The following is a 57,671-nucleotide window of genomic DNA, read 5'->3' as shown; positions in this document are numbered from 1 at the left end:
CCACTCAACACAATGAGCGCAAGCTCGAGTACCGCTCTTGATCTTGTCGTGCCGGCCCCTTCGGCAGGCTGAGTGGAGGGGTCTATCCGGGGGTGGGCGCGCAGCGCCGTTCGACGAAGTCGAACACATCGAAAGTAGGTGCAGCGAAGCAAACCGGAAGCGATGCCCCCGGATCGATCCCGGAACGAAGGAACCCCGAGCTCCAGCGAGCGGGCCGAACGCCGGGGCCCAGCCTTTTGCTTACTTTTCGGCGTCTGGAAAAGTGAGTCGCTGTAAGAGCGAAACCGTCAGCGGCAGCACCCGAAGCAACGGATATACACTCAAAACCCCAAGAACCTGGCCGGCCCACAGGCCGCCAAGGTCAAGGTCAAAGCTCAAACAACATCAACCCCAACGTGAATCGCATCATGCCGCCAAAACTCCAGATCACAATCAATCAACCGCTCATGCTGATCATAATTGACCCGAGCAATCCGCAACCCCGGACTCCCCACCGACACCCGCAAAGCCGCCGCCGCATCCACAGACAGTGACGTAGGCACAATCTCAAAGCGCACCCGCCCATAGTGCAAATCGTAATGCCGCGCATACAACTCGGTCATCGACTGATTCAGATCCAACCCCAGAATCCCCGGAAAAAACTGCGGATTCAAATAATGCTCAACATAAAGCACCAACCGCCCATCAATGCGCCGCGACCGGCAAATCTGAATCACGCTCGACAACGCCGGCAGCTGCAACCACGCACACACCGCCGCCGAAGCCGGCTGCAACCGCGCCGAAATCACCTCGGTCGACGGCACCCGCCCCTGCGCACTGACCATCGCGTGAAAGTGACTGCGCTGCATCAGGTTGTACGCCAGACGCGGCGGCGAGACGAACCAGCCACGACGCTCCTCACGATAAATCTGCCCCTGCGCCTCCAGTTGCAACAACGCCTCACGCACGGTAATCCGCGTTGTGCCGAACAACTCACTGAGCTTGCGCTCGGCCGGCAACTTGCTGCCCGCCGCCAACAACCCGTGATCGAGTTGTTCCTGCAGCACCTGGCCAATCGCTGTCACCGCTTTTGTTGCCTCATCGCGCATCAACGTTACCTATCTGGACTAGACCAGCACTGTTTCGGGGCAAAACCGCACGGCAATCGAGCCGTTTCCTGATGATGCAAGCCTAGGCAGTGCAGATGACCGAGAGATGACAAAACTACCGAACGGTCGTCTTCACGACTTGCAATACATCGGCCAAGTCCCTTGCTCTTCGGGCCTTTGGGCATGGTCTACGCTTATCTGGGACCCGCCGATACCGGGCAGAAAAAACGCCTGCCGACGGCCAGCAGACATCAAAGTGTCATCCAGCCCACTTAGATTGGCTCAGGTATTGCTGACCTAGACCAACAAACACCGCAAACGCAGCGTTGAACACGACCAAGGAGCTTCGGAATGAAACAGCTTTTCCTGGCAACACTGTTAGGCTCGACCATTGCAATGTGCACCTCCGCCATGGCGGCCGGCACCGATCTGAAAACCCTCGAAGCCGCTGCGAAAGCGGAAGGCGCCGTCAACAGCGTCGGCATGCCCGATGACTGGGCCAACTGGAAAGGCACCTGGGAAGACCTGGCCAAGACCTACGGCCTGAAACACATCGATACCGACATGAGTTCCGCCCAGGAAATCGCCAAGTTCGCCGCCGAGAAAGACAATGCCAGCGCCGACATCGGCGACGTCGGTGCCGCGTTCGGCCCGATCGCGGTCAAGCAAGGCGTGGTGCAACCGTACAAGCCAAGCACCTGGGATCAGGTACCGGACTGGGCCAAGGACAAGGACGGCAACTGGGCACTGGCCTACACCGGCACCATCGCGTTCATCGTCAACAAAAAACTCCTGCACGGCTCCGAAGTACCGACCAAATGGGCTGACCTCAAGGGCGGCAAATACAAGGTCTCCATCGGTGACGTGAGCACCGCCGCACAAGCGGCCAACGGCGTACTGGCCGCAGCCCTGGCCAACGGTGGCGACGAGAAAAACATCAAGCCTGCGCTGCTGCTGTTCGCCGACATCGCCAAGCAAGGTCGCCTGTCGATGGCCAACCCGACCATCGCTACCATGGAAAAAGGCGAGATCGAAGTCGGTGTGGTCTGGGACTTCAACGGCCTCAGCTACAAAGCCAAGATGGCCAACCCGGATGACTACGTGGTGCTGATCCCGTCCGACGGTTCGGTGATTTCCGGCTACACCACGATCATCAACAAGTACGCGAAAAATCCTAACGCCGCCAAGCTGACCCGCGAATACATCTTCAGCGATGCCGGCCAGACCAACCTCGCCCGCGGCAACGCCCGCCCGATCCGCGCCGAACACCTGCAACTGCCGGAAGACGTGAAGGCCAAGCTGCTGCCGAACGAGCAGTACAAAAAGGTCACTCCGATCAAAGACGCCGATGCGTGGGAAAAGACTTCCAAGGCCCTGCCACAGCAGTGGAACGAGGAAGTCATCGTAGAGATGAAGTAAGCCTGTAGATCCCTCTTCGGGATCCGCTGGAGTTCCAAATGTGGGAGCGAGCCTGCTCGCGAATGCGGTGTGTCATTCAACAATGATGTGACTGACACGACGCTTTCGCGAGCAGGCTCGCTCCCACAAGGGGATTGAGTTGATTTCGGAATATTTGAATTTCGCGGAGTTTTTGCCCCTATGAAGCACAACGTCATCCTTGTCGTGCTCGATGGCCTCAACCACGAGGTCGCGCGTCACGCCATGGGGCATCTGCAGGCTTATGTTGGCGCAGGACGCGCCGCGCTCTACCAGTTGGAGTGCGAACTGCCGGCCCTGTCCCGACCGCTTTATGAATGCATCCTCACCGGCGTACCGCCGATCGACAGCGGCATCGTCCACAACAACGTCTCGCGCCTGTCCAACCAGCGCAGCATTTATCACTACGCCCGCGATGCCGGTCTGAAAACCGCAGCAGCGGCGTATCACTGGGTCAGCGAGTTGTACAACCGCTCACCGTTCGTGGCTGCCCGCGACCGGCACACCGACAATCTGTCGCTGCCGATCCAGCACGGGCATTTCTACTGGAACGATCACTATCCGGATTCGCACCTGTTCGCCGACGCGGAAAACCTGCGCCTGCGCCACGATCCGAACTTCCTGCTGATCCACCCGATGAACATCGACGACGCCGGGCACAAACACGGCCTCGACAGTTCGCAATACCGCAACAGTGCGCGCTCGGCCGACATCATCCTCGCCGACTATTTGCAGAGCTGGCTCGACGCTGGTTATCAAGTGCTGGTGACCGCCGACCACGGCATGAACAACGACCGCTCGCACAACGGCCTGCTGCCGGAAGAACGCCAAGTGCCGCTTTTCGTCCTCGGCGATGCCTTCAGCTTCAGCGCTGATGCCGCGCCGAAGCAAACGGAAATCTGCGGCACCGTCTGCGAACTGCTCGGCGTACCCCATGACAAACCTGTGTGCCGGGAGTTGCTCAAGTGAACTCAATGACTCGCGGCAAATGGCTGGCAGCCTTGTGCGTGGTGCCCTTCGCGCTGTTCTTTATCGTCTTCGAAATCGCCCCGCTGACCTGGGTGATGATCAGCAGCCTGCAATCGGAAGAGTTCGGCTGGAGCTTGGCCAATTTCAGCAAGATCTTCAGCTCGAAGTTCTATTTGCAGGCGATCCAGTACAGCCTCGAAATCAGTTTCTGGTCGAGCGTGTTCGGCATCATCATTGCCGTAATCGGTGCGTATTCCCTGCGCCGGGTCGATTCGAAACTGCGCAATTTCGTGAATGCCTTCGCCAACATGACCAGCAATTTTTCCGGCGTACCCTTGGCCTTCGCGTTCATCATCCTGCTCGGTTTCAACGGCAGCATCACCATCATGCTCAAGCAGTCGGGGATCATTCAGGACTTTAACCTGTACTCGAAAACCGGCCTGATCATCCTTTACACCTACTTCCAGATTCCGCTTGGTGTGCTGCTGCTCTATCCCGCCTTCGACGCCTTGCGTGAAGACTGGCGCGAGTCGGCCGCGTTGCTCGGCGCCAACGGCTGGCAGTTCTGGCGACACATCGGTTTGCCGGTGCTGACCCCGGCGTTGCTCGGTACATTCGTGATCCTGCTGGCCAACGCCCTCGGCGCCTACGCCACGGTGTATGCGCTGACGACGGGCAACTTCAACGTCCTGCCGATCCGTATTGCAGCGATGGTCTCCGGCGACATTTCCCTCGATCCGAATCTGGCCAGTGCTCTGGCCGTGGTGCTGGTGGCGCTGATGACCATCGTCACCGTCGTGCATCAACTGCTGTTGAAGAGGAGCTACCATGTCTCGCGCTGAATCCGGCCCGGCCGGCCTCTACCACCGCGTCGTGGTTTATCTGTTGTTCGCGATCCTCTTGCTGCCGCTGGCGGGCACGCTGGTCTACTCGATCGCCAGCAGTTGGTCGGCGACTATTCTGCCCAGCGGTTTCACCTTCAAGTGGTACATCCAGTTGTGGAGCGATCCGCGTTTCCTGCACGCCTTCGGTCAGTCATTGCTGGTGTGCGTCGGTGCGCTGGTACTGTCGGTGGTGCTGATCCTGCCGCTGCTGTTCGTCGTGCATTACCACTTCCCGAAACTCGATGCGCTGATGAACATCCTCATCCTGCTGCCCTTCGCGGTGCCGCCAGTGGTGTCGTCGGTGGGTCTGTTGCAGCTTTACGGTTCCGGGCCGATGGCGATGGTTGGCACGCCGTGGATCCTGATCGGTTGCTACTTCACCGTGGCGTTGCCGTTCATGTACCGGGCAATCACCAACAACCTGCAGGCGATCAACCTGCGCGACCTGATGGACGCCGCGCAACTGCTCGGCGCCAGCACCTTTCAGGCGGCGTTTCTGGTGGTGCTGCCGAACCTGCGCAAAGGCCTGATGGTCGCCTTGCTGCTGTCGTTCTCGTTCCTGTTTGGTGAGTTCGTCTTCGCCAATATTCTGGTCGGCACCCGTTACGAAACCCTGCAGGTGTACCTGAACAACATGCGCAACAGCAGCGGCCACTTCACCAGCGCGCTGGTCATTTCGTATTTCTTTTTCGTGCTGGTCCTGACCTGGATCGCCAACATCTTGAACAAGGACAAAAGCGAATGAGCTATGTCAGCGTCCAACACCTGCAAAAAAATTACGCGGGCACGACCGTGTTCAGCGACATCAACTGCGAGATCAACAAAGGCGAGTTCGTCACCCTGCTCGGCCCGTCCGGCTGCGGCAAGTCGACCCTGCTGCGTTGCATCGCCGGCCTGACGCCGGTGGATGGCGGCAAGATCCTGCTCGATGGCGTCGATATCGTGCCGTTGAGTCCGCAGAAACGCGGGATCGGCATGGTGTTCCAGAGCTACGCGCTGTTCCCCAACATGACCGTCGAGCAGAACGTTGCCTTCGGTTTGCGCATGCAGAAGGTCAACGCCGATGACAGTCATAAACGCGTTTCCGAGGTGTTGAAGCTGGTGGAACTAAACGACTTCGCCGGCCGCTACCCACATCAGCTATCCGGAGGCCAATGCCAACGCGTGGCCCTCGCCCGTTCGCTGGTGACGCGCCCGCGTTTGCTGCTGCTGGATGAGCCGCTGTCGGCTCTTGATGCACGAATTCGTAAACACTTGCGTGAACAGATCCGTCAGATTCAGCGCGAACTCGGCCTGACGACGATTTTCGTCACCCACGATCAGGAGGAAGCGCTGACCATGTCTGATCGGATTTTCCTGATGAATCAGGGAAAAATCGTACAAAGCGGCGATGCCGAAACCCTCTACACCGCCCCCGTCGATGTATTTGCCGCCGGCTTCATCGGCAACTACAACCTGCTCGATGCCGACGACGCCTCGAAGCTGCTGCAGCGCCCGATCAACCACCGCATCGCCATTCGCCCGGAAGCCATCGAACTGAGCCTCGAAGGCGAACTCGACGCGCAGATCCGTAGCCACAGCCTGCTTGGCAACGTGATCCGCTATCGCATCGAAGCCCGCGGCGTGGAACTGGTGGTGGATGTGCTCAACCGCTCGGCCGCCGATCTGCATCCCGACGGTCAGCGTCTGGCGCTTTCCATCGATCCGACGGCCCTGTGTGAAGTAGCTTAAAAGCAGCTGCAAGCTTCGAGCTACAAGCTTCAAGTTGTAGACTGCGGCGTAACTGATTTCAATTCTTGCAGCTCGACGCTTGTAGCTCGCAGCTGTTCTCGGAGAGAACCGATGGCTTTGGCAATTTTTGATCTGGACGAAACGTTGATCCACGGCGACTGCGCCACCCTCTGGAGCGAACAGATGGGGCGCTTGGGCTGGGTCGATCCCGAGTCGTTCATGCGCAAGAACAACGAGCTGATGGACGCCTACAGCCATGGCAAATTGCGCATGGAAGACTACATGGAATTCAGCCTCGAACCGCTGATCGGCCGCACGCCGGAAGAAGTCGAACATCTGGTAGGCCCGTGGGTGGAAGACTTCATTGAACCGATCATCTTCAGCGATGCCACCAAGACCATCGCCGCCCATCGCAAGGCCGGCGATCGCATTCTGGTGATCTCGGCGTCAGGCACGCACTTGGTCAAACCGATTGCCGATCGACTGGGCATCGATGAAATTCTCGGCATCGAACTGGAAGTCGCGCATGGTGTTTACAGCGGCCACACCGTTGGCACCCTGACCTACCGCGAAGGCAAGATCACCCGTTTGCTGGAATGGCTGGATGCTGAAGAAGAGAACCTGGAGGGTGCGAGCTTCTATTCCGACTCGCGCAATGATTTGCCGCTGTTACTGAAGGTGGACTTTCCGCATGTGGTCAACCCGGACCCGGTGCTGCTTGAGCACGCCGAAAAATCCGGCTGGCCGATCCACCTCTGGAAATGACAAAGATTTAATCTGCAATTGCAGACAGGCTGACATCCCAAACCTGAGTTCGACCCGATGCATCAGGTCGATGTAGCCCGGCAGAACAACCCGGTCAGTCCCCTCTCCCTTTGGGAGAGGGTTAGGGTGAGGGGCTTCTCCTACAAATCAGCTCAGACTTTCGTCAATCACCAATACCAATTTTCCAGAAACGGTATTACTCGCCAACTCGGCAAAAGCCGCTTCAGCATCCTTCACCGGGAACGCCTTGGCCAACCGTGGACTCAATCGCCCCTCAGCAAACAGCGGCCACACCTGCTGGCCCAGATCACTCAACAGATCCGCCTTGAACTGATCGTCACGACTACGCAACGTCGAGCCGAGCAACTGCACACGCTTGGCCAATACCTGCGCCAGATCCAGATTCGCCTCACGGCCGCCCATCAAACCGATCAACACCCAACGCCCATCCAGCGCCATCAGCTTGAGGTTCAACGCCGAATAACTACCGCCGACCGGGTCGAGAATGACATTGAACGGTCCGAAATCACGCAGGCTCTCCAGATCATCGGTGCGCACCACTCCGCCCTGCGCGCCCAGCGCCTCGCAATAAGCCAGACGCTCGGCCGAACCGACGCTGACCCAGCAGGGATTGCCAAACGCCTTGCACAACTGAATGGCGGCTGAACCGATTCCACTTGCGCCGGCGTGCAAGAGAATTTTCTCACCCGGTGTGAGCGCCGCAAGTTGAAACACATTCAGCCAGACTGTTGCATAAACCTCGGGCAATGCCGCGGCCTCAATCAGCGAGACGCCTTCGGGAACCGGCAGCACGTGCCGCCCGTCGACGACCACCTCCTCGGCCATGCCCCCCCCGGCCAGTAAGGCGCAAACCCGATCGCCAACTTGCCAGGCACTGCCCGCGCCGACCTCGCTGATCACCCCGGAACACTCAAGACCGAGTACCTGGCTGGCCCCTGGTGGTGGCGGATAGAGCCCTGCTTTCTGTAATAAATCGGCGCGATTGAGGCCGGCTGCCGCCACTCGAATGCGGACTTGTCCTACATCGCACGTAGGACTCGGCTCCTCAACCCATGCCACTTGACCGTCAACGCCTTGCAATGCCTTCACAGTGCCTCCATAGTGAGTCTGGACTGAGCCCGAAGCTGTAGCGCCGGGCTTTTTGCATTATGCGACCGGCTCTCGTAGAACCGGCGACTTCAAAGACGGCCTAATATGCGTTATCAATTGTCCCCGCGTCGAATCAGCATGAAGCATTTGCTCCCCAGCACCGCCCTCGCTCTTTTCATCGGTATCGGTTTGTTGCCGGTGTCGGGCAATACATTCGCAGCCAACAGCTGGGACAAATTGCAGCCTGATCGCGATGAAGTCATCGCCAGCCTGAACGTCGTCGAGTTGCTCAAGCGTCACCACTACAGCAAGCCGCCGCTCGACGATGCGCGCTCGGTGATCATCTACGACAGCTACCTCAAGCTGCTGGATCCGTCGCGCAGCTACTTCATGGCCAGCGACATCAGCGAATTCGACAAGTGGAAGACCCAGTTCGACGACTTCCTCAAAAGCGGCGACCTCAACGCCGGCTTCACCATCTACAAGCGCTATCTGGACCGCGTCAAGTCGCGGCTGGACTTCGCCCTTGCCGAGCTGAACAAAGGCGTCGACAAGATGGACTTCACCACCAGGGAAACCTTGCTGATCGATCGCAAGGACGCTCCTTGGCTCAAATCCACCGCTGAACTCGACGACCTGTGGCGCAAACGCGTCAAGGACGAAGTGCTGCGGATGAAGATCGCCGGCAAAGAGCCGAAGCAGATCCAGGAAACCCTGACCAAGCGCTACAAGAACCAGTTGGCGCGCCTGGACCAGACCCGTCCGGAAGACATCTTCCAGGCGTACATCAACACCTTCGCCATGTCTTACGATCCGCACACCAACTATCTGTCGCCGGATAACGCGGAAAACTTCGACATCAACATGAGCCTGTCCCTTGAGGGCATCGGTGCCGTGTTGCAGAGCGACAACGACCAGGTGAAAGTCGTGCGTCTGGTGCCGGCAGGCCCGGCCGACAAGACCAAGCAAGTTGCACCGGCTGACAAGATCATCGGCGTTGCCCAAGGCAACAAGGAAATGGTCGACGTGGTCGGCTGGCGTCTGGACGAAGTGGTCAAACTGATCCGTGGCCCGAAAGGCACCGTGGTGCGTCTGGAAGTGATTCCGGCGAGCAATGCGCCGAATGACCAGACCACCAAGATCGTGCCGATCACCCGTGAAGCGGTGAAGCTCGAAGACCAGGCCGTGAAGAAGTCCGTGCTCAACCTGAAACAGGACGGCAAGGACTACAAACTCGGTGTGATCGAGATTCCAGCCTTCTACCTCGACTTCAAGGCGTTCCGTGCCGGTGATCCGGACTACAAGAGCACCACCCGTGACGTCAAGAAACTGCTCACCGAGTTGCAGAAAGACAAAGTCGACGGCGTGGTCATCGACCTGCGCAACAATGGCGGCGGTTCCCTGCAGGAAGCCACCGAGCTGACCAGTCTGTTCATCGACAAAGGCCCGACCGTACTCGTGCGTAATGCCGATGGCCGTGTCGACGTACTCGAAGACGAAAACCCGGGCGCGTTCTACAAAGGTCCGATGGCACTCTTGGTCAACCGCTTGTCCGCCTCGGCTTCGGAGATTTTCGCCGGCGCCATGCAGGACTATCACCGCGCGTTGATCATCGGTGGCCAGACCTTCGGTAAAGGCACGGTGCAGACCATTCAGCCGCTCAACCATGGCGAACTGAAACTGACCCTGGCCAAGTTCTACCGTGTCTCCGGGCAGAGCACCCAGCATCAGGGCGTGCTGCCGGACATCGACTATCCGTCGCTGATCGACACCAAGGAAATCGGCGAGAGCGCACTGCCGGAAGCCATGCCATGGGACACCATCCGCGCGGCAATCAAACCGGCAGCCGATCCGTTCAAGCCGTTCCTGGCTCAGCTCAAGTCCGAGCATGACACGCGCACCGCCAAGGATGCCGAGTTCGTGTTCATCCGTGACAAGCTGGCTCTGGCGCAGAAACTGATGGAAGAAAAAACCGTCAGCCTCAACGAAGCCGAGCGCCGTGCCCAGCACAACGACATCGACGCCAAGCAACTGACGATGGAAAACATCCGTCGCAAAGCCAAAGGCGAAGAGCCGCTTAAAGAGCTGAAGAAAGAAGACGAAGACGCCCTCGCGGCTGCCGACCCGGACAAGGTCAAACCAGAAGACGATGCCTACCTGAGCGAAACCGGGCGCGTGCTGCTGGATTACCTGAAGCTGAGTAATCAGGTGGCCAAGAAGTAAGATGATGGCAATTTAGTGCTGACGATCCCCGGATCGTCATCAAACAGTCATCATTCTGTCGTGCAATAAAGGACTGGGAGCCACTCTCTTCATTGAGAACGCTCCCAGTCCTTTTTTTATCGCCAGAGATTGCCATGACCACGACCGAACAGCTGAGTGCCTTGAGCTCGATCCTGACTCAAAGCGGTTTACACAGCCTGTTCCAACCAATCATCTCTCTCTCCGAACGGCGCATTCTCGGCTATGAAGCCCTCACGCGCGGCCCTTCCAACAGCCCTCTTCACTCGCCGATCGCGCTGTTCGCCGTGGCGCGTCAGGCCGGGCGTTTGAGCGAACTGGAAATCGCCTGCCGTCAGAGCGCTTGTCGCCGCTTTAACGAGCAGCAACTGCCGGGCAAACTGTTTCTCAACGTCTCGCCGGAATCCTTGCTTGAAGCCGCGCACCAACCGGGGCGCACGTTGCAGTTGCTGCAGGATTTCGGCATTCCGCCGAGTCAGGTGGTCATCGAACTGACTGAACAAACACCGATCGACGATTTTCAGTTGCTGCAAACCGCCTTGCATCACTATCGAGCGATGGGTTTTTCCATTGCGCTGGATGATCTGGGGGCCGGTTATTCGAGCCTGCGGTTATGGTCAGAACTGCGCCCGGACTACGTGAAGATCGACCGACACTTCATCGACGGCATTCATCAGGATGCGCTGAAGCGCGAGTTTGTCGGCTCGATCCTGCAAATCGCCAAAGCCTCGCGCGCGCAAGTCATCGCCGAAGGTATCGAACTGCCGGAAGAACTCGCGGTGCTGACTGAAATGGGCGTCGATCTGGTGCAGGGTTACTTGCTCGGCCGCCCTCAGGAACACCCTCCGCGCGATGCCCGCGCCTTGATGCCCAAACACGACAGCAGCAGCGTTGCGCTGAACGACGAAGGCAGCGACCTAAGTGCCCTGCTCAACGACCAGCCAGCCGTACCCCGCGACACACCGACCGCCACCGTGCTCGAAGCCTTTCGCCGCCAGGCCAACCTCAACTCACTGGCAGTACTCGACGAACAAGGCCAACCCTGCGGCATCGTCCACCGCCACTCGTTGTCGGATGCCCTGCTCAAACCCTTCGCCACCGACCTGTTCGCACGCAAACCGATCAGCCGTCTGATGAACGATGATTTCCTCGCCGTGGAAATGAGTCAGTCGCTGCAACAGGTCAGCCGCCTGATCACCAGCCGTGCCCGCCAGCGCATCGAAGAGGACTTCATCATTACTCTTAACGGCGGCTACCTGGGTCTTGGCCGGGTGATCGATGTGCTCAAGCTGATCACCGAGCTGAAAATTCAACAGGCTCGTTATGCCAACCCGCTGACCTTGCTGCCGGGTAATGTGCCGATTCAGCAATGCCTGACTCGCCTGCTGCAACAGGGGCGTGAATCCGTCATCTGCTACGTCGACATCGACAGTTTCAAACCCTTCAATGACATCTACGGCTATGGTCGCGGCGACGAAGTCCTTCTGTGCCTGGCGCAATGCCTCAACGAGCGGGTGGACCCGACCCGTGACTTCGTTGGCCATATCGGCGGCGATGACTTCCTCCTCGTTCTCGGCCCGGAAGACTGGCGCAAACGCCTCAATCAACTGCTTGATGACTTTCAGAGCCAATGCCGACGTTTCTATCGCCCCGAACACCTTGAGGCGGGATGTTTTATTGCGCCGAATCGCCAAGGGGTGCGGCAGGAGTTTCCGCTGTTGTCGCTGTCCATTGGAGTGGTGCACCTACACCCCGAGGCCTGCGCACAACTCGACGCCAGTCAACTCGCGGAAATGGCTTCCCAGGCGAAGCATCATGCGAAGAATGTTCCGGGGTATAGCGTGCATGTGATTGATAGTCTCACTGCTACCGACATCCATCAATCGCAGCTGATCGGCCAACGTTAATTTCCCCAGACGAAACAAATACCTGTGGAAGCAAATTTGCTCGCGAAGAGGCAACCATGGAGATTTAGGACTCGTCAATAATTACCAAGTCGACAGATCTTCCACCCTTGCCTTTTCTAAGTCTTCACTCCAGCACTCGTTGGCTAATCTATATATATCTTCAAAAAATCCTCGTGCATCATTCACCATCGTTTCATTCCATGCAACGCAGGTATTTGATTCATAGTCGTCCTCAAACTGCCTAGTAAAATCATGCTCGGGTGAGTTCAAGGCATCCTCGAGAACCTTAACCATCAAAAATTTATGCTTATATGTAAAACTAGGAAAATTAATAAGAATAAATTCCTTTATCACAATCTCTCTATCAGACAAATTATTTGGATCATAGGCTGATAGCAAAACGCCTAAGGTTTCTTCCCGATCATAGACCTCTATCCCCCCTAACCAATATGAGAGCTGAGGAACAAATGGAAGATCAAACTCCGGCCACTTTAACATAGTAACAATCCTAATCTGGGAATGCCGTGTATGGTTTTTTAATATCTTGACTAGAAAACCGCACCTCTGAAACATTTAACTCATCCACATATTTTGGATTTTGTTTATCTTTTTTGTTCGGCTTATACCCCCTACCACCATTTGGCATTTCCTTTCTTACAACCGGATCGCCTTTCTTGGTAAATCCGGTAGGCGCGGGAGGCGTTCTACTCATTCTAGAAATAGCATCATTTATCGCATGAAGCTGAAGCAACCAACTCTTAAACTGCGAGCTAGAATTAACACCTTCTTTCACCCCTTTTTTTGTCGGATGACTACCGTCGATAGATCTCTGTTTTAACGCCTTGTCTGGTATCTCCGGGTTGTGTTTAGCGACGGTGTGCATTTTGTACTTTTTCTCCAGTTTCAAAACTTCACGTTTCGCATTTTCCTCCGCCAACTCATCAATCCTTGCCCTCCGCTCCTGCGCCGTCATCTTCGGCAGCGCTGGCTCACCTTCATCTACCTTAGCGCCACCAATCCCACCCGGCACCTCACACCCAGGCTTGTTCGGCGGCGGGCAGTTAGAGCTCAACCCCAACGGATCCACCCACCCCGTCGGATTCGGCACGTACTGGTACTGATTCAGCCCACCCGCCAACTTGATCGGATCCGGCGTCAGATACCTTCCCAGCCGCGGGTCGTAATACCGGTGCCGGTTGTAATGCAGGCCGCTTTCCCCGTCGAAATACTGCCCCTGAAAGCGCAGCGGCTGATTCAGGTAGTCGTCGCCGGCCAGGGTCAGCGTGGCGACTTTGCCGTAGGCGTCGTATTGCGCGGACCAGACGATGTCGCCGCTGTAGTCGGTGAGTTCCTGCGGGGTGCCGAGATGATCGAGTTGGTAGTAGAACGGGCAGGCCTTTTTCGGGCCTTTGCCGTCGAGCAGCGCGAGCGGGCGGAAGGTGCCGGGTTCGTAGACGTAGCTGCGGTATTCGCGTTCGCTGCTTTCGGCGACGAGATGGTCGCCTTGCCAGAAGAACTCGGTGGTGTCGTCGCCGACGGTTTTGCGGATGCGTCGGCCGAAGGCGTCGTAGCGGTAACTGGCGGTCTGGCCGTCGGGGCGGGTCAGGCCGATCAGGCGGTGCTGGCTGTCGTAGCGGTATGCAGTGACGAGAGTTTGCGCGCGGCCGCGGCGTTCGCGGATCAGGTTGCCGAAGGCGTCGTAGTCATAGTGGCGGTCGCCCTGCATCAGCAGGCGGTTGCCCTTGATCTGGCTCGGGCCGGGGCGGTCCTGCATCAGCAGGTTGCCGGCCGGGTCGTGGGCGAAGCTTTCCGGCAGTTCGTCGCGCGAGTGGCGTACGCGAATGAGGCGGTCGAGGGCGTCGTAGCCGTAGGTGCGCTGGCCGTGGCGGCTGTCGGCGATGTGCGCGAGATTGCCGTTGGCGTTGTAGGCATAATCGCGGCGATACAACGCATCGCGCTGATGGCCTACGGCGTGGGCGAGTAATCGTCCCTGGTCGTCGTAGGTATATTCGCTGAGCAGCAGACCTTGCTGACGTTGCCTTTCGCGTCCGGACTGATAGACGTGACGGGTCAGCGGCGTGCCGTTGAGGTCGATGTCGGTCAGCGCGCCGCCCTTGGCGTGGCGGTAATCGAGCACGCTGTTGTCCGGTAGACGCAGGCGCTTGAGCTGACCGCAGGCGTCGTAGCGGTAACGCAGAGTGCCCCAGCCCTGATGCTCGGTGATCAAGCGGTCCTGGCGGTCGTACTCGAAGGCGAGCGGATGGTTCTGGCCATCGTCGACGCTGACCAGTCGGCCGAGGCGATCGTATTGGTAGGTGACCTTGATCCCATCGGGCAGGGTTTTGACTAACAGCCGGCCAGCGGCATCGCGCTCATAAGCGGTGAGCAGACAAGAGCCGTCATCGCCGAACTCGGTTTTCTCCAGCAGATGGCCGTTGAGGTCATAGGCATACGCGGTACGCCGGCCATCAAAACCGCTTTCCTGGCGAATCAGCCCGGTCGGCGTGTAATCGAGCCGGTATTTTTCCCCCGATTCGTTTTCGATCTCGGTGAGCAATAACTGCGCATGGTCGTAGCGATACTGCACCTGCGTGCCGTCGGGGTTGATTCGCCGCGAAACCAGGTGCAGGTCGTCGTCATACTCATAACGGGTGATGCGCCCGAGTTCATCGCGCTCGGCAATGACCTGACCGTAGGCGCCGTAGCTGTAGGCGCGAGTGCTGCCGGTAGGAAACGTCGTCTGAATCAGTCGGCCGACGGCATCCCAATGCTGGCGGGTGACCGCACCGTGTTCGTCTGCGGTTGTGGTCCGGCGCCCCAGTGCATCGTAGGAAAAACGCCGCACGCCACCGTCGGGCAGGGTTTCCTCGGTCAACTGGCCGAGGTTGTTCCAGACCAAGCGATGGCGGCTGCTGTCCGGGTAACGGATCGACAGCAACTGCCCACGGGTGTCGTAGTAGTAATGCGTAACCTGGCCGTCGGGATCGACCGCCTCGGTGACATCGCCCTCGGCATTGCGCCGGCAGATCCACACCGCCTCGCCGCGCGAACGCCGATGCAAGAAACCGTTGCGATACTCGTAGGACGTGGGCGCCTCGTCCGGCGGAATCAGCGCGATCAGCCGTCCGACCTCGTCGTAGCGGTATTCGGTGACCGCCCCCAAGGCATCCTGCTCGGCGATCAACCGCCCCGATGAGTCATAGGCCTTGAGCTGCTCGCCACCATCCGCCGAGACTTTACGCACCAGCCGCGCACGCTCGTCGTGGACGTACGTTTCTTCGGTGCCATCGACGTAATGCACCGCGACACTGCCGTCGTCGTTCCAGACGTAGCGCGTGTCCATCTGCGAAAACGAGGCCCAATGCCTGACACAGCGAGAAGCCTTGCCCGAACGTTCCCACTCCCAGAAAAAACTCGCGCCACCGGCCAGTTGCCGCTGCAGAATCACGTGAGCGTCGTCGTAGTCGTAACGCTCGCTGTCACCGACGGCGTTGCTCGCTTCGATCAGGTGCTGATAGGCGTCGTAGCGGTAACTGACCAGCGCCTGTTCGGTGCTCCAGGCACCGTCGCGAAACACCTGGTAATCCACACCAACCAACTGCGCGCGGTCATAGCGCAACAGCAGCGAACGCCCGGCGCCGTTGTCCAGGCGCTGCACCCGGTCAGAGCGATCGCGCTGCACCGTCAGACGATTGCCATAGGCATCGCTGATCGCCGTCAGCCGTCCCGCGCGAAAGTGATAAAACCGCGCCGCGTCCCCGGCCAACGCGAGGATCAGCTCTTCCGGCTCATCGCCCAGAAAAATCGCCGCCCGCGATAGGCTGTTGTGAATCGCCGGTCGTTCAACGCTCGGCAACGGAAACCATGTACGCCGGTTTTCGTGATCGACCCAAACAACCTCATCAGCGAAAAATTCCAGCCGATGCGCCAGCGAATGACTCCAGCCAAACCCCAGCCCGACATCGATCTCGGCGGCACTGCTGCGATACAACCGCGTGAATTCAAACGGCAACACGCCATCAAGCACGGCATCAGTCAGGGTCAGCAGTTCTTCACCGGTGACCATCGACACCGGGCAACCGTTGGTGCAGGTGTGGGGCACACAATCGGCGCTGTCGCCATTGGGGTTTTTCGCCTGATCCGGCGAGTCGTCGTGATGCTCGTCTTTCTTCAGCAAGGTGTTGCGCTGCGCATCCCAGCGCAATTGCATTCGGCCCTTTTTTACACCCGCCGCGATGCCTCGGGCAGCAACGGCTTTGTATTGATCGACGTATTTGATGAAGCCCTCGACGATGCCGAATATCGCCTTCACCAAACGTTTCACCGCCGACAGCAATTGCACGGCGCGATCCGCCAGACGCAGCGTCAGATATGCGATGCCTGCACCACCACTGACGAACGTCAAGACGACGCTGATCAGCACATCGATGAGCAACTGCACCATCATCATTGATGCCGCTTCAGCGGTTTTGCCGGCGATTTCACTGGGCGGCAGCATCTCCAGCCAAAGGCTGGCAGTGCGCAGCAATAAACACAGTGCAGCTTCGTCACTGACCAGCAATTGAAGCTTTTCCATGACGTCGGGTGCGCTCGCTGCCAGCGCCATCAACTGCGTGGCGCCCTCACCCAATCGCTCGGCGAACGCCCCGGGATCCTTGAGAATGTCCGAGAGCAGGCCAATGCTGTCCCACACGCCCTCGATCGCCGCCCAGCTCCCGGCGAGCATGCCGTTGCCCGCCGCCGTCGCTACCGACTGCGACCACTGCGGCTTGAAACCCTGCCATTCACTGCGCAGCCAGCCATCCAGCTCAGCGGTCAGGCCGTCATAGGCTTTGAACAGGTCCTCGACCTGACTCTCAGTGACATCGCTGTGCACCTGCACCCGGTAGAACTTGCCAGGTATTCCTTTGAATGAGCCCTTGCCTTGCGCATCAAGAGTGATGGGGGTGGTTTCGCCACCGTCCATGGCAATCACATCGACCGCGATGTTGCCGAGGGGAATGTCGTAGACCGACTCGAATTTGCTTTCGATCAGCATCGGGCCGCTCTCCGGGCACTGGACGACGCCGGAGAAAAACGCGTTGTCGGCGCTGCTGACGACAGTGCTATCGGAGCCGAAGCGAATGATCCGCTCCATACCCATCAACGACGGCAAATCCGCAGCATGGCTAACCTTGTCCGCCCCTCGACTGGCCCAATGCTTGAGCTGCTCGCGGTAAAGGCTGAGGGAGGCGGGAAAGCTGTCGAGTGCTTGCTCGATGCGAGTAACGGCTTCCATCAGCGCACGCGGGTGGGCGAAGTGGACTGAATAAGCGGGTCAAACATGAGCGTTCCCTCGCGCAAAAAATTAGGCGCGGGAACTGTGCGGGGGATCAATCAGGAAAGAAGTCAGGCAAGTAGGCGATGACTGTAGGACTTGTCTGTAAAAATCGCTCTTGGATAAACAAACGCGCAAAAAAGCAAACGCGGCGTGAGGAAAGCCTCACACCGCGTTTATTTGAGCAGACATAACTGGATTTACAGTGTTGAGTTGCGAGTACTCAGCTCTTTCAATTTGAGTTCAGCCAATGGGTGCCCGGCTTTGGCAGCTATGTTCCACCAGCGTGCGGCTTCGACCGGATCCGACGGTTTGCTCGTAGTCCCGGCCAGGCTGATCACGCCGACCTGATAAGCCGCTTTGCCATCACCCGCAAGTGCCGCCAACCGCAACAGGCGCACACCTTCTTCACGCGCGCCCAGGCCGACACCGCGAAAGGTCAGGATGTGCCCATAGAAGCTCTGCGCACCGACATCGCCAAGGTTGGCCATGCGCGCAAACTGACCTTCGAGCCAGCGCCAGCCGCGCGGTTGGCGAACAAACCATGACCAGTGAAACAGCCTGCGGGCCAGCCAGTAACTGGCCCGCGCCTTGAGTCGTAAAAACACTCAGGCCTCCGCCGATTCCGGGTACTCGTACTCAAAAACACGGACGACTTCCGAAGCATGCCAAGAGGCGGCGGCAACGCCATCGGACGGCCCGGAAAAGCGCCCCAGACGTTCAACACATTCAAAGAAACCGGTGCGTGGCAGGCGACTCGCGCCCTGGCTGATCACCAGCGAACTGCGCAAGGGTTGCTCGGCCTTCGCGTCTAGCGCGGCCAGATGCTCGAGTGCGGCGGTCAGGGTCTGCATCGCCGGTGTCGGTAGTTGCAACCGCTCCAGCAAGGCCCGATAAGTCAGCAGATGGCGCTGGCGGCGCGCCTGATCCAGTTCCCCGAGCAATCCGTCCCAATGTTGACGACTGATGCGTACGCTCACGATTCATCCCTCCACCCTGGCACCGTCAATTCCCAGGCCAGGCTGCGGCGAATCGCGGCGTCGGGCTGACGCTCGCCACTTTCGATCATGGCCAGATATGACGGGCTGATGCCTACCGTGCGGGCCAGCGCCTCAATGGCGATGCCCTTCCCTTCGCGCAAACTGCGTAGTTGATCCAGACCTGGAAGAATCGTGTCTGGTGAGGCCGCGAGTGGCGTGGCTGCCGGACGCGACGGTGTTTCATTGATGCCTGCTGCTTTTAGTAGAGCCTGATACTGAGCCCACGGCAGAACCGCGTATTCGGGTTCGCCATCGCGTGCAATTATCTGAATATCCATGACTACCCCGTAGGACAACAACACTTAGCGAGTCGGCACTTTTCCCTAGAAGTGTAATCCTAACAGCGGCCAAGGTCGCGGGGGGTATCTATCTACAGGAAGACTTAATGAATCAGGGCTTTTTCGGCCCCTGAAGTTGCAGTTGTTCAGGGGTATCGGGCAACCGTTCGACCACCGCGAGTTTTTCCGGTTGCTGGCGGTTGCGCCAGAGGCGGAAGGCATTGAGCTCATCGTCGAGGGTTTTCATCAGCCAGGCGAGGACGGCGATGTCGTCGAGCATACCGAACACGGGAATGAAATCCGGAATCGCATCCACCGGGCTGAGGAAGTACATCAACCCTGCAACCACCGAAATCAACGCTTTGCCACTGATGGCCCGATACTCGCCGCGCCAATAGGCCAGGCACAAAGCCTGGAGTAAACGTAAATCGTCCTTGAGTTTACCGAGGCGATTGCCCTGTGCAGCGCCTTTGCTGGCGACCGCAAACAATAAGGTCGGCAAGCGGCCGCGTGCCAGCAGGCGGCCAGCCAAGGGCAGGAATCGAGCGAAATTCCACGGAGCTTTCATCTATTCCTCCCGTTGAAATGTTATCCACACAAATTGTGGATAACCTTGTGAACAGAGCTGCATTTCAGCGCTGAAAGCCCCGTTTCATAAGGGCTGCGCTCAGATCGGGCGTTTTTTACTCACATAAAAAACCCCAATATTTCATTGACTTGGCTGCTCAGGGCGGCTAGCGATGACAGTCTCATTGGCTATGACTCTCCCGACCGCCATCGGTTCGCTCTGTTTACCCTTGCCAGACTCCAGATGCAACAACGCCCCGCATAAGCGAGGCGTTGTTGTTGAAGCCTTTGCCAGTTACTTGGCAGCAGCAGCTTCTTTGGCTGGATCCTTGATGGCCAGCAGTTCCAGGTCGAAGACCAGAACCGAGTTGGCCGGGATTGCCGGGCTTGGCGACTGAGCGCCGTAAGCCAGATCGCTAGGGATGTACAGTTTGTACTTCTCGCCAACGTGCATCAGTTGCAGACCTTCAACCCAACCCGGAATCACGCCGCTCACCGGCAGATCAATCGGGCTGCCGCGCTCGACGGAGCTGTCGAATACGGTGCCGTTGGTCAGCTTGCCGGTGTAGTGAACAGTCACTACGTCAGTCGGCTTAGGCTGTGGACCGTCGGCTTTCTTGACCACTTCGTACTGCAGGCCGGAAGCGGTGGTGGTTACACCCGCCTTCTTGCCGTTTTCTTCGAGGAACTTCTTGCCAGCCGCAGCCGACTCTTCGCTCATCTTGGCCATACGCTCTTCAGCACGCTTTTGCAGCGCGGCGAAGGCTTCGACCAGTTCTTCGTCTTTCAGCTTCTGTTCTTTCTTGCCGACGGCATCTTCGATGCCCTGGGCTACCGCTTTGGAGTCCAGATCATCCATGCCTTCCTGAGCCAGGCTCTTGCCCATGTTCAGGCCGATACCGTAGGAAGCTTTTTGCGCCGGGGTTTTCAGCTCTACGCTGGTCTGCGAATCACAACCCGCGAGGACCAGGCCAACCAGGGCAACCGCCGCCGCCAACCGATGCTGTTTCATGCTATTTCCTTGTTCATGCGCCGAAAGGGCAATCGAGTAAAGCCGCGAGCTTATCAGGCCGCCACGACCAATGGCTACCGGCATGAGAGCAGGAAACTTCCGATAAGTTCAGGGATTAAAACGCATTGAGGCGAAGCGACGATGAAGCTTCTGTCATCTTGTCCCGACAATCAGCGTCGTTTCTCCTTGCATCATCTGGCGTAATGGCCACTTGCCGCATTTGGCAGGCTCAGGCATAACAGCGGAACAATTTGACAAGGATGTTTATCTTGCGCCTTCTATTCCGTGTGCTGACCCTGATCGTCGTGCTGCTGGGACTCGTTCTCGCCGTGGTGCTGTATTACGTTGCCAACCCGAAATTGCCCTTCTACACCGCCGCCGAGCAGGTGCATTACCTCAATCAGTGGAGTGACGAAGAGCGGCAAACCTACTATTTCACGCCTCAGGGCACGCAGGTCAAAGGCCTGCGCTATGAGTGGTTCGAGGCGTTGGAACTGCCCTTCTCTGAGCGACGTTTCGCCTCACCCGATTACCTCGCGCGTTTCGGTTTTCTGATTGATCCGCAGCAGAAAGCCACGGCGAACAATCCGGGTAACCTCCCCGTCGGTTTTGCCCGGCACCAGAATCCCGGCAGCTCCGAGCAATATCTGGACATCACTTGCGCCGCTTGCCACACCGGCGAATTGCGCTTCAAAGGCCAGGCCGTACGGATCGACGGCGGTACCGCGCAACATGTGTTGCCTTCCAGTGTTCCTACTTTACGGGGCGGAAGTTTCGGACAGGCTTTGGTGGCAAGTCTGACCTCGACTTACTACAACCCATGGAAATTCGAACGCTTTGCCAGAACCGTGCTGGGCGACGAATACGACACGCGCCACGAGCAATTGCGCAAAGACTTCAAAACTTCACTGAACACATTCCTTAAAGTGGCCTGGAACGATACCCATCGCGGCCTCTATCCGACCGAAGAAGGTCCCGGCCGCGCCGACGCCTTTGGACGCATTGCCAATGCAACGTTTGGCGATGCGATTTCCCCCGCCAACTACCGCGTGGCCAATGCCCCGGTGGATTATCCGCAGCTCTGGGACATGTGGACATTCGATTGGGTGCAATGGAACGGCTCCGCACAGCAGCCGATGGCACGCAACATCGGCGAAGCGTTGGGCGTCGGCGCCACCCTGAATTTTTTTGATGGCAACGGCCAGCCACTGCAAGGCGAAGCCCGCTATGCCTCCAGCGTGCGCGTGCGTGATCTGCACAAAATCGAAGAAACCCTGCAAAAGCTCAAACCGCCCGTTTGGCCAGAGGAGCTGCTTGGTGCCATCGACAAATCACTGGCAGCCAAGGGGCGCACGCTGTTTGCCGAGAATTGCGCCGGTTGTCACGTACCGCGCCAGACGCAGGAAGGTGAACGCTGGGTGCAGCATTTGCACATGCTGCCGGTCGATGTCATCGGCACCGACCCGACCGCCGCCAACAATATCGCCAGCCACCGTTTCGATCTGACTGCCCTGCAATGGGACCTGAAGGAACTCGAAACCATGGACGTCAAACTGCATCCGACGCCCAGGGAACCTCTGGATCTGAGCCAGTTGTCAGTGGCCAAGGGGCTGGCTTACGTCACCGCTTTTGTCGAAGACCGCGCCTACCGCGAGGCCAACGTCACGCCGCAGGAGAAACCACAGCTGGACGGTTTCGGCCTGCCAATCGGTGTGCGCGAAAAAGTCGCCTACAAGGCCCGTCCGCTGGCCGGTATCTGGGCCACGGCGCCGTTTCTGCACAACGGTTCGGTGCCGAGCATTTATCAGTTGCTGTCGCCGCAGGATGAACGCGCCACAACCTTCCTCAAAGGCACCCTTGAATATGATCCGCGCCATCTGGGTTATCGCACCGAAGCGTTTACCAATGGCTTCCTGTTCGACACGCGCATCACAGGCAACCACAACAGCGGCCATGAGTTCCGTGCCGGCGAACGTGGTAACGGCGTGATTGGTCGGCTATTGCAGCCCGAAGAACGCTGGGCACTTCTTGAGTACCTGAAAGTCCTCGGCGGCCCACTGGAGGCGCAACTGCCATGATCTCGACCTTCAAGAAAGAGTTACCGCTGTTGGCCAGAATCTGGTTGTGGCTTGGACGTCTGCTTGGCAAAGCCCTGCTGATATTGGCCGCCATCGGCCTGCTCGGCTGGGCCATCGCCACGGCGTGGTTTGCCTGGCAACACCGTGGCCCGGTTTCAGCGCTGGAACAGACTCCACCCGGCGAAGCCGCGATGACTCAAAACGTGATTCAGACCGCCGTGCGCATCGTTGATCAGCACCGCGAAGGCACACGTTATCTGCGCGACGCACACGCCAAGGCTCATGGTTGCGTGAAGGCGCAGGTGCAGGTGTTGCCGGAACTGGCGCAGTCGCTGCGACAGGGCGTGTTCAGTGAACCCGGAAAAACCTGGCAGGCAATGATTCGTCTGTCCAACGGCAATGCCTACCCACAGTTCGACAGCATCCGCGACGCCAGAGGCATGGCAATCAAACTGCTGGATGTTTCGGGAAAACAGCTGCTCGGCAACCGCCAGGCACAGCCTGAGCAGGATTTCGTGATGTTCAGCCACCCGAACTTTTTCGTCAGCGATGTCGCCGAGTACCGTCAGAACGTGGCGGCGCAGGCTGACGGCAAGAAGGTCATGGCGTTTTTCCCCGGATGGGATCCGCGCACCTGGCAGATCCGCCATTTGTTTATCGCGCTGGCAACCTTGGCGCCGCCGCCGGATAGCCCGACGGCGACGACTTACTTTTCGGTTTCGCCTTACAAATTCGGTGAGTCGAATGCAAAGTTTCGTGTAGCACCCGATCCGGATAACTGCCCCGCCTATACATTGCCCAAACAAAATCACGACCTGCCGAACTTTCTGCGCAGCGCGTTGAATCAGCAACTGTCGACGGATCGTGTACCCGCCTGCTTCGTGCTGCAGATTCAGCGTCAGGATGCCCATCAATACATGCCGATCGAGGACACCAGCATCGAATGGCGCGAGCAGGATTCGCCCTTCGAAACCGTCGCGCGGATCACCCTGCCGCCGCAGGATTTCGACACCCCGGCGTTGAATCTGCAATGCGATAACCTGTCGTTCAACCCTTGGTTTGGCATTGAGGCGCATCGCCCGATCGGAGGGATCAACCGGTTGCGCAAGGCCGTGTACGAAGCGGTCAGCGACTATCGTCACCAGCGTAATAGTGAGTAATCATTGGGAAGTCTCTACGCCTGTAACATCGACAGTAGAGGCAGCCGTGATCTTGCCGAGATCCGGCCAGGTCTGACTCGCCAATAAAACGCTGAGGATGCCCGCGTCGGCAACCTTGTCGACAAACCCCTGCGGTGGCATGTCGCCGTCGATGATTTTTTGCTTGAGGCCTTGCTCAAGGTTCGCTTTCAGCTCCCGAACCTTGGGGATTATCGGTTTGGCGAATCGCAAGACGGCGCCATCGGGGGTGACCATAAAAATTCGCTGATTGGGTGCCGCAATCATATGATCCAGGCCGACTTTCAGATCCTCGGGCGTGAAAAAATTCCGGTACAAATCCATTCCCCTCGGAGGCTGTCGCTCGGCCGCCAATTGCGGCGTGGAGTGATAAATACCGTGCACCCGAAACCCTCTTGGGATCAGTGGGTTGCCGTGCTGATCCTTGGGAAATAAAGCTGCCCGATCAAAACTGGCGTAGGGAATGGAGACCGGGTCAGTGACCACCAGGAAATCGCTGGCGTTATGTTTAAGGATGAAGCCGACACGCGGACTCGCTGGCGGTGGGACGGATAACTTTTCGCGCAAGTAAAGTGCGACCTCCCCCGCATTTCGGCAGATCGGCCCGAAGATTGGCATCTGTGTAATCGGCGGCTTGGCTTCAAGGACATCCGACCGCCAGCTGGCTTTGAGCGGGCCTCGGCGCCGCCAGAGATCGCCCGTTACCACAACGCTCACTTGCCCGGCCGCCAAGACCAGCAAGATCCACAGGCTGCTGGGGATTGCCCCTCTGGCAAGCAAGCTTTCGAACAATTTTGGGCCACTTTGAGGCCGCCTCGACAGTCGGGGCGCCAATTCCTGTTCAAACGGCAGGTTCGTCGAGGCGTAGCACAGGAGTCCGCCATTGTAGGCGGACAGATAACACTTCGAATATTTACGATGACTGTTCATCACAGCTGACAAATCGGCAATCGTGAAGAACCGATTACGCTGAGCCCATTCACTGGTGGATTCGTCAACACCACGGGCTTGGGCCGGGCGGGCGTGAAAGCTCGCTTCGATAGTAAAACCGCTCGGGACAATCAACTCGCCCAAGCCACCCACAGTTACCACAAGGGTCGTGCGCAGAAGCGTCGTTACTTCGCTCCGAAGTTCGCCACTGACAGGATTGGCGTCAACACGTTGAGCACAAAAGAAGCGCCCCTCGGTATTTTTCAGAATGAACCCGTGAAGTTCTGCGCTGAGCGGCGTTTTCAACAGATTGTGCAAGCCAGTGGCTGCATCGTCGCTGGATAAAAATGCCGGATTACTTGCCATGAATGACAGCGCATCCGTGTCTTCGGCGGAAGAAGGAATATCGGTTAAGGCAGGAGTCGAAGGCATCTGATCGGTCTCTCGGCTGGCAACGGAATTGCTCCATGACCCAAATGATCATGAAGAACATTGCCCATTGTCCGAAAGCGACGTGTTCCACAGGCACTACATAGATATATGCAGTGAAAAATACTCAAACGCCAGACAGCAAAAAGCCCGCACTTGGCGGGCTTTCTGTGGAATCTGGCGTTCAGTGTTGCAGATTCCGAATATGGCGCAGCGGACGGGACTCGAACCCGCGACCCCCGGCGTGACAGGCCGGTATTCTAACCGACTGAACTACCGCTGCGCGAAACGCTTGAAACGAATGGTGGGTGATGACGGGATCGAACCGCCGACATTCTGCTTGTAAGGCAGACGCTCTCCCAGCTGAGCTAATCACCCTTCGCTTCGTTACGGGACGCATTATGCCACAAGTTTTCGTAATGTGTTGATTTAATTGAAGTTTTTTTTCAAATAAATCCGAAAACCAGTAAAGCGACACATCCCGCGGGTACAACCTTGGAGCAGAAAAAAACCCGCCTTGGCGGGTTTTTCCGTGGTGACCTGGCGTTCAGTGGTCCAGGTTACCGAATATGGCGCAGCGGACGGGACTCGAACCCGCGACCCCCGGCGTGACAGGCCGGTATTCTAACCGACTGAACTACCGCTGCGCTAAACACTTGAAACGAATGGTGGGTGATGACGGGATCGAACCGCCGACATTCTGCTTGTAAGGCAGACGCTCTCCCAGCTGAGCTAATCACCCTTCGCTTCGGTGTGGCGCGCATTCTACGGAGCGACCCAACCTCTGGCAAGCACTTTTTTAAATAATTTTCTCAGGCCTTCCAAAGGCTTAGAGAAGGGTTGGCCTATGAGACGGCGAAGACAATAATGCCCCCCTTTGTATAAAGGAGAGACTCACCCCATGTGGTTCAAAAACCTGCTTATCTATCGCCTGACCCAAGACCTGCCTGTCGATGCCGAGGCGCTGGAAACTGCACTGGCCACCAAACTGGCGCGTCCATGTGCAAGCCAGGAGTTGACCACCTACGGTTTCGTCGCGCCGTTCGGCAAAGGCGAAGATGCTCCATTGGTGCACGTCAGCGGTGACTTCCTGCTGATTTCCGCGCGTAAAGAAGAACGCATCCTGCCGGGCAGCGTCGTGCGCGACGCGGTCAAGGAGAAGGTCGAAGAGATCGAAGCCGAGCAGATGCGCAAGGTCTACAAGAAGGAGCGCGACCAGATCAAGGATGAAATCATTCAGGCCCTCCTGCCGCGCGCGTTTATCCGTCGCTCGTCGACCTTCGCCGCCATCGCGCCGAAACAGGGTCTGATTCTGGTCAACTCGGCCAGCCCGAAACGCGCCGAAGACCTGCTGTCGACCCTGCGCGAAGTGATCGGCACCCTGCCCGTCCGCCCGCTGACGGTAAAAATGGCTCCAACGGCCGTCATGACCGACTGGGTCACCACGCAGAAAGCGGCCGACGACTTCTATGTACTGGACGAGTGCGAACTGCGCGACACCCACGAAGACGGCGGTATCGTCCGTTGCAAGCGTCAGGATCTGACCAGCGAAGAAATCCAGCTGCACCTGAGCACTGGCAAAGTCGTGACTCAATTGTCGCTGGCCTGGCAGGACAAACTGTCGTTCCTGCTCGATGACAAGATGACCGTTAAACGTCTGAAGTTCGAAGATCTGTTGCAGGATCAGGCGGAGCAGGACGGTGGCGACGAGGCGCTGGGTCAACTGGATGCCAGCTTCACCCTGATGATGCTGACGTTTGGCGACTTCCTGCCGGCGTTGGTGGAAGCGTTGGGTGGGGAAGAGACTCCGCAGGGGATCTAACGCCTTGTGATGTCCAAACTGTAGGAGTGAGCCTGCTCGCGATGAGGGACTGACATTCAACTAATGTGTTGATTGAAAGACCGCTATCGCGAGCAGGCTCACTCCTACATTGGTTTTGTGGTGTTCATTTAATAATAAGGATCAGGCCATGCGCGCACTGGCTGCACTCAGCCGCTTTGTCGGCAATACCTTCGCTTACTGGGTTCTGATTTTCGCGGTGATTGCGTTCCTGCAACCGGCGTGGTTCCTCGGCCTGAAAAGCGCAATCGTACCGTTGCTCGGGCTGGTGATGTTCGGCATGGGCCTGACCCTCAAACTCGACGACTTCGCTGCTGTTGCCCGCCATCCGTGGCGTGTAGCGCTGGGCGTCGTTGCACATTTCGTGATCATGCCCGGCGTGGCGTGGTTGCTCTGCCAGGTGTTTCACCTGCCGCCGGAAATCGCCGTCGGGGTTATTCTCGTCGGTTGCTGCCCGAGCGGCACGTCGTCCAACGTCATGACCTGGCTGGCCCGTGGTGATCTGGCGTTGTCGGTGGCGATCGCCGCCGTCACCACCCTCCTCGCCCCGCTGCTGACCCCAGCGCTGATCTGGCTGCTGGCTTCGGCGTGGTTGCCGGTGTCGTTCATGGAGTTGTTCTGGTCGATCCTGCAAGTGGTGTTGCTGCCGATCATTCTTGGCGTGGTTGCCCAGCGCTTGCTTGGCGACAAAGTGCGTCACGCGGTGGATGTGTTGCCGCTGGTGTCGGTGGTCAGCATCGTCATTATCGTCACCGCCGTGGTGGCCGCCAGTCAGGCGAAAATCGCCGAATCCGGCCTGTTGATCATGGCCGTGGTCATGCTGCACAACAGCTTCGGTTATCTGCTGGGCTACTTCACCGGGCGCCTGTTCAAGTTGCCGCTGGCCCAGCGCAAATCCTTGGCGCTGGAAGTGGGCATGCAGAATTCGGGGTTGGGCGCAGCATTGGCCAGCGCACATTTCTCGCCGTTGGCGGCGGTGCCGAGCGCGCTGTTCAGCGTCTGGCACAATATTTCCGGAGCACTGCTGTCGACGTACTTCCGGCGCATGAGTGAAAAGGAAGATCGCGAGACACTGGCGCAACAAGCGGCCGACTGAGGCGCAAACTTGATCCCCGGGTTAATGCTGGTCAAACTAGCGCGCAACGCGGGGACGACCCTGCGGCTCGATCGAGTCATTAATCTGGGGACGACCCCGTCAATCGATGGGGGTCTTGCATGTCCTGGATCATTCTGTTTTTCGCCGGCCTGTTCGAAGTCGGCTGGGCCGTCGGCCTGAAATACACCGACGGTTTCACCCGCCCGCTGCCCACCGTTCTGACCGTTGCGGCCATGGCCATCAGCCTTGGCCTGCTTGGCCTTGCGATGAAGGAATTGCCGCTGGGCACGGCCTATGCGATCTGGACCGGTGTCGGTGCCGTGGGCACGGTGATTGCCGGAATCATTCTGTTCGGCGAGTCGATGGCGTTGATTCGTCTGGCCAGTGTGGCGTTGATCATTACCGGATTGATTGGCCTTAAGGTCAGCGCTTAGGCATCTACCGCAATCGCGAGCAGGCTCACTCCTACAGGGAAACGCATTTCAAATGTAGGAGTGAGCCTGCTCGCGATAACGCCAACACAATCAGCGACTATCTGACTGCCCCGCGCAATTCCCCCACCAACCCCTGCAACTTCGCCGGCTCAGCCACATCAATGCCCACTGGCGCTCCCGCCACCAACGTCACCCGCGACCACAACCGCCGAAACACACCTTTATTCGGATCGCGACTGAAGAAACTCCCCCACAACCCCTGCAACGCCAACGGAATCACCGGCACTGGCGTCTCCTCGAGAATCCGTGTCAGCCCGCCCCGGAATTCGTTCATCTCGCCGTCGGCGGTCAACTTGCCTTCCGGGAAGATGCACACCAGCTCGCCATCCTTCAGATATTGAGCAATCCGGGTGAAAGCCTTTTCGTAAATCTGGATGTCTTCATTACGTCCGGCAATCGGAATTGTCCCCGCCGTGCGGAAGATAAAGTTCAGCACCGGCAAGTTGTAGATCTTGTAGTACATGACAAAGCGAATCGGCCGACGCACTGCACCACCAATCAGTAAGGCATCGACAAACGACACGTGGTTGCACACCAGCAGCGCCGCACCCTCGTCCGGTATCGCCTCAAGGTTGCGGTGCTCGACACGGTACATGGAATGGCTGAGCAGCCAGATCATGAAACGCATGCTGAACTCGGGGACGATTTTGAAGATGTAAGCGTTGACGCCGATGTTCAGCAGCGACACCACGAGGAACAACTGCGGGATCGACAGCTTGGCCACGCTCAGCAGCACGATCGAGACGATGGCCGAGACCACCATAAACAATGCGTTGAGAATGTTGTTGGCGGCAATCACCCGGGCCCGCTCGTTTTCAGCGGTACGTGACTGGATCAAGGCATACAGCGGCACGATGTAGAAACCACCAAAGATGCCGAGGCCAAGGATATCGATCAACACTGCCCAGGTGTGCACAAAGCCCAGCACTTCAATCCAGCTGTGGCCGGTGACACTGTCGGGGATTCCACCGGAGTGCCACCACAGCAGCAGACCGAACACGGTCAGACCGAATGAGCCGAACGGCACCAGACCGATCTCGACCTTGCGCCCGGACAGCTTCTCGCAAAGCATCGAACCCAGCGCGATACCAACCGAGAACACGGTGAGAATCAGGGTGACCACGGTCTCATCGCCGTGCATCCATTCCTTGGCATAGGCCGGAATCTGCGTCAGGTAAATCGCCCCGACAAACCAGAACCACGAGTTGCCGACTATCGAACGCGATACCGCCGGAGTCTGGCCCAGACCGAGTTTCAACGTGACCCACGACTGGCTGAAGATATTCCAGTTCAGGCGCATTTCCGGGGAGGATGCCGCCGCGCGCGGAATGCTGCGACTGGCCAGATAGCCCAGCACGGCAATCCCGACGATGGCGCAGGACACCAGCGGCGCGTAGTGCGAGGAAGACATGATGACCCCGGCGCCAATCGTCCCGGCGAGAATCGCCAGAAACGTGCCCATCTCCACCAGGCCGTTGCCGCCAACCAGTTCATCCTCACGCAGCGCCTGCGGCAGAATCGAGTATTTCACCGGCCCGAACAGCGCCGAATGGGTGCCCATGGCGAACAGCGCCACCAGCATCAGCGACAGGTGATCGAAGAGGAAACCGACCGATCCTACGGCCATGATCGCGATTTCCGCGAGTTTGATCAGACGGATCAGCGCGTCCTTGGCAAACTTTTCTCCAAATTGCCCGGCCAGCGCCGAGAACAGGAAGAACGGCAGAATAAACAGCAACGCACACAGGTTGACCCAGATTGAACGGTCACCCTCGATGGTCAGCCGATAGAGAATGGCGAGGATCAGTGACTGCTTGAACACGTTATCGTTGAACGCGCCGAGCGACTGCGTGATGAAGAACGGCAAGAAGCGCCGGGTGCGCAGCAGGTTGAACTGTGAGGGGTGACTCATCTTCCGTGTTTCCCTGATGTTTAAGGTAGAGAGGCCTGGGTACTGCTTATTGGATTCTCGAACCGCGATCCAGGCCACACCTTACCTAAACTTTTCAGGTTATTTCTTCAAACCTGCGATGCATGGCGAGACAAACAGCTCGCCACGCCAAGCGCCTTGCACCGTGCGTTTACCGACGATCAGCCACATCAGCGCCAGCAACATCACCAACAGCGTGCCGACAACGCTGAAAAACGTCAGGTTCAGAGTACTCGCCAGTTTCAGAGTTGCCAGCGAATACACACCCAATGGGAAGGTGAATCCCCACCAGCCGAGGTTGAACGGGATGCCATCACGCAAGTAACGCACGGTGATCAGCAGTGCCATCAGCATCCACCACAGACCAAAGCCCCACAGCGTAATCCCTGCAATAAGCCCAAGACCCGAGGCGATTTCACCGATGCCTGGCAGACCATTCGCCGCGAAGATCGCAGGCGCATCTCCACCGAGCAGCAACATGCCCAGCGCGCCGGTGCCGATCGGGCCGAGGGCCAGCCAGCTCGAAGCGGCCATGTTTTCGTGGGGCAGTTTATGCAGGGCCATGCGCAACAGCAGGATCGTCAGAATGCTGAACGCTACCGGCAGGGAAAAGGCCCAGAGCACGTAGCTCGTCGTCAGCACAACCAGTTGCGAGTGGGCATCGCTGAGATGCGGTGCGAGCAAAGCACCACTGGCCGCCGCTACTTCGGCGGCGACTACCGGTAACAGCCAAACGGCGGTCATCTGGTCGATGCTGTGTTCCTGGCGGGTAAACATCATGTACGGAATCAACACGCCGCAAGCCAGCGACATAGTCACATCCATCCACCACAGCACTTCGGCGAGATGAATCACACCGTCGCCCCAACGTGGCAGGCCGAACAGCAGAAAACCGTTGATGATCGTCGCCAGGCCCATCGGAATCGTGCCGAAGAACATCGATACCGTGGAGTGGCCGAAAATCCGCCGCGCTTCATCAAAGAACAAGATCCAGCGCACAGCGTACGCAGCGGTAAACAGGCTGAACAACAGAATGTTGAACAACCACAAACCTTCCGCGATAGCGTGCAGACCTGGAATGGCCAACGGCAGTTGCGCCAGCGCCAACGCCAGCACACCCGTGCCCATGGTCGCGGCGAACCAGTTCGGAGTGAACTGGCGAATCACTTCACGCGGATGCTGAAGCTGGCTGAACGGCTTGATGCCGGGTTTGGCGCTGTTGGGGCAAATCATCATGAACTCCTCTCCTCTGGTGAGGTTGAGTCCATGGTAGAACCGAATCGAATATCTATATAACGGGTAATATCTCTAACTGTTATCTGTTTTACCAATAAGAAGTCAGACGCTGCCTTCGCTCTCAATTACCAGAATCCGCGCTGCGCCCTGCGGATGCGCGACGTGCTCGGTGCCGACGCTCGCATAGAAGATGTCGCCGACATCCAGCTGCACCTGTTTTTCTTGGCCCTGCTCGCGGTAATGCATCAGCACTTGGCCATCGAGCACCACAAACACTTCCTCGCCATCGTTGACGTGCCATTTGTACGGTTGATCCGTCCAGTGCAGGCGCGTGGTGATGCCGTTCATGTTGGCGATGTCCAGTGCGCCCCAGGCGCGCTCGGCGGTGAAGGTTTTGCTGCGGATAATCTTCATGAGTCGATCCGTGAGAAGAAGGCTGGCCAAGGCTAACCGAAACCGCAGTGATTATGGAGCGCGGCACACTTTGGCTGGCGCGGAACGCAGGCTGAGCAACAACGCGCCGACGGCCAGCACGATCAACACCGCACCGTAACCATCGGTGGTCGCCAGCAGACCGTAACTGCGCGACAAGTGCCCGGCGAGCAACGCCGGCAGGCAGAACGCCAGATAACTGAGCACGTAATACGCGGCCATCAACCCCGCGCGCTCATGGGCCAAGGCCAGCGGCACCAGGCTGCGAACGGCACCGAGAAAACCCGAGCCAAAGCCGCAACCGGCCACCAGCGTGCCGAGGAAAAACAACGCCAAGCTGGCGCTGTGCACACCCAGCAGAATCAACACCAGGCCGATCGGCAACAGGCTCGCGCCCAACTGCAAGGCCCTTGTCGCGGGACGATTGCGCAGCGTGAAAATCATCAATGCTCCGGTCACCGTCAAGGCTGCCACGGTTGCGCCGCCGATCAGATTGGAGGTCGAACCGGTGGCGGTGCGCACCAGCGATGGCGCCAGAGATGCATAGAAACCGCCTAGCGCCCAGGTTGCAGTGTTCAGCGGCAACACTCGCCACAACGTTGAACGTGCCTGCACCGGCACATGCAAAGTCGGCCGCAACGATGCCCACGCTCCGGCTTGCGGCGTAACGCTTTCCGGCAGACGCCAAACGTATAACGCCTGCAATACAAACAGTGCCAGCAGCAGCCAGTAAGTCAGTTGCAACGGCGCGGGGGCAAACTCGGCCAGCAACCCGCAGCCCATGCCACCCAGCGCCATGCCCAGCAACGGCGCGACACTGTTGATCAGCGGTCCTTGCTGGCGATCGGTGTCCAGCAACGTGGCACTTAAAACGGCGGTGGCCATGCCAGTAGCGAAGCCTTGCAGTACGCGTGCTGCGATCAACCCACTGACGCTGTCAGCATAAATGAACAGCAGCATCGCCAACGCGTTGAGCAGCACCGAAGTGAAGATCACCGGTTTGCGTCCGAGGTGATCCGAGAGCGAACCGACAGTCAGTAGCGCCGCCAGCAGACTCAGGGCGTAGACCCCGAAAATCAGGGTCAGCACCGTTGCCGAGAAATGCAGTTGGTCCTGATACAAGTGATACAACGGCGTCGGCGCAGTGGAAGCGGCGAGAAAACTGAGTAAGGTGATCGCCAGAAACCACAGATTCGAACGATGTGAAACAGCGCTATTCATGTGCACACTCCGCAAAAGCTAATTTTTTGCTTTTGCGGAGTGTGCTACCGCTCAACGCTTAAAGCAAATTCTTTGTGTTAAGGTCTGCCGCATGGCTATTAAAGAAGGTTTACGCCCCGGCGGCCGCAGTGCCCGGGTGCAAGATGCAATTCATTCGGCAGTCCGTGCGCTCCTGCAAGAACAGGAGCGCTCGACCGTGACCGTCCCGCAGATCGCCGCGCGTGCAGGCGTTACACCGTCGACGATTTACCGGCGCTGGGGTGATCTGTCGGCATTGTTGGCCGACGTCGCCCTCGCCCGCATGCGCCCCGACAGCGAGCCGGCGCAGACCGGCAGTTTGCGCAGTGATATTCGTGCGTGGGCTGAGCAGTATCTCGATGAGATGAGTTCGGAGCCTGGGCGCAACATGATGCGCGACGTGCAGGCGAGCGCTACGCCGGGGTACTGCGTGACGATCATTGGCGCGCAGTTGCAGACGATCATCGAGCGGCATCCGGATGAAGTGGCTCCGAGTGTTGATCGGCTGATCAATCTGGTGGTGGCGCCGGTGGTGTTCCGGATTCTGTTTTCGGCGGCGCCGCTGGAGGTGGATGAACTGCATCGGCTGATAGATATTGCGCTGAACCAGCACTGACGCCGATCCCCACGTAGGAGCTGCGGCACGCTGCGATCTTTTGATCTTGATTGCAAAGATCAAAAGATCGCAGCCTCGTTTCACTCGACAGCTCCTACAGGGTTTTGTGCTTGGCAGCGCAACGGCGGAAACCACCCGATTCCCCACCTGCGACACCCCGCCACGCCACGACCTTGGTCGACACTGACTAACCGCCCCGCGCATGCGAGACTGTCCGCCCGGGCAGGAGTGCCGGGGAGTCTTCTGTCGGGAGTGTTGCATGTCGCTGTCCACCGGGCTGATCGCCGCCGTCGCCCTGGCCTATATGGCCATAATGTTCGCCATCGCCTTCTACGGCGACCGTCGCAGCGCGCCGTTGCCGCCGCGCATGCGTGCCTGGGTGTACAGCCTGTCATTGGCAGTTTATTGCACCAGCTGGACGTTCTTCGGCGCAGTCGGTCAGGCGGCCGAACAACTGTGGTCATTCCTGCCGATTTACCTTGGGCCGATCCTGCTGCTGGTCGGCGCGCCGTGGGTCCTGCAGAAAATGGTGATGATCAGCAAACAGGAGAACATCACCTCCATCGCTGACTTCATCGCTGCACGCTACGGCAAATCGCAATCGCTGGCGGTGGTCGTGGCGCTGATCTGTCTGGTCGGCGTCCTGCCATATATTGCCCTGCAGCTCAAAGGCATCGTTCTCGGCGTGAATCTGTTGATCGGTGCCGGTGCCGACGCCATGGGCACCCGCGCCCAGGACACCGCGCTGATCGTGTCGCTGGTGCTGGCGCTGTTCACCATTGTCTTCGGCACGCGCAACCTCGATGCCACCGAACACCACCGGGGCATGGTGTTGGCGATTGCCTTCGAATCGCTGGTCAAGCTGTTCGCCTTCCTCGCCGTCGGCGCCTTCGTCACTTACGGCTTGTACGACGGTTTTGACGACTTGTTCAATCAGGCCATGCTCGCCCCGCGCCTTGAGGAATACTGGAAGGAAACCATTAACTGGCCGTCGATGGTGGTGCAGACCGGCGTGGCGATGATGGCGATTATCTGCCTGCCTCGGCAGTTCCACGTCACGGTGGTGGAGAACATCGACCCGCAGGATCTGCGTCTGGCCAAATGGGTGTTTCCCGCCTATCTCGCACTGGCCGCGCTGTTTGTCGTACCGATCGCGCTGGCCGGCCAGATGATGCTGCCCAGCGACGTACTGCCCGACTCCTTCGTGATCAGCCTGCCCTTGGCGCAGGCGCATCCGGCGCTGGCGATGCTGGCGTTTATCGGTGGCGCATCAGCGGCAACCGGCATGGTGATTGTCGCCAGCGTGGCGTTGTCGACCATGGTCTCCAACGACATGCTGTTGCCGTGGTTGCTGCGCAGAAATAACGCCGAGCGCCCATTCGAAGTATTCCGTCAGTGGATGCTCTCGGTGCGCCGCGTGAGCATCGTGGTGATTCTGTTGCTGGCGTACGTCAGCTATCGCTTGCTCGGCTCGACCGCGAGCCTGGCGACCATCGGCCAGATCGCCTTCGCTGCGGTGACCCAACTGGCACCAGCGATGCTCGGCGCGCTGTACTGGAAACAGGCCAACCGCCGCGGTGTTTTCGCCGGTTTGGCCGCGGGTACATTCCTCTGGTTCTACACGTTGATCCTGCCGATTGCCGCGCACAGCCTGGGCTGGTCGCTAAGCAGTTTTCCGGGGCTGGCGTGGCTGCACAGCAATCCACTGAACCTGCCAATTACCCCGCTGACCCAAGGTGTGGTGCTGTCGCTGGCCGGCAACTTCACTTTGTTTGCCTGGGTCTCGGTGCTGTCGCGTACTCGCGTCTCGGAGCACTGGCAGGCCGGGCGCTTCATCGGTCAAGAGATCAGCGCGCGGCCGAGTGCACGCTCGATGCTGGCGGTGCAGATCGACGACTTACTGCAATTGGCCGCGCGCTTTGTCGGTGAGGAACGCGCGCGTCAGAGCTTCATTCGCTTCGCCTATCGCCAAGGCAAGGGCTTCAATCCGAACCAGAATGCCGACGGCGAATGGATCGCCCACACCGAGCGCTTGCTGGCCGGTGTGCTTGGCGCTTCTTCGACGCGCGCCGTGGTAAAAGCCGCCATCGAAGGTCGGGAAATGCAACTGGAGGATGTAGTCCGCATCGCCGACGAAGCCTCCGAGGTACTGCAGTTCAACCGCGCCTTGCTGCAAGGGGCGATCGAGAACATTACCCAAGGCATCAGCGTGGTCGACCAGTCGCTGAAACTGGTGGCCTGGAACCGGCGTTATCTGGAACTGTTCAACTACCCCGACGGTTTGATCAGTGTCGGCCGACCGATCGCCGACATTATTCGCTACAACGCCGAGCGCGGTTTGTGCGGCCCCGGCGAAGCAGAAGTCCACGTTGCCCGCCGTTTGCACTGGATGCGTCAGGGCCGCGCGCATACGTCTGAGCGGCTATTCCCCAACGGCCGAGTGATCGAGTTGATCGGCAATCCGATGCCGGGCGGCGGCTTCGTCATGAGTTTCACCGACATCACCGCGTTCCGCGAAGCCGAGCAGGCACTGACCGAAGCTAACGAAGGGCTGGAGCAACGCGTCAGCGAACGCACCCAGGAACTGTCGCAACTCAACGTCGCGCTGACTGACGCCAAGGGCACTGCTGAGGCGGCCAACCAGTCGAAAACCCGCTTCCTTGCGGCGGTCAGCCATGACTTGATGCAGCCGCTGAACGCGGCGCGGCTGTTCTCCGCCGCCCTCTCCCATCAAGACGATGGTTTGAGCAGTGAGGCGCAGAAACTGGTGCAGCACCTCGACAGTTCGTTGCGCTCGGCCGAGGACTTGATCAGCGATCTGCTGGACATTTCCCGCCTGGAAAACGGCAAGATCAACCCGGATCGCAAGCCGTTCGCCGTCAATGAACTGTTCGACATTCTCGGTGCCGAGTTCAAGGCCCTGGCCCAGGAACAAGGACTGATTTTCCGTGTGCGCGGCAGTCATTTGCGCATCGACAGCGACATCAAATTACTGCGACGGATTCTGCAGAACTTCCTCACTAACGCATTTCGCTACGCCAAAGGCCCGGTGTTACTGGGTGTGCGCCGGCGTGGCGGCGAACTGTGCCTGGAAGTGTGGGATCGCGGGCCGGGAATTCCGGAAGATAAACAACAGGTGATTTTCGAAGAATTCAAACGCCTCGACAGCCATCAGACCCGTGCCGAAAAAGGCCTCGGGCTGGGGTTGGCGATTGCCGATGGTTTGTGCCGTGTACTCGGGCATACCTTGCGTGTGCGTTCGTGGCCGGGGCGCGGCAGTGTGTTCAGCGTCAGCGTGCCGCTGGCTCGCTCACAAGCGGTGCCGGCGAGCGCCGCCGTTGAATTGAATGGCAAATTGCTGAGCGGCGCGCAGGTGCTGTGTGTCGACAATGAAGACAGCATTCTGATCGGCATGAACAGCCTGTTGAGCCGCTGGGGTTGTCAGGTGTGGACGGCGCGCAACCGTGAGGAATGTGCGGCGCTGCTGAGTGACGGCGTGCGACCGCAACTGGCGTTGGTCGACTATCACCTTGACCACGGCGATACCGGCACCGAGTTGATGGCATGGTTGCGCACCCGCCTGGGCGAGCCGGTGCCAGGCGTGGTGATCAGTGCTGACGGGCGACCGGAGATGGTTGCGCAGGTGCATGCGGCGGGGTTGGATTATCTGCCGAAACCGGTGAAACCGGCGGCGTTGCGGGCGTTGTTGAGTCGGTATTTGCCGCTATAGAAGCAAAAGATCGCAGCCTCCGGCAGCTCCTACATTGGTATGGCGTACATCCTGTAGGAGCTGCCGGAGGCTGTGATTTTTTGATCTTTATTCAGGGAGTTCGACGAGACCATCGACATCGGTCATCGCCCGCTCCAGCAAGTCCGCCGGCAAACTCTTGCTCGCCCGCGCACCGAGCAATTTGAGCTGTTCACTGCGACTGACCAGATTGCCGCGCCCCTCGGTCAGCTTGTTGCGCGCTGAACTGTAGGCTTTATCCAGCTGTTGCAGACGATTGCCAACCTCGTCCAGATCCTGAATGAACAGCACGAATTTGTCGTACAGCCAGCCGGCGCGCTCGGCGATTTCACGGGCGTTCTGGCTCTGGCGCTCCTGCTTCCAGAGGCTGTCGATCACGCGCAAAGTTGCCAGCAGGGTGGTCGGGCTGACGATGACGATGTTGCGGTCGAAGGCTTCCTGAAACAGCGATGGCTCAGCCTGCAACGCCGCCGAAAACGCCGCTTCGATCGGCACGAAGAGCAAAACGAAATCAAGGCTGTGCAGGCCTTCCAGGCGCTTGTAGTCCTTGCCGGCCAGGCCTTTGACGTGATTGCGCAACGACAGCACGTGCTGCTTGATCGCGATCTGCCCAAGGCTGTCGTCGTCGGCAGCCACGTATTGCTGATACGCGGTGAGACTGACCTTGGAATCCACCACCACTTGCTTGTCGCCCGGCAGATAAATGATCACGTCAGGCTGAAAACGCTCGCCATCCGGGCCTTTGAGGTTGACCTGGGTCTGGTACTCGCGGCCCTTCTCCAGACCGGCGTGTTCGAGCACACGCTCGAGAATCAGCTCGCCCCAGTTGCCTTGGGTTTTCTGGCCTTTGAGGGCACGGGTCAGGTTGGTGGCTTCGTCGCTCAGACGCAGATTGAGCGCCTGCAAGCGCTCCAGCTCCTTGGCTAGCGAGAAACGCTCGCGGGCCTCGGCCTGATAACTTTCTTCCACACGTTTTTCGAAGGACTGAATGCGTTCCTTGAGCGGATCGAGCAACTGACCGAGCCGTTGCTGACTGGTCTCGGCAAAACGCTGCTCGCGCTCATCGAAGATCTTCCCGGCCAGCTCGGCAAACTGCGCGCGCAGTTCATCGCGCGAGCCTTGCAGATCGTTGAGGCGTTGCTGGTGGCTTTCCTGTTGCTCGCGCAGTTCGGCGTTCAATGAAGCGGCCTGTGCGTCGAGGCGGCGCAGCTCGGCTTCCTTGTTGGCGCGTTCGAGGTTCCAGGCGTGGGAGGCATCGCGGGCGTCGTCGCGCTCGATCTGCAGCAGTTCGACTTCCCGGCGCAGGGCCGCCAGATCAGCCTGCTTGGCGGCATTGGCCTGGCCGAGATCGGCGACTTCATCGCGGCTGGCGTCGAGCTGCGCGTTGAGTCCGTCCTGTGCCAGTTGTGCCATGGCCAACCGTTCTTCAAGCAACGCGACCTCGGCCTGCCCATTGCTCGCCCGGCGTTGCAGCTGCCAGGCCAATGCCAGCAGTGGCAATCCCGCCCCTGCAAGCCCCAGCAATACGCTGGTCAAGTCCATAGCCATAGCCACTCCCGCCGATCTTATAAAGCCTGAAGGTTAACCAAGGTGTCAGGTCTTGGACAGCTCAGTCTTCGAGCAGACCAAGTTCCTGTTGCGCGCGACGGTCGCCGGCGCGGGCGGCCTGACGCAGCAGATCCTGACCGATGCGACGATCCCGTGCGTTGCCGCACTCGCGGCACATCAATTGACCGAGGCGACTTTGCGCGGCGACCACACCTTCACGCGCCGGTTGCTTGAGCAGGCGGCCAGCGAGGTGTTTGGCATTGTCACTGTCGCTCAGGCGCGGACTGTCGAGCAGCCATTCGGCAACGCGAACGGAAAATCGCTTGGGCGGGGTAACAGGAGAAGGCTGTGAGGTAACAGAGTCTGATACTGAGCGAAACTTCATAAAGCACTGTGGGACGAATCGGAAGGCGCGCCACTCTACTCTCTTTTTCTTACAGGTAAAGTCGAAAAAAAACCCGGCACGCCCGTCCTAGAGCAAGCGCTCGGGACAATCCACAGAAGCTGTGGATAACTCAGTGGACAACCGCCTTCCAACTCTCGCAAAGCCTTATGGAATGGGGCTCGCAGTCAAACTGACGATTTTTTCACCAACAAAAAAAAGCGATGTTTTTCATTGACTTAAACTTTCGTTACAGGCAGCCACCGGGGTCAGGATTGGTATGACAGCGCCGTTACAGCCTGCGCAACTAATGTGCACAAGTACCTGTTACCTGGTTATATCGCTGCGCTTTTTCGGGTCGCTTTGGCAGTCGGGCTGGGGATAAACCGGTCTGGCACGCGCCCTGATGAAAATCTCTTCACCGACCGGCGGTCAAAAAATGCGCCAATTACGGGCAATTCAGTCAACCGGCCAAGCAGACTCGATCTGTGGCTGCAATGTTTTTCTACGCCAAGTTTGCTTTACCCGTTTCGATCCGTTAGTATCCGCGGCGTTAGTACCAAGCTGAAAGTCAATTCCGGTCGAACACATCCCCACGGTCAGCCTTCTACCAAGAAGCCCTACCGAAAAAGCGGGAACGACCCCTCGATGGTTTCCAGGTAAATCTTGCGACAACACTGCCTTCCAATGATGCGAAGGGTGTTGCGAAGAGCACTTACTCTGACCGAACCAACCTGCAAATTGATCAGGATCTTCACCCCGGGCCCAGAACCTTTGCCCTTGTTGTGATGCCTGCCCTCCTAAGTACCTACCTGCCAGCCCAAGCGCGCCAACTTATCAGCGCTTCAAACTGGCTGCTTTGTTCCAGTCGGGTTCTTCGTTCGATCAATGGTGATCGACGTTACTGGAACGTTTTAACGTTGCACGGTTCTTATCCGTGTCATTTGTAGGAACACCTAATAACTATGTCTACTCAAATCCATACTCAGGATGCCATTCGCACCCTAACCAACGCTTTTGCACCAATGAACTGCCTGATCATGGCCGCTCGCAAAGGCTGCTTCAGTTTCACACTGGTCAACGAACACGGTATCGCCCGCCACAGCGAGCGTCTGTACCCCGATCAGTACTCCAGCGCGGAACCGCTGCAGGCCGTGATCGATCGTACCCGTCAGGCATTGATTGCCTGAGAGCCGAAAAGGCTGCAAAAGCAAAGCCCCGCACAAAAATGCGGGGCTTTTTATTGCCCGATGTTTCACTTTTAGCCGACGGCGCTTAAGTACCAACCGATATAACGGTTATAACTCGAAGCCGAAAATATTTTAAAAACAGGCCTTTACGTCGCGAATATGACACTACACTTCAACTCAAGCGGCGTGATCCGCTTGCGGCGAGCCTGAACCGATCCACAGCTGCCAAGCCCCCTTCAGGACTCGCCATTAATAACAAGAACCGAGGGTTTTATGGGTATCGCTGCCAGCGAACTATGCCGCTACGTGATCCGTCCTACGCTGATCTACCTGGGACGTCACAGCGCGACTGCCGAATCCCTGCTGCTGGGCATCGCCGCCAGCCAGTCAGCCCTGGGTTCAGCCCTGCATGACCGCCGGGGCCACGGCCTCTACCGCATCGCCGAGCATCGCCATCAAGCCCTTTGGGATGATTATCTGGCGCTCTATCCGGAACGCGCCAGCCTGGTGCGCGGCCTCGCCAGTCAACATGCATTCCTGAGCGGTCCACACCTGGAACTGACGGTCAATCTGCGTTACGCCACGGCCATCGCCTGGTTGCTGGTGGAAGAACAAAACCCCACCCTACCCGACTCCAACGATTTGCTGGGAATGGCGCGTATCTGGCGCCAGACCTTTCAACCCCAAGGTCGCCTGCGCGACTTCACTTATGCCTGGCACACCTGTGTTTCAACGGTGAATCAGGTCGCGTGCTGACCCACTGGTTTCAGAAGATCTGCCAACAGGTCGCGATTCTGGTCGGATTGTCCTACAAAACCGCTCTAACTCAAGGCATACGGACTATAGCGCTGTGACGAAAATCTTGGTAATTTTCGCCCCGGTGATCACCAGGAGTTCTAATAATGAAAAAAGTCATGCTCAAAACCACCCTTAGCCTCGCCGTTACCCTTGCCTCCACTCAAATTTTTGCGGCCGGCTTTGCCCTCAACGAACAAAGCATCAGTGGGATGGGGACTGGTTTTGCCGGGCGATCTTCTTCTGCCGACGACGCAAGCACTGTGTATGGCAACCCTGCCGGCATGTCGCGCATCAAGCGCGAACAAGTTACCGGTGGCGTAGCCGTCGTCGATGCTCATACCGATATCAGCAATGCCAGCTCCAGCCCCAACGGCGGCAGCAACAAAGGCGACATGGTGCCCTTCACCGCGGTACCTATGGGCTTCTATGTCAAACCAATCGATGAGCATTGGGCATTCGGCCTCGGCGTTTATGTGCCGTTCGGCCTGATCACTGATTATGAAAACGGCTTTGCCGGCCGTTACTTCGGCAGCAAGTCCGAAGTACAAGTCATCACTTTCCAACCGACCATCAGCTACGCCTTCAACGACAAGGTGTCGATCGGTTTCGGCCCAACCATCAACCGCATTGACGGTGCGCTGGAATCCAACCTGTCGATCACTCAAGCCCTGCCGGACGGCAAGGTGAAGATCAAGGGTGACGACACCGCACTGGGCTACAACGTCGGCCTGCTGGTACAAGCCACCGACACCACTCGCGTGGGCCTGACCTATCACTCGAAAGTCGACTACAAGCTCGAAGGCAACACCAAGGTCAACTACGGCGCACTGGCCGCAGTCGGTCTGGGCGCCAGCCAGAAGTACGACGCTTCGCTGAAGATCACCACACCCGAATCGGTCGACCTCTCGGTTACCCAGGCGATCAACGATCGCTGGAACGTGTATGCCGGTACCACCTGGACCCGTTGGAGCCAGCTGGAAAAAATCACCGTGAAAAACTCCGGTGTGCAGCCGCTGCTGGCCGGCCAGTTCGGTTCGATTAACGAAGACCAGAACTGGCATGACTCCTGGGCCTACGCCGTGGGTACTTCGTACCAGTTGAACAAGGAATGGGTACTGCGTACCGGTCTGACCTTCGACCAGTCGCCGACCAATAATGAAGACCGTTCGCCACGCATTCCGACTGGCGACCGTACCATCTTCAGTATCGGTGCCGGCTGGAGTCCGACCGACGACCTGACCATCGACGTTGCCTACTCGTATCTGAAAGAAGAGTCGGTGAAGATCCGCAACGAAAACAACCGTGGACAGAGCTACGACGCCAAGTATGAAAACTCGGCAAACGGTTTCGGTGTCGGCGCGACTTATCGCTTCTGATGCTGTGTGGCGAGGCTGATCCCTCGCCCACAAAAAAGCCCCGCTCTCTTTGCAGAGGCGGGGCTTTTTAATGCCTGACGTTTGCGACACGTGTAGGAGCTGTCGAGTGCAACGAGACTGCGATCTTTTGATCTGTTTTTTAAAGTCAAAAGATCGCAGCGTGCCGCAGCTCCTACAAAATCATCGCCGGCCTACGGATTCAGGGCTTCAGTGGTTTCGAGGCGATAGCCTTTTCGATCGCGGCAACAAACTCCGGATCATCAGGCTTGGTCAGGCTGGAGAAATTGGCGATCACCTTGCCTTGGCGATCGACCACATACTTGTAGAAATTCCACTTCGGCGCGCTGCTCTGCGCAGCCAGCACTTGGAACATATGCGTCGCGTCATCGCCACGGACTTTCTGCGGCTCAGTCATGGCGAACGTCACGCCGTAGTTGGCGTAGCAGACCTTGGCAGTCTCGGCGCTGTCCTTGGACTCCTGCTTGAAGTCATTGGAAGGGACGCCGAGCATTTGCAGTCCTTGCGACTCAAAGCGCTTATGCAGCGCCTCAAGGCCTTCGAACTGAGGGGCAAAACCGCAAAAGCTGGCGGTGTTGACCACCACCAACGGTTTGTCGGCGTACTGTTTACACAGATCGATGGATTCCTTCGCCCGCAATTTGGGCAGCGAGCCTTGCAGCAGTTCAGGACAGTCAGCGGCCTGAGCCAGGCCAGTCAACGCCATCAGCATCGCGGGAACAGCACACCAGCGCATCAGCATGTCGAGCATCCTTGAGCAGTCGTTCAGAATTCGACGTTACTCGTCATCCCCGTTTCTAGCAAATGCTCATGCCCAACTGCATCAAGGCCAGGCCGCCCTGCTGCCAGCCCCACCACACCAGTGCCAGCAAGGTGGCGCCGAGTGCGGTGATGGCCATTCGTGGCCAGAATCGGCTCATGCGGCGCCCGCTGCGGTCTGCAGACGTGCGACCGGGCGCTCGCGCACCGGCCAGTTGAGCGCGGCCGCCAGCAGGCTCAGCAAAATCGCCACTTGCCAGATCAAGTCGTAACTCCCGGTTCGGTCATACACCACCCCGCCCAGCCAGCCGCCGAGGAACGAACCCAGCTGATGGAACAGAAACACGATGCCACCGAGCATGGACAGATTTCGCACGCCAAACAAGGTCGCCACCGTACCGTTGGTCAACGGCACCGTCGATAGCCACAGCAACCCCATGGCCATACCGAACAGGTAGGCCGACGTGGTCGTCACCGGCAGCCACAGAAACAGCACAATCACCACCGCACGCAACAAGTACAACGCTGTCAACAGACGCGGTTTGGACATACGCCCGCCGAGCCAACCGGCGGTGTAGGTACCGAAGATATTGAACAATCCGATCAACGCCAACACCGTCGTGCCAACGCTGGCTGGCAGATGCTGATCGACCAGATACGCAGGCAAGTGCACGCCGATAAACACCACCTGAAAACCGCAGACGAAAAAGCCGAATGCCAACAACCAGAAACCCGAATGCGAGCAGGCTTCGCGCAGCGCTTCGGACAGGGTTTGTTCATGCCCAAGCACCGGCATCGGCTTGTCCTTGAGCATGCTCACCAGCGGCACGATCAGCGCCACCAGCAAGCCCAATACCAACAACGCCGCCGACCAGCCGAGCCAGCCAATCAAGCCGAGGGTACCCGGCAACATGGCGAACTGGCCGAAAGAGCCGGCGGCGCTGGCAATGCCCATGCCCATGCTGCGTTTTTCCGGCGGCACCGCGCGGCCGACCACGCCGAGAATCACCGAGAACGAGGTGCCGGACAGACCGATACCAATCAGCAGACCAGCGCTCAGCGACAGCGTCACCGCCGAATCCGACAGGCCCATGCACACCAGACCTGCCGCGTAGAGCACCCCACCGATGAGCACCACTTTTGCCGCGCCGAAGCGGTCAGCCAATGCGCCGGTAAACGGTTGCGCCAGGCCCCAGATCAAATTCTGCAAAGCGATGGCGAAGGCAAACACCTCGCGCCCCCAGCCGAACTGCGCGCTCATCGGCGACAGGAACAGACCGAAACCGTGCCGCACGCCCAATGACAACGCGAGAATCAGCGCACTCCCGACCAACACCCACCCGCACGTACGCCACATCGATGTCATTATTGTTCTCCGCTTGCGGGTATATACCCGCTTGAGTTTGGAAAAAACCGGCCTCAGGCCAGTTCATCCAGCAATCTGAGCAAGGTTTCACGCTTCTCGGCACCCAGTCGGTCAATCAACCGCTGCTGCGCCGCTTCCCAGGCTGGCAGTGCTGCTGCCAAGCGTTGCACGCCGGTCTCGGTAAGCTTGACGATGCGGTTACGCATGTCCTCGCCCTCGGCCAATACCACCAGCCCCTCGCCTTCCAGCACCCGCAAATTGCGCCCGAGGGTGCTGCGATCCAGGCCCATCGCTTCGGCGAGTTCGGAGATGCTCGGTTGATCCAGACGCTGCAGGTTGCACAGCAAAGAATACTGGGCAACGTTGATCCCGAAGCCGTCGAGAGCGCCGTCGTAATGCCTGCTGACGCCACGCGCGGCGCGACGCAGGTTGGTGCACAAACACTGAGAAGGAAGCATGATGCGTGTATATACCCGCGACTGTGTTAAATCAAGTTACAGATGAGTTTATCCATAACATTTGTACTACCTGGCAAACCGCTATCGCGAGTAGGCTCACTCCTACAGGGGAACGCGGTCAACTGTAGGAGTGAGCCTGCTCGCGATGAGGCCGGCATGACCAGTAGAAATCCATCAGGCCAAAACCACTCCAACCAGCACCACCATCTCCAGCAATTCCAGCAACGCCCCCGCCGTATCGCCCGTCGTCCCGCCCAACCGCCGCATCATCACCTGCCGCAACCAGACAAACACACCGACCGAAATCACCAGCGCAACAACGCCACTGAACCCGGCAATCAGCACGCAGGCCAACGCACTTGCGCCCAGCACCCACCACCCGGCCTTGCGCGGCAAATGATCCGCCAACGCCTGCCCCAACCCGCCCGCGCGCACATACGGCGTGGTCAGAAACAACCCAAGCAATGCCGCCCGCCCGAGCAACGGCACAATGATCAACGCAACGCCTTGCTGTTGCTCAATCAGCGCCAGCAGCGCGGCAAACTTGAGCAGCAACACCAACACCAGCGTCACTACCGCAATCGGCCCGCTGCGCGGGTCCTTCATGATGGTCAGCGTACGCTCGCGATCACCAAAACCGCCGAGCCAGGCATCGGCGCTGTCAGCCAGACCATCAAGGTGCAGTGCGCCGCTGAGCAGCACCCAAACCGTCAACAGCAATGCCGCATGCAGCAACAACGGCGCGCCGCTCAAGGCGAGATTCAGCGCCCACAGGATCACGCCGAACAGCAGCCCCACCAACGGATAAAACAGCAGCGACCGCCCAAGTTGCTCCGGCTCAGGCATCCCCGACAAACGAATCGGCAGGCTGCTGAGAAATTGCAGGGCGATCCACAGCGGCAACATGTCAGCAACCTTCCTTGAGTGAACCGTCAACATCGACCGTCAGCGCAAACAACGCGCCATGAGCAACCTCGACATTGAGCAGTTGTTCGCGCGGCAACCCTCGCGCTTGCGCCAGCAACAAACGCATCACGCCGCCATGACTGATCAGCAAAACCCGCTCGCCAGCGTATGCACTGTGCAGGCGCGCAACGGCCTCCAGCACTCGAGTAGAAAACTCGCTGACCGGTTCACCCTGCGGCGGCGTAAACGAATACGGATCGGCCCAGAACAACCCCAGCGCTTCAGCATCGGTCTCCATCAACGCGGCCGCGCTCTGCCCTTCCCACGCACCGAAATGCAGTTCCTGCAGATCCTTGTCCAGATGCACTGACAGGTTCAGTTGCTCACCTAGCTCTGCGGCAAACCGCGCGCAACGTTGCAACGGCGAACTGACGATCCGATCCCACGGCCCGCCCTCGACCACGGCCGCACGCATTTGCGTCCAGCCCTTTTCGGTCAGTGCATCGTCGAGGCTGCCGCGCAAACCACCGCCGAGTTCAGTCTCACCGTGGCGCAGCAGATCCAGTTGCAGGGTCATGCCGGACGATCCGCTACCGCTGCTTCGGCGAAGGTCGCCATCTGCCCGTGCAGATCACAGGCCAGACGCAGCAATGGCACCGCCAGCGCTGCGCCACTGCCCTCGCCCAGACGCAAACCGAGCTCCAGCAACGGCTCGGCCTGCAGGGTTTCCAGCACATGACGATGGCCCGGCTCGGCACCGCGATGGCCGAACAGCAACCACTCGCGGCAGGCCGGATTCAAACGCACCGCAACCAGCGCCGCGACCGTGCAGATAAAGCCGTCGACCAACACCGCAATGCCTTCTTGAGCCGCTGCCAGATAGGCACCGACCAGCGCGGCGATTTCAAAACCACCCAGGTTGAACAGCGTCTGCAACACATCGCCACGCTGCGCTGCATGCAACGCCAATGCACGCTCGATCACTTGCGCTTTATGGCTGACGCCTTCGGCATTCAACCCGGTACCGGGACCGGTCAGGTGTACCACCGGGCAATCGAGCAAGGCGCAGGCCAAGGCACTCGCGGCCGTGGTGTTGCCTATGCCCATTTCGCCACCGATGAACAACTGCGCGCCCGCCGCTTTCGCCCGCAACAGACTGTCGCGACCGGCCTGCAACGCCAGTTCGCCCTGGGCCTGAGTCATCGCCGCGCCCTGCACGAAGTTCGCCGTGCCCGCGCCGATGTTCAAGTGGCGCACACCCGGCAGGTTCAGCGCGGGATTCACCGTGCCCAGATCGACCACTTCCAGCTGCGCACCGAGCTGACGTGCCAGCACGCTGATCGCCGCGCCACCGCTGACGAAGTTGAGCAGCATCTGCCCGGTGACTTCCTGCGGGAACGCCGAAACCCCTTCAGCCACCACGCCGTGATCACCGGCAAAAATCGCGATCCACACTTGCGCCAGCGTCGGTTTGATCTGGCCTTGCAGACCGGCCAGTTGCACCGCGACCGATTCCAGTCGACCGAGCGAACCGGCCGGTTTGGTCAATTGCTGCTGCCGTGCCGTCGCTTGTGCAACGACGTTGAGATCGACCGGTTTGCACGGGTTCAGCCACCAGGTTTGAGTCATAACGCAGGTCCTTTCAGAGTCAGGGGCAGGCCGGCGACGGTCAGGACAACACGCTGACAACGCTCGGCCAGAGCTTGATGCAGCCAACCGGCTTCATCGACGTAGCGGCGAGTCAATTCGCCCAGCGGCACGACACCCATTCCGGTCTCGTTGCTGACAAAAATGATTTCTCCCGGCAGCGAGGCCAAGCATTCGAGCAGGGCTTCGCGCTCGGCAGCGAGGCGTTCGGCGTCATCGAGCATCAGCAGATTGGTCAGCCACAGGGTCAGGCAATCGACTAACAGGCAACGCTCGGCGCTGGCGCTTTCGCGCAGGACGCGGGCCAGTTCCAAGGGTTCTTCAATGAGTGCCCATTCGACGGGACGGCGGGCGCGGTGATGGGCGACGCGATCGCTCATCTCGCCATCGAGGGGTTGGCTGGTGGCGATATAGGTGACCGCCAGATGGCTATCGCTGGCGAGTTTTTCTGCCAGGCGACTTTTGCCGGAGCGGGCGCCGCCGAGGATCAGTTGGAGCATGGGTTCATCCAGGAAAATTCAAGTGAGACAACCGCCGCTTTCGCGAGCAGGCTCGCTCCCACAGGGTTATGAGTTGTACTCAAAATGTATGGCTAACCGCATTCACTGTGGGAGCGAGCCTGCTCGCGAAGAGGCCAGCACAGGCAACTCAAATCCCACAGAGCCGACGCAACAGATCAGTATCCAGATGCTTCTCCACCAGATCCGCCAAACGCTCGATATCACGCTCGCGCAAGCCGTGGTAATCCACCTCCTGGACATCGCTCAACCCGGCCCAGCGCAACAACGCCGCACTCGCCGCCGGCGATTCAAACAGGCCATGCAGATAGGTGCCAAATACCTGCCCATCAACACTCTGTGCACCATCGCAACGACCGTCATCCAGATACACCGCAGCGTTTTCCAGTGCCGGTCCGCTGGTCACGCCGGCATGAATTTCATAGCCGCTGACGTCGGCATCTTCCAGCGCCAGCCGTCCACGCACATTGCGCAACTGCTTCTCGGCTTCAAGTGTGGTTTCGAACGCCAGCAAGCCCAAACCGGCACTCGTGCCCGGCGCACCTTCAAGACCGAGCGGGTCATGCACCTGCTCACCGAGCATCTGCAGACCGCCGCAGATCCCCAGCACTTTGCCGCCGTAACGCAAGTGCCGAGAAATCGCCGCATCCCAGCCATTGGCACGCAGATAAGCCAGATCGCTGCGCACGCTTTTCGAGCCCGGCAGAATGATCAGGTCAGCAGCAGGAATCGCCTGCCCCGGCCCGACAAATTGCAGATCGACCTGCGGATGCAAACGCAGCGGATCGAAATCGGTGTGGTTGCTGATGCGTGGCAGCACCGGCACCACCACTTTCAGCACTTGTTCGGCCTTGTCGGTCTGGCGCTGATCGATGCCGTCCTCGGCCTCAAGGTGCAGATCCATCACATATGGCAACACGCCCACCACCGGTTTGCCGGTGCGCTGTTCCAGCCAGTCGAGGCCCGGTTGCAGCAAGGCGATGTCACCGCGAAAACGGTTGATGATGAAGCCCTTCACCCGCGCCTGTTCGCTCGGCGAGAGCAACTCCAGGGTGCCGACCAGATGCGCGAAAACCCCGCCACGATTGATGTCGGCAATCAGCAAAACCGGGCAATCCACCGCTTCGGCAAACCCCATGTTGGCGATGTCGCCCGCGCGCAGATTGATCTCCGCCGGCGAACCCGCGCCTTCGACCATCACCAACGGATACGCCGCGCTGAGCCGTTCGTGGGACGCGAGCACCGCTTTCATCGCGATGGCTTTGTAGTCGTGATACGCCACGGCATTCATCGACGTTACCGCGCGGCCATGAATGATCACTTGCGCGCCGATATCGCTGTTGGGCTTGAGCAGCACCGGATTCATGTCGGTGTGCGGTTCAAGAAACGCTGCTTGCGCCTGCACCGCTTGCGCGCGGCCGATCTCACCGCCATCGGCGGTCACGGCGCTGTTGAGCGCCATGTTCTGTGGCTTGAACGGTACGACCGCCACGCCTTGACGCGTCGCCCAGCGGCACAGCGCCGTCACCAGTGTGCTTTTACCGGCATCGGAGGTGGTGCCCTGCACCATCAGGGTGGTCATGCGTGATCCTTGGCAAAAGCGCTTAAAGCGTGTTCGAGACGCGCCTCTTCAGCCGCGTCGGCGGGCAGGCCAAAACGCAAACTGCTGTTGTGAGTGAAGATGCGCAGGAGAATGCCGCGACGGGCCATGAACCCGTGCATCGCTTCGGCATGCTCGGTGATCAGCCACTGGAACAGCGCGCAGCCGCCCTGCGGCTTGAAGCCGTAGCGTTCAAGCAGCGCCGCCAGCCGCTCACTGGCCTCATCACTGCGAATCCGTTGGCGTGTGTGCCCTTCAGTGTCTTGCAGACACGCTTGCCCGAGCACCCGCGTCGGCCCACTCACCGCCCAAGGCCCGACCTGTTCGGCGAGCAGCTTGAGCAACTTGCGCTCGGCCAGGACAAAGCCCAGACGCACCCCGGCCAGACCGAAAAACTTGCCGAACGAACGCAACACGATCAGCCCGACTTGATGGGCATGCGGCGCCAGACTCAGTTGTGGCGTGTTATCCATGAAAGCTTCATCGACCACCAGCCAGCCACCGCGCCGGGCGAGCCGCGCATGCCAGTCGAGCAATCGCGCCGGGGTCAGGCTCAGGCCGGTCGGGTTGTTCGGGTTGACCACCACCAGCACGTCGAGGCTGTCGAGAAAGAATTCGACTTCCTGCTCCAGCACTTCGCGCACGATGTAACCGCTGCGCCGCCAAGCTTCGGCGTGTTCGGCATAACACGGCGACAACACACCGACCTTGCCGGCCCGACGCAAACGCGGCAGCAACTGAATGGCCATCTGCGAACCGGCCACCGGCAGCACTTGCGCGGCACCGTAGTAATCGCACGCAGCTTGCTCCAGGCCGTCGTCGGTTTCCGGCAGGCGCGCCCAGGCGCGCAGCGGGATTTCCGGGATCGGAAATGGCCATGGCGCGAGGCCGCTGGACAGGTCGAGCCAGTCCGCCTCGGCAATGCCGTAATCGTGTGCAGCCTTGCGCAGCCGGCCACCGTGCTCAAGCATAGAATTCAGCCCCCACGCAGAGAATCAGCAGCCATAACCATACGCCGCGCTGGACCAATTGCCAGCCACGGTCAATGGAATCTGCATCGGCGGGAACGCCTTCACCCAGTTGCGGACGGTCGTGAAGTTCGCCGTGGTAAATCGCCGGCCCACCTAATTCCACGCCCAGCGCACCGGCGCCAGCCGCCATCACCGGGCCAGCGTTGGGGCTGTCCCACTTCGGCGCCTGGGTGCGCCAGCACTTCAGTGCAAGTCGGGTTTTGCCCAACAGTGCGTAGGTCAATGCCACCAGACGCGCAGGAATGTAGTTCAACACGTCGTCGATTTTCGCCGCCGCCCAGCCGAAACGTTCGAAGCGTTCGTTGCGATAGCCCCACATCGCATCGAGCGTGTTGCTCAAGCGATAGAGGACCACGCCCGGCGCACCGGCCACGACAAACCAGAACAACGCGGCAAACACCGCATCGCTGCCGTTTTCCAGCACCGACTCAGTGGCAGCCCGAGCGACGGCAGTGCTATCGAGCTCATCGGTCTGGCGGCTGACCAGATAGCCGACACGCTTGCGCGCCTCTTCCAGATCATCTGCGCGCAAAGCAGCGGCCACCGGCGCCACATGCTCGCCGAGGCTGCGCATGCCGAGGGCGCAATACAATGCAAGAATCTCGACGACCCAGCCCACGTACGGTGCCCAGGAAAATGCGGTGGCGAGCAAGGTCAGCGGCAGCACCGCGATCACCCACGCGGTGACGCCGTGGCTGCGCCAGCCCCGGCCACCGGCGTTGAAACGTTGCTCGATGCGCCCGGCAAAATTGCCGAAAGCCACCAGCGGATGCCAGCGTTTCGGTTCACCGAGCAGCGCATCCAGCGCCACCGCGGCGACACTCAACAACGCCACACTCATTGACTCACTCCCCAATAATTTTCGTACAGCAACTCATTGAGCGGACGCGCCTGCGCCCACCCTTCGAGTACCAGCATCGGCGCCGGATAGAATTCCTTGACCGGGCCCAGACATAAAACAGCGAGAGGCTTGGCGCCTTCGGGCAACTTCAACAGGTCAGCGAGTGCCTGTGGCTCGAATAGTGAAACCCAGCCCATGCCCAGGCCTTCGGCGCGCGAGGCCAGCCACAGATTCTGGATCGCGCAGGACAGCGAGGCCATGTCCATTTCCGGCAGCGTGCGACGACCGAAAATGTGCTTTTCGCGATCGTCCATCAACGCGGCGACCAGCACTTCGGCGCACTCATGGATACCCTCGACCTTGAGTTTCATGAACTCGTCGCTGCGCTCGCCGAGGGCTTCGGCGGTGCGGATGCGTTCTTCTTCGACGAGGTTCTGGATCTGCCCGCGTAAAGTTCGGTCGCTGATGCGAATGAAGCGCCAAGGCTGCATCAGGCCGACGCTTGGGGCCTGGTGGGCGGCTTCCAAAAGTCGGCGCAACAGCTCCGGCTCGACGCTGCCGCCGGTGAAATGGCGCATGTCGCGGCGCTCGGCGATGGCTCTATAAACCGCTTCGCGCTCGGCTTCGGAAAATGTGTTGTCGGTCATGGCCTCTTCGCGAGCAAGCTCGCTCCCACATTGGACGGGGTGCTTGCTCAAGAAACGCAATCCCCTGTGGGAGCGAGCTTGCTCGCGAAGGCGGCCTCACGGTCTGGCGCAAACAATGCGGCAATCGCATTCGGATTCGAGGGAAAATAGAAGTGCACATAAGAGGCCGTCATCCGCCCTTCCCGATAAACCGCCTCGGCGCCACGCCCACCATTCGGGCTCAAGCCACGGGCAATCGGCGTCAGTTCGGTGGTGGTCAGGGAGTGATGATAGGTGTGACCGCGCAGCGAACCTTCCGGCAGATCCACCGCTTGCAACGCCAACGCCGCCAGACGCTTCTGCATCACCGCATCGCCCTCAAGCAGTCCGACCAGTTCGGTACGAGTGCCTTCAACGTCCGTCAAAGAGGCGAGCAAATACAACATGCCGCCACATTCAGCGAGCAACGGTTTCCCCGCCGCATGATGCGCACGAATCGCCTCAAGCATCGCGGTGTTCTGCGACAATGCAACATGGTGCAATTCCGGATAACCGCCGGGCAGATACAAGCTATCCGCCTCAGGCAAGTGCGTATCGCGGATCGGCGAGAAGAAACTCAACTCAGCGCCCATCGCACGCAGCAGATCCAGACTCGCGCCATAAGTGAAGGCAAACGCCTCATCACGCGCAACGGCAATGCGCACATCCTTCAGCAGCGGCTCGACAGCTATCACGTCAGGCGCGGCGAACTCAACCGCCGGTGGCAGCGCTACCTCGCAACTGCTGGCCAATGCATCGGCAGCGGCGTCGAGACGCACATCGAGGTCATTCAATTCGCTAGCCTGCACGAGGCCGAGGTGACGACTCGGCAATTCGATGCCAGTCTCACGCGACAACGCACCGTACCAGCGCAAACCTTCAGTCAGGCTGCCTTCGAGCAATTGCGCATGGCGCAAAGTGCCAACACGATTGGCCAGCACGCCGGCAAATGGCAAATCCGGCTGATACTTCGCCAGGCCCAGCGCCAACGCACCAAAAGTCTGCGCCATCGCCGTCCCATCAATCACGCCAAGCACCGGCACACCGAAGTGCCGCGCCAGATCGGCGCTGGACGGCGTGCCGTCAAACAGGCCCATCACGCCTTCGATCAGAATCAGATCCGCCTCGGCAGCGGCGTCCCACAACAGGCGACGACTTTCCTGCTCACCGACCATCCACATGTCCAGTTGATACACCGGCGCACCGCTGGCGCGTTCGAGGATCATCGGGTCGAGAAAGTCCGGGCCGCATTTGAACACGCGCACTTTGCGCCCCTGATTGCGATGCAAACGGGCGAGCGCGGCGGTGACGGTGGTCTTGCCCTGACCGGAAGCCGGCGCGGCGATGAGCACCGCCGGGCAGTGACGTGGTTGATTCAAAGTTCGACGCCTTTCTGCGCTTTGATGCCGGCCTGAAAGGCGTGTTTGAGCATGCCCATTTCGGTGACCGTGTCGCCCATTTCGATCATTTCCGGCTTGGCCGCGCGACCGGTGACGATCACGTGCTGCATCGGCGGACGCGCCTGCAGATCGCTGAGTACCTGATCGAGATCGAGGTAGCCGTGTTTGAGGGCGATGTTCAATTCATCGAGCACCACCAGACCGATCGACGGATCACGCAGCAGTTCGCGCGAGACTGCCCACGCGGCTTCGGCAGCGGCGATGTCGCGCTGACGATCCTGGGTTTCCCAAGTGAAGCCTTCGCCCATCACATGGAAGCGAACTTGCTCGGGGAAGCGGCGGAAAAACAGTTCTTCACCGGTGCTGTTGCGGCCCTTGATGAACTGCACCACACCGCACTGCATGCCGTGGCCCATAGCGCGGGCGAGCATGCCGAACGCCGAGCTGCTTTTGCCTTTGCCGTTGCCGGTCAGCACCAGCACCAGGCCACACTCGTCAGGCGAGTTGGCGATGCGTTCGTCGATCACGGCTTTTTTGCGTTGCATACGCGCCAGATGGCGTTCGTCGCGCTCGGGGGAATCAGTCATGGGGGAGCTCTCCGTTGAGGCTGGATAACGGCGGGCAGGCACAAGAATAGACGGCAAAAAGCCTGGCATCGCCCACCGTGATGCCGCTGGATGGATCAGGCCGGTCTCCGGGCTCATGAGCGGCGTTGGCCTGACTGCGCGCCTTCCCGCTTTGAGCAGTGGCATTCGACGCAGTGTTCACTCATTTACCGTTGCGGGGGCAGCGCCGGGATCGTGGTGGTTCTTCGTGCGAAGACAACCCTCACCGGCTTCCCTGTTTCACTCTGTCGACGCAGGTCACAGAGCACCTGAAACAAGCCGCGAAGGTTAGAGGGTTGGGGGTGGAGCGTCAATTAAAGAGGCGGCCATCGAGCGAATAACTGCCGTCGATCAATTCTCTGACGCCAATCTTGTGCCACACTGATACAAGTGATATCAAAGAGCCATGCTTTTTCCGAAACGCCCACTACAACAATAAAGGATGATGACGATGCAAGGCATGATCATCAGCAACCCGCGCCTGGAATTCCTGCGCCCGGTGCTTGAACGCTGGTTTGACTGTATCGACCGTTACAACGCCGTGCGCGGCGACAGCGACACGCCTTACTGGCATGACGAGAAAGCCAATCTCGGATTGCTCTCGGCGGCGGCGTGGATGGCCGAGCTGGTCACTTTGAACGACACTGCCACGCGCAAACAGAACGAAGAAGGCGAGCGCAATGCCCGCGCCGATATGTTTCTCGCCGGTGCTGAGGACCGCGCTTTCATTCAGGCCACGCAACGCTGGCCAAAGGTTACCAACCTGAATCTGACCCAAGCTCTGCTGGACATCTCCAACGATGCCAAACGCATCAGCTATGCCAGCGACCTCAAGCTCGGCTGCCTGTTTGTCGCGCCGCAAAAAGCCCAGCACAGCGCCAGCCCCGAAGAGCTGCAGGACATGGTCGACGATCTGCAAAAGGAACACACCTGTGCCGTCGCCTGGTATTTCCCCTACGCCTACCGCAAATTGCGCAGCGAAGCGGGCAACTATCACCCGGGCATCGCCGTGCTGTTCAAGGAAGCCCGCGGCTGAGCAGTTGAACCATCGGGCTTGCGCCCTCCTCTATGATTAGGAATGCATTCATAGGGAAGATCAGCAATGCGCAAGCCCCAGCTCGTTTTTGTCATCGCCTTCGCCGGAGGACTCGCCGCCTGCGGTGAAACCTCCAGCCTGCAAGTCTCCGACGGCACCGGCCCGTCACCGAAACTCCCCGAACCGAACAAGACCCTGATCCCGACGGTGAACATCGCCCCGGCAATCGGCTGGCCCGCAGGCGGCAAACCGACTGCGGCGGCTGGCACTCAGGTGGCAGCGTTCGCCGAAGGCCTCGATCATCCGCGCTGGCTCTATGTCTTGCCCAATGGCGATGTGCTGGTGGCGGAAACCAACGCCCCGCCAAAGCCTGATGACAGCAGTGGCATTCGCGGCTGGGTGATGAAAAAGGTCATGGGCAAGGCTGGCGCGGGCGTGCCGAGTCCGAACCGCATCACCTTGCTGCGTGACGCCGATCACGATGGCGTGGCTGAGACGCGCACGGTGTTCCTGCAGAACCTCAACTCGCCGTTCGGTATGACGCTGGTCGGCAACGATCTTTACGTCGCTGACACCGATCGCTTGCTGCGCTTCAACTACGAACCCGGCGCGACCGAAATCAAGTCGCAACCAATCAAGGTTGTCGATTTGCCCGGCGGCACGCTGAATCATCACTGGACCAAAAACGTCACCGCCAGCAAAGACGGCAGCAAGCTGTACGTCACGGTCGGCTCGAACAGCAACGTCGGCGAAAATGGTCTGGATAAGGAAGAAGGCCGCGCAGCGATCTGGGAAGTCGATCGGGCGACCGGCAATCACCGCATCTTCGCCTCGGGCATCCGCAACCCCAACGGCCTGGCCTGGGAGCCCAGCAGTGGCGCGTTGTGGACAGCCGTCAACGAGCGTGACGAAATCGGCAGTGATCTGGTGCCGGACTACATCACTTCAGTGAAGGACGGCGGATTCTATGGCTGGCCGTTCAGTTACTACGGTCAGCATGTTGATGTCCGCGTGTCGCCGCAAAACGCGGACCTGGTGGCCAAGGCCATCGCCCCGGATTACGCGGTCGGGCCGCACACCGCCTCGTTGGGCCTGAGCTTCGCCGAGGGCAACACCCTGCCGGCGCAGTTCAAGGAAGGCGCGTTCATCGGCCAGCACGGCTCATGGAACCGCAAACCGCACAGTGGCTACAAAGTGATTTTCGTGCCGTTTACCGGCGGCAAGCCGAGCGGCACACCGGTGGATGTGCTGACCGGGTTCCTCGACAAGGACGAGAATGCATTGGGCCGGCCGGTAGGCGTGGTGATTGATCAGCAGGGTGGCTTGCTGGTGGCGGATGATGTTGGCAATAAGGTGTGGCGAGTCTCAGCCACGAAGTGATGTTGAATGTGACCTGAAACAACTGTGGGAGCGAGCCTGCTCGCGAATGCGGAGTGTCAGTCTCCATTGAGTTGACTGATACACCGCTTTCGCGAGCAGGCTCGCTCCCACATTAGGATTGCTGCGATTTTTACTACGGGTTATGCGCCAGATGCTCCGGCTGCAACACCCGCTTGGCACTCAGATAAGCCTTCTGCCAATACGCCTTCGACAGGCTGTCGAGCTTGACCGTCCCGCCCGTGGCAGGCGCATGCACAAACCGCCCTTCGCCGACATAAATCCCCGCGTGACTGACCTGCGAGCCGCCATTGGTGGCGAAGAAAATCAGGTCGCCCGTCTGCAAGCCTTCCTTGCCAACATTCGGCGCCTGCATGACGATCATCTCGCGCGTGGAGCGCGGCAGCGAGATGCCTGCTGCATCACGGTAGACAAACCCGATCAGGCCGCTGCAATCAAACCCCGAATCCGGCGTGTTGCCGCCCCAGCGATAAGGCGTGCCGACCAAGCCGAGCGCGCGAAACAGCACGTCCTCAGCAGCAGGCGAAAAAGCTTGGG

51 protein-coding genes, 4 tRNA genes and 1 riboswitch (1 of these 56 running past the window's edge) are annotated in these 57,671 nt (G+C 59.2%); of the genes, 20 read left to right on the top strand and 35 right to left on the bottom strand.

All coding sequences use genetic code 11. The annotated features are described in order from the left end of the window. Nucleotides 1-374 precede the first annotated feature (374 nt). Nucleotides 375-1,088, bottom strand: a complete 714-nt coding sequence (locus PspR84_RS09040) for a UTRA domain-containing protein (RefSeq protein ID WP_160056968.1) — start codon at nucleotides 1,086-1,088, stop codon at nucleotides 375-377. A 351-nt stretch (nucleotides 1,089-1,439) separates the two neighbouring features. Here PspR84_RS09040 and PspR84_RS09035 point away from each other — a divergent pair, with 351 nt between their 5' ends. The 6 genes from PspR84_RS09035 (at nucleotide 1,440) to PspR84_RS09010 (ending at nucleotide 6,874) form a co-directional block, all read left to right on the top strand. After that, nucleotides 1,440-2,507: an ABC transporter substrate-binding protein gene (locus tag PspR84_RS09035; protein ID WP_077571761.1), complete on the top strand. Its 1,068-nt coding sequence runs from the start codon at nucleotides 1,440-1,442 to the stop codon at nucleotides 2,505-2,507. 180 nt (nucleotides 2,508-2,687) lie between these two features. Beyond that, the gene (locus PspR84_RS09030) at nucleotides 2,688-3,494 is read left to right on the top strand and encodes an alkaline phosphatase family protein (protein ID WP_160056966.1); all 807 of its coding nucleotides are present in this window, start codon (nucleotides 2,688-2,690) and stop codon (nucleotides 3,492-3,494) included. Further along, entirely contained in the window at nucleotides 3,491-4,336 is an 846-nt protein-coding gene (locus tag PspR84_RS09025) for an ABC transporter permease subunit (RefSeq protein WP_160056964.1), read from the top strand. Before PspR84_RS09030 ends, PspR84_RS09025 begins: the two co-directional genes overlap by 4 nt. Then, the gene (locus PspR84_RS09020) at nucleotides 4,323-5,123 is read left to right on the top strand and encodes an ABC transporter permease (protein WP_034156555.1); all 801 of its coding nucleotides are present in this window, start codon (nucleotides 4,323-4,325) and stop codon (nucleotides 5,121-5,123) included. The genes PspR84_RS09025 and PspR84_RS09020 overlap by 14 nt, the downstream gene beginning before the upstream one ends. Next, on the top strand, nucleotides 5,120-6,109 hold the full coding sequence (locus PspR84_RS09015) for an ABC transporter ATP-binding protein (protein ID WP_160056962.1): 990 nt from the start codon (nucleotides 5,120-5,122) through the stop codon (nucleotides 6,107-6,109). The genes PspR84_RS09020 and PspR84_RS09015 overlap by 4 nt, the downstream gene beginning before the upstream one ends. 111 nt (nucleotides 6,110-6,220) lie before the next feature. After that, nucleotides 6,221-6,874 carry an HAD family hydrolase gene (locus tag PspR84_RS09010; protein ID WP_150601266.1) on the top strand — a complete coding sequence of 218 codons (654 nt, stop codon included), beginning with the start codon at nucleotides 6,221-6,223 and terminating at the stop codon, nucleotides 6,872-6,874. A gap of 147 nt (nucleotides 6,875-7,021) precedes the next feature. Here PspR84_RS09010 and PspR84_RS09005 read toward each other — a convergent pair whose 3' ends face one another. Beyond that, entirely contained in the window at nucleotides 7,022-7,984 is a 963-nt protein-coding gene (locus PspR84_RS09005) for a zinc-binding dehydrogenase (RefSeq protein WP_160056960.1), read from the bottom strand. 138 nt (nucleotides 7,985-8,122) lie between these two features. Between PspR84_RS09005 and PspR84_RS09000 the strand changes: the two genes are divergently transcribed. Both PspR84_RS09000 and PspR84_RS08995 read left to right on the top strand, forming a co-directional pair. Beyond that, a complete protein-coding gene (locus PspR84_RS09000) occupies nucleotides 8,123-10,207 on the top strand; it encodes a carboxy terminal-processing peptidase (RefSeq protein WP_174244439.1) in 2,085 nt (694 codons plus the stop codon). 134 nt (nucleotides 10,208-10,341) lie between these two features. After that, on the top strand, nucleotides 10,342-12,132 hold the full coding sequence (locus PspR84_RS08995; RefSeq protein WP_160056958.1) for a bifunctional diguanylate cyclase/phosphodiesterase: 1,791 nt from the start codon (nucleotides 10,342-10,344) through the stop codon (nucleotides 12,130-12,132). 81 nt (nucleotides 12,133-12,213) lie between these two features. Here PspR84_RS08995 and PspR84_RS08990 read toward each other — a convergent pair whose 3' ends face one another. From PspR84_RS08990 to PspR84_RS08960, 7 genes are all read right to left on the bottom strand, one after another. After that, nucleotides 12,214-12,630, bottom strand: a complete 417-nt coding sequence (locus PspR84_RS08990; protein WP_160056956.1) for a hypothetical protein — start codon at nucleotides 12,628-12,630, stop codon at nucleotides 12,214-12,216. Nucleotides 12,631-12,640: 10 nt separating this feature from the next. Beyond that, entirely contained in the window at nucleotides 12,641-17,410 is a 4,770-nt protein-coding gene (locus PspR84_RS08985; RefSeq protein WP_160056954.1) for an RHS repeat-associated core domain-containing protein, read from the bottom strand. Nucleotides 17,411-17,649: 239 nt separating this feature from the next. After that, nucleotides 17,650-18,057, bottom strand: a complete 408-nt coding sequence (locus PspR84_RS08980; RefSeq protein WP_160056952.1) for an SEL1-like repeat protein — start codon at nucleotides 18,055-18,057, stop codon at nucleotides 17,650-17,652. Then, on the bottom strand, nucleotides 18,058-18,429 hold the full coding sequence (locus PspR84_RS08975; RefSeq protein WP_003223109.1) for a hypothetical protein: 372 nt from the start codon (nucleotides 18,427-18,429) through the stop codon (nucleotides 18,058-18,060). Then, nucleotides 18,426-18,767: a helix-turn-helix transcriptional regulator gene (locus PspR84_RS08970; protein ID WP_134175112.1), complete on the bottom strand. Its 342-nt coding sequence runs from the start codon at nucleotides 18,765-18,767 to the stop codon at nucleotides 18,426-18,428. The genes PspR84_RS08975 and PspR84_RS08970 overlap by 4 nt, the downstream gene beginning before the upstream one ends. Before the next feature lie 112 nt (nucleotides 18,768-18,879). Then, the gene (locus PspR84_RS08965) at nucleotides 18,880-19,335 is read right to left on the bottom strand and encodes a YkvA family protein (protein ID WP_160056950.1); all 456 of its coding nucleotides are present in this window, start codon (nucleotides 19,333-19,335) and stop codon (nucleotides 18,880-18,882) included. A 294-nt stretch (nucleotides 19,336-19,629) separates the two neighbouring features. Then, on the bottom strand, nucleotides 19,630-20,346 hold the full coding sequence (locus tag PspR84_RS08960) for an FKBP-type peptidyl-prolyl cis-trans isomerase (RefSeq protein ID WP_034156206.1): 717 nt from the start codon (nucleotides 20,344-20,346) through the stop codon (nucleotides 19,630-19,632). 269 nt (nucleotides 20,347-20,615) lie between these two features. On the opposite strand from PspR84_RS08960, the gene PspR84_RS08955 reads away from it, so the two are divergent. Continuing rightward, entirely contained in the window at nucleotides 20,616-22,424 is a 1,809-nt protein-coding gene (locus PspR84_RS08955; RefSeq protein ID WP_160056948.1) for a di-heme-cytochrome C peroxidase, read from the top strand. A 26-nt stretch (nucleotides 22,425-22,450) separates the two neighbouring features. Next, nucleotides 22,451-23,584 (top strand): catalase family protein, encoded by a 1,134-nt coding sequence (locus tag PspR84_RS08950; RefSeq protein ID WP_174244497.1) that lies wholly within the window; start codon nucleotides 22,451-22,453, stop codon nucleotides 23,582-23,584. Here PspR84_RS08950 and PspR84_RS08945 read toward each other — a convergent pair whose 3' ends face one another. The 5 genes from PspR84_RS08945 to PspR84_RS08925 form a co-directional block, all read right to left on the bottom strand. Then, nucleotides 23,585-24,964: a hypothetical protein gene (locus PspR84_RS08945; protein ID WP_160056944.1), complete on the bottom strand. Its 1,380-nt coding sequence runs from the start codon at nucleotides 24,962-24,964 to the stop codon at nucleotides 23,585-23,587. A gap of 203 nt (nucleotides 24,965-25,167) precedes the next feature. Continuing rightward, a tRNA-Asp gene (locus PspR84_RS08940) sits at nucleotides 25,168-25,244 on the bottom strand. Nucleotides 25,245-25,263: 19 nt separating this feature from the next. Then, nucleotides 25,264-25,339: transfer RNA gene (locus PspR84_RS08935), tRNA-Val, on the bottom strand. A 192-nt stretch (nucleotides 25,340-25,531) separates the two neighbouring features. After that, a tRNA-Asp gene (locus PspR84_RS08930) sits at nucleotides 25,532-25,608 on the bottom strand. A 19-nt stretch (nucleotides 25,609-25,627) separates the two neighbouring features. Continuing rightward, nucleotides 25,628-25,703 (bottom strand) — tRNA-Val (locus PspR84_RS08925). A gap of 159 nt (nucleotides 25,704-25,862) precedes the next feature. Between PspR84_RS08925 and rdgC the strand changes: the two genes are divergently transcribed. The 3 genes from rdgC (at nucleotide 25,863) to sugE (ending at nucleotide 28,331) form a co-directional block, all read left to right on the top strand. Next, on the top strand, nucleotides 25,863-26,783 hold the full coding sequence (gene rdgC, locus PspR84_RS08920) for a recombination-associated protein RdgC (protein WP_160056942.1): 921 nt from the start codon (nucleotides 25,863-25,865) through the stop codon (nucleotides 26,781-26,783). A 148-nt stretch (nucleotides 26,784-26,931) separates the two neighbouring features. Next, a complete protein-coding gene (locus PspR84_RS08915; RefSeq protein WP_160056940.1) occupies nucleotides 26,932-27,897 on the top strand; it encodes a bile acid:sodium symporter family protein in 966 nt (321 codons plus the stop codon). A 119-nt stretch (nucleotides 27,898-28,016) separates the two neighbouring features. Further along, nucleotides 28,017-28,331, top strand: coding sequence for a quaternary ammonium compound efflux SMR transporter SugE (gene sugE, locus PspR84_RS08910; RefSeq protein ID WP_003223093.1), 315 nt, complete (start codon nucleotides 28,017-28,019; stop codon nucleotides 28,329-28,331). A 97-nt stretch (nucleotides 28,332-28,428) separates the two neighbouring features. Here sugE and PspR84_RS08905 read toward each other — a convergent pair whose 3' ends face one another. The 4 genes from PspR84_RS08905 to PspR84_RS08890 form a co-directional block, all read right to left on the bottom strand. Then, nucleotides 28,429-30,303, bottom strand: coding sequence for an MFS transporter (locus PspR84_RS08905; RefSeq protein ID WP_160056938.1), 1,875 nt, complete (start codon nucleotides 30,301-30,303; stop codon nucleotides 28,429-28,431). 99 nt (nucleotides 30,304-30,402) lie between these two features. Further along, entirely contained in the window at nucleotides 30,403-31,554 is a 1,152-nt protein-coding gene (locus PspR84_RS08900) for a TDT family transporter (protein ID WP_160060062.1), read from the bottom strand. Nucleotides 31,555-31,659: 105 nt separating this feature from the next. Beyond that, nucleotides 31,660-31,971: a cupin domain-containing protein gene (locus PspR84_RS08895; protein WP_160056936.1), complete on the bottom strand. Its 312-nt coding sequence runs from the start codon at nucleotides 31,969-31,971 to the stop codon at nucleotides 31,660-31,662. 51 nt (nucleotides 31,972-32,022) lie between these two features. After that, nucleotides 32,023-33,210 carry an MFS transporter gene (locus PspR84_RS08890; protein ID WP_160056934.1) on the bottom strand — a complete coding sequence of 396 codons (1,188 nt, stop codon included), beginning with the start codon at nucleotides 33,208-33,210 and terminating at the stop codon, nucleotides 32,023-32,025. A gap of 91 nt (nucleotides 33,211-33,301) precedes the next feature. Here PspR84_RS08890 and PspR84_RS08885 point away from each other — a divergent pair, with 91 nt between their 5' ends. Continuing rightward, the gene (locus tag PspR84_RS08885) at nucleotides 33,302-33,844 is read left to right on the top strand and encodes a TetR/AcrR family transcriptional regulator (protein ID WP_160056932.1); all 543 of its coding nucleotides are present in this window, start codon (nucleotides 33,302-33,304) and stop codon (nucleotides 33,842-33,844) included. Between the two features lie 259 nt (nucleotides 33,845-34,103). Continuing rightward, a complete protein-coding gene (locus PspR84_RS08880; RefSeq protein WP_160056930.1) occupies nucleotides 34,104-37,574 on the top strand; it encodes a PAS domain-containing hybrid sensor histidine kinase/response regulator in 3,471 nt (1,156 codons plus the stop codon). A gap of 87 nt (nucleotides 37,575-37,661) precedes the next feature. Here the strand turns inward: PspR84_RS08880 and rmuC are convergent, their stop codons facing one another. Continuing rightward, nucleotides 37,662-39,026 carry a DNA recombination protein RmuC gene (rmuC, locus tag PspR84_RS08875; protein WP_163013634.1) on the bottom strand — a complete coding sequence of 455 codons (1,365 nt, stop codon included), beginning with the start codon at nucleotides 39,024-39,026 and terminating at the stop codon, nucleotides 37,662-37,664. 175 nt (nucleotides 39,027-39,201) lie between these two features. Next, entirely contained in the window at nucleotides 39,202-39,525 is a 324-nt protein-coding gene (locus PspR84_RS08870) for a sel1 repeat family protein (RefSeq protein WP_160056928.1), read from the bottom strand. Nucleotides 39,526-40,487: 962 nt separating this feature from the next. Between PspR84_RS08870 and PspR84_RS08865 the strand changes: the two genes are divergently transcribed. The 3 genes from PspR84_RS08865 (at nucleotide 40,488) to PspR84_RS08855 (ending at nucleotide 42,886) form a co-directional block, all read left to right on the top strand. Continuing rightward, the gene (locus PspR84_RS08865; RefSeq protein WP_034156218.1) at nucleotides 40,488-40,712 is read left to right on the top strand and encodes a hypothetical protein; all 225 of its coding nucleotides are present in this window, start codon (nucleotides 40,488-40,490) and stop codon (nucleotides 40,710-40,712) included. Nucleotides 40,713-40,985: 273 nt separating this feature from the next. Beyond that, complete coding sequence (locus PspR84_RS08860; RefSeq protein WP_160056926.1) at nucleotides 40,986-41,468, top strand: hypothetical protein; 483 nt, start codon at nucleotides 40,986-40,988, stop codon at nucleotides 41,466-41,468. Between the two features lie 146 nt (nucleotides 41,469-41,614). Next, entirely contained in the window at nucleotides 41,615-42,886 is a 1,272-nt protein-coding gene (locus PspR84_RS08855; protein WP_102900832.1) for an outer membrane protein transport protein, read from the top strand. A gap of 199 nt (nucleotides 42,887-43,085) precedes the next feature. On the opposite strand, the gene PspR84_RS08850 is transcribed toward PspR84_RS08855, so the two are convergent. From PspR84_RS08850 to cobO, 14 genes are all read right to left on the bottom strand, one after another. Next, on the bottom strand, nucleotides 43,086-43,646 hold the full coding sequence (locus PspR84_RS08850; RefSeq protein WP_160056924.1) for a redoxin domain-containing protein: 561 nt from the start codon (nucleotides 43,644-43,646) through the stop codon (nucleotides 43,086-43,088). Nucleotides 43,647-43,701: 55 nt separating this feature from the next. Beyond that, the gene (locus PspR84_RS29775; RefSeq protein ID WP_275113768.1) at nucleotides 43,702-43,824 is read right to left on the bottom strand and encodes a hypothetical protein; all 123 of its coding nucleotides are present in this window, start codon (nucleotides 43,822-43,824) and stop codon (nucleotides 43,702-43,704) included. After that, on the bottom strand, nucleotides 43,821-45,029 hold the full coding sequence (locus tag PspR84_RS08845) for an MFS transporter (RefSeq protein WP_160056922.1): 1,209 nt from the start codon (nucleotides 45,027-45,029) through the stop codon (nucleotides 43,821-43,823). The genes PspR84_RS29775 and PspR84_RS08845 overlap by 4 nt, the downstream gene beginning before the upstream one ends. A gap of 53 nt (nucleotides 45,030-45,082) precedes the next feature. Next, nucleotides 45,083-45,487, bottom strand: coding sequence for a MarR family transcriptional regulator (locus tag PspR84_RS08840; RefSeq protein ID WP_160056920.1), 405 nt, complete (start codon nucleotides 45,485-45,487; stop codon nucleotides 45,083-45,085). 174 nt (nucleotides 45,488-45,661) lie between these two features. Continuing rightward, a complete protein-coding gene (locus PspR84_RS08835; RefSeq protein ID WP_160056918.1) occupies nucleotides 45,662-46,393 on the bottom strand; it encodes an adenosylcobinamide-GDP ribazoletransferase in 732 nt (243 codons plus the stop codon). A gap of 1 nt (nucleotide 46,394) precedes the next feature. Further along, nucleotides 46,395-46,970: an alpha-ribazole phosphatase family protein gene (cobC, locus tag PspR84_RS08830; RefSeq protein ID WP_160056916.1), complete on the bottom strand. Its 576-nt coding sequence runs from the start codon at nucleotides 46,968-46,970 to the stop codon at nucleotides 46,395-46,397. Continuing rightward, nucleotides 46,967-48,022 carry a nicotinate-nucleotide--dimethylbenzimidazole phosphoribosyltransferase gene (gene cobT / locus PspR84_RS08825; RefSeq protein WP_160056914.1) on the bottom strand — a complete coding sequence of 352 codons (1,056 nt, stop codon included), beginning with the start codon at nucleotides 48,020-48,022 and terminating at the stop codon, nucleotides 46,967-46,969. The genes cobC and cobT overlap by 4 nt, the downstream gene beginning before the upstream one ends. Further along, the gene (gene cobU / locus PspR84_RS08820; protein ID WP_160056912.1) at nucleotides 48,019-48,540 is read right to left on the bottom strand and encodes a bifunctional adenosylcobinamide kinase/adenosylcobinamide-phosphate guanylyltransferase; all 522 of its coding nucleotides are present in this window, start codon (nucleotides 48,538-48,540) and stop codon (nucleotides 48,019-48,021) included. Before cobU ends, cobT begins: the two co-directional genes overlap by 4 nt. Before the next feature lie 148 nt (nucleotides 48,541-48,688). Beyond that, nucleotides 48,689-50,140 carry a cobyric acid synthase gene (locus PspR84_RS08815; protein WP_160056910.1) on the bottom strand — a complete coding sequence of 484 codons (1,452 nt, stop codon included), beginning with the start codon at nucleotides 50,138-50,140 and terminating at the stop codon, nucleotides 48,689-48,691. Next, on the bottom strand, nucleotides 50,137-51,129 hold the full coding sequence (gene cobD / locus PspR84_RS08810) for a threonine-phosphate decarboxylase CobD (RefSeq protein WP_160056908.1): 993 nt from the start codon (nucleotides 51,127-51,129) through the stop codon (nucleotides 50,137-50,139). Before cobD ends, PspR84_RS08815 begins: the two co-directional genes overlap by 4 nt. Next, a complete protein-coding gene (gene cbiB, locus PspR84_RS08805; protein ID WP_160056906.1) occupies nucleotides 51,122-52,030 on the bottom strand; it encodes an adenosylcobinamide-phosphate synthase CbiB in 909 nt (302 codons plus the stop codon). Before cbiB ends, cobD begins: the two co-directional genes overlap by 8 nt. Next, on the bottom strand, nucleotides 52,027-52,677 hold the full coding sequence (gene bluB, locus PspR84_RS08800) for a 5,6-dimethylbenzimidazole synthase (protein WP_160056904.1): 651 nt from the start codon (nucleotides 52,675-52,677) through the stop codon (nucleotides 52,027-52,029). The genes cbiB and bluB overlap by 4 nt, the downstream gene beginning before the upstream one ends. A gap of 47 nt (nucleotides 52,678-52,724) precedes the next feature. After that, nucleotides 52,725-54,074: a cobyrinate a,c-diamide synthase gene (locus PspR84_RS08795; protein WP_160056902.1), complete on the bottom strand. Its 1,350-nt coding sequence runs from the start codon at nucleotides 54,072-54,074 to the stop codon at nucleotides 52,725-52,727. Then, nucleotides 54,071-54,682, bottom strand: a complete 612-nt coding sequence (cobO, locus tag PspR84_RS08790; RefSeq protein ID WP_003223053.1) for a cob(I)yrinic acid a,c-diamide adenosyltransferase — start codon at nucleotides 54,680-54,682, stop codon at nucleotides 54,071-54,073. The genes PspR84_RS08795 and cobO overlap by 4 nt, the downstream gene beginning before the upstream one ends. Nucleotides 54,683-54,762: 80 nt before the next feature. After that, nucleotides 54,763-54,988: riboswitch (cobalamin riboswitch) on the bottom strand. A gap of 163 nt (nucleotides 54,989-55,151) precedes the next feature. On the opposite strand from cobO, the gene PspR84_RS08785 reads away from it, so the two are divergent. Next, a complete protein-coding gene (locus tag PspR84_RS08785; protein WP_160056900.1) occupies nucleotides 55,152-55,736 on the top strand; it encodes a hypothetical protein in 585 nt (194 codons plus the stop codon). 66 nt (nucleotides 55,737-55,802) lie between these two features. Further along, nucleotides 55,803-57,116, top strand: a complete 1,314-nt coding sequence (locus PspR84_RS08780) for a sorbosone dehydrogenase family protein (protein ID WP_160056898.1) — start codon at nucleotides 55,803-55,805, stop codon at nucleotides 57,114-57,116. A gap of 133 nt (nucleotides 57,117-57,249) precedes the next feature. Here the strand turns inward: PspR84_RS08780 and PspR84_RS08775 are convergent, their stop codons facing one another. Continuing rightward, a protein-coding gene (locus tag PspR84_RS08775) for a C40 family peptidase (RefSeq protein WP_034156233.1) crosses the window boundary here: on the bottom strand, nucleotides 57,250-57,671 show its 3' portion. 115 nt of this gene lie beyond the right edge of the window; only the last 422 of its 537 coding nucleotides appear in the window; the start codon falls outside the window, past its right edge; its stop codon occupies nucleotides 57,250-57,252.

This window comes from Pseudomonas sp. R84 (genome assembly GCF_009834515.1).
In the GTDB taxonomy this organism is placed as follows: Bacteria; Pseudomonadota; Gammaproteobacteria; order Pseudomonadales; family Pseudomonadaceae; genus Aquipseudomonas.
This window is presented reverse-complemented; position numbering and strand designations above follow the sequence as displayed.

Bases quoted from the DNA above. Each gene is read 5' to 3' on its own strand.
- PspR84_RS09040 (WP_160056968.1), bottom strand. From the start codon at position 1,088: ATGCGCGATGAGGCAACAAAAGCGGTGACAGCGATTGGCCAGGTGCTG.
- PspR84_RS09035 (WP_077571761.1), top strand. From the start codon at position 1,440: ATGAAACAGCTTTTCCTGGCAACACTGTTAGGCTCGACCATTGCAATG.
- PspR84_RS09030 (WP_160056966.1), top strand. From the start codon at position 2,688: ATGAAGCACAACGTCATCCTTGTCGTGCTCGATGGCCTCAACCACGAG.
- PspR84_RS09020 (WP_034156555.1), top strand. From the start codon at position 4,323: ATGTCTCGCGCTGAATCCGGCCCGGCCGGCCTCTACCACCGCGTCGTG.
- PspR84_RS09015 (WP_160056962.1), top strand. From the start codon at position 5,120: ATGAGCTATGTCAGCGTCCAACACCTGCAAAAAAATTACGCGGGCACG.
- PspR84_RS09010 (WP_150601266.1), top strand. From the start codon at position 6,221: ATGGCTTTGGCAATTTTTGATCTGGACGAAACGTTGATCCACGGCGAC.
- PspR84_RS09000 (WP_174244439.1), top strand. From the start codon at position 8,123: ATGAAGCATTTGCTCCCCAGCACCGCCCTCGCTCTTTTCATCGGTATC.
- PspR84_RS08995 (WP_160056958.1), top strand. From the start codon at position 10,342: ATGACCACGACCGAACAGCTGAGTGCCTTGAGCTCGATCCTGACTCAA.
- PspR84_RS08990 (WP_160056956.1), bottom strand. From the start codon at position 12,630: ATGTTAAAGTGGCCGGAGTTTGATCTTCCATTTGTTCCTCAGCTCTCA.
- PspR84_RS08985 (WP_160056954.1), bottom strand. From the start codon at position 17,410: ATGGAAGCCGTTACTCGCATCGAGCAAGCACTCGACAGCTTTCCCGCC.
- PspR84_RS08970 (WP_134175112.1), bottom strand. From the start codon at position 18,767: ATGGATATTCAGATAATTGCACGCGATGGCGAACCCGAATACGCGGTT.
- PspR84_RS08965 (WP_160056950.1), bottom strand. From the start codon at position 19,335: ATGAAAGCTCCGTGGAATTTCGCTCGATTCCTGCCCTTGGCTGGCCGC.
- PspR84_RS08960 (WP_034156206.1), bottom strand. From the start codon at position 20,346: ATGAAACAGCATCGGTTGGCGGCGGCGGTTGCCCTGGTTGGCCTGGTC.
- PspR84_RS08945 (WP_160056944.1), bottom strand. From the start codon at position 24,964: ATGCCTTCGACTCCTGCCTTAACCGATATTCCTTCTTCCGCCGAAGAC.
- rdgC (WP_160056942.1), top strand. From the start codon at position 25,863: ATGTGGTTCAAAAACCTGCTTATCTATCGCCTGACCCAAGACCTGCCT.
- PspR84_RS08915 (WP_160056940.1), top strand. From the start codon at position 26,932: ATGCGCGCACTGGCTGCACTCAGCCGCTTTGTCGGCAATACCTTCGCT.
- sugE (WP_003223093.1), top strand. From the start codon at position 28,017: ATGTCCTGGATCATTCTGTTTTTCGCCGGCCTGTTCGAAGTCGGCTGG.
- PspR84_RS08905 (WP_160056938.1), bottom strand. From the start codon at position 30,303: ATGAGTCACCCCTCACAGTTCAACCTGCTGCGCACCCGGCGCTTCTTG.
- PspR84_RS08900 (WP_160060062.1), bottom strand. From the start codon at position 31,554: ATGATTTGCCCCAACAGCGCCAAACCCGGCATCAAGCCGTTCAGCCAG.
- PspR84_RS08895 (WP_160056936.1), bottom strand. From the start codon at position 31,971: ATGAAGATTATCCGCAGCAAAACCTTCACCGCCGAGCGCGCCTGGGGC.
- PspR84_RS08890 (WP_160056934.1), bottom strand. From the start codon at position 33,210: ATGAATAGCGCTGTTTCACATCGTTCGAATCTGTGGTTTCTGGCGATC.
- PspR84_RS08885 (WP_160056932.1), top strand. From the start codon at position 33,302: ATGGCTATTAAAGAAGGTTTACGCCCCGGCGGCCGCAGTGCCCGGGTG.
- PspR84_RS08880 (WP_160056930.1), top strand. From the start codon at position 34,104: ATGTCGCTGTCCACCGGGCTGATCGCCGCCGTCGCCCTGGCCTATATG.
- PspR84_RS08870 (WP_160056928.1), bottom strand. From the start codon at position 39,525: ATGAAGTTTCGCTCAGTATCAGACTCTGTTACCTCACAGCCTTCTCCT.
- PspR84_RS08865 (WP_034156218.1), top strand. From the start codon at position 40,488: ATGTCTACTCAAATCCATACTCAGGATGCCATTCGCACCCTAACCAAC.
- PspR84_RS08860 (WP_160056926.1), top strand. From the start codon at position 40,986: ATGGGTATCGCTGCCAGCGAACTATGCCGCTACGTGATCCGTCCTACG.
- PspR84_RS08855 (WP_102900832.1), top strand. From the start codon at position 41,615: ATGAAAAAAGTCATGCTCAAAACCACCCTTAGCCTCGCCGTTACCCTT.
- PspR84_RS08850 (WP_160056924.1), bottom strand. From the start codon at position 43,646: ATGCTGATGCGCTGGTGTGCTGTTCCCGCGATGCTGATGGCGTTGACT.
- PspR84_RS29775 (WP_275113768.1), bottom strand. From the start codon at position 43,824: ATGAGCCGATTCTGGCCACGAATGGCCATCACCGCACTCGGCGCCACC.
- PspR84_RS08845 (WP_160056922.1), bottom strand. From the start codon at position 45,029: ATGACATCGATGTGGCGTACGTGCGGGTGGGTGTTGGTCGGGAGTGCG.
- PspR84_RS08840 (WP_160056920.1), bottom strand. From the start codon at position 45,487: ATGCTTCCTTCTCAGTGTTTGTGCACCAACCTGCGTCGCGCCGCGCGT.
- PspR84_RS08835 (WP_160056918.1), bottom strand. From the start codon at position 46,393: ATGTTGCCGCTGTGGATCGCCCTGCAATTTCTCAGCAGCCTGCCGATT.
- cobC (WP_160056916.1), bottom strand. From the start codon at position 46,970: ATGACCCTGCAACTGGATCTGCTGCGCCACGGTGAGACTGAACTCGGC.
- cobT (WP_160056914.1), bottom strand. From the start codon at position 48,022: ATGACTCAAACCTGGTGGCTGAACCCGTGCAAACCGGTCGATCTCAAC.
- cobU (WP_160056912.1), bottom strand. From the start codon at position 48,540: ATGCTCCAACTGATCCTCGGCGGCGCCCGCTCCGGCAAAAGTCGCCTG.
- PspR84_RS08815 (WP_160056910.1), bottom strand. From the start codon at position 50,140: ATGACCACCCTGATGGTGCAGGGCACCACCTCCGATGCCGGTAAAAGC.
- cobD (WP_160056908.1), bottom strand. From the start codon at position 51,129: ATGCTTGAGCACGGTGGCCGGCTGCGCAAGGCTGCACACGATTACGGC.
- cbiB (WP_160056906.1), bottom strand. From the start codon at position 52,030: ATGAGTGTGGCGTTGTTGAGTGTCGCCGCGGTGGCGCTGGATGCGCTG.
- bluB (WP_160056904.1), bottom strand. From the start codon at position 52,677: ATGACCGACAACACATTTTCCGAAGCCGAGCGCGAAGCGGTTTATAGA.
- cobO (WP_003223053.1), bottom strand. From the start codon at position 54,682: ATGACTGATTCCCCCGAGCGCGACGAACGCCATCTGGCGCGTATGCAA.
- PspR84_RS08785 (WP_160056900.1), top strand. From the start codon at position 55,152: ATGCAAGGCATGATCATCAGCAACCCGCGCCTGGAATTCCTGCGCCCG.
- PspR84_RS08780 (WP_160056898.1), top strand. From the start codon at position 55,803: ATGCGCAAGCCCCAGCTCGTTTTTGTCATCGCCTTCGCCGGAGGACTC.